This window comes from Cellvibrio sp. (genome assembly GCF_039207905.1).
GTDB lineage: Bacteria > Pseudomonadota > Gammaproteobacteria > Pseudomonadales > Cellvibrionaceae > Cellvibrio.
Genome location: NZ_JBCECX010000008.1, coordinates 1 through 57671 on the forward strand (window position 1 = coordinate 1; position 57671 = coordinate 57671).

Below are 57671 nucleotides of genomic sequence, written 5' to 3' on the forward strand. Positions count from 1 at the left end.
TGCTCATCATGCTTTCAAAACCTTTTTCAATTGCAGGGTAGAATTCTTTTGGAACGCTACCACCAACAACGGAGGTCTTGAATACGAAGCCAGTGTTTGGCTCGCCCGGCTTGATGCGGTAGTCGATCTTACCGTACTGACCAGAACCACCTGATTGCTTCTTGTGGGTGTAGCTGTCTTCGATCTCACGGGTAATGGTTTCGCGGTAGGCTACTTGTGGTTGACCAACATTCAGCTCAACACCGTAGGTGCGCTTCATGATGTCCACTTTAATATCCAAGTGAAGTTCACCCATACCTTTCAGAATGGTTTCACCTGAGTCTTGATCGGTTTCAACACGGAAAGTTGGGTCTTCAGAAACCAGCTTGCCAATGGCAGTAGCCATTTTCTCGATCATGCTCTTGTCTTTCGGAGTTACAGCAATAGAAATTACTGGCTCAGGGAAGATCATCGGCTCAAGAGTACACTCGTGTTTTGGATCACACAGGGTGTGACCGGTTTGCACGTTCTTCAAGCCTACCAACGCGATGATGTCACCTGCTTGCGCTGTGGTCAGATCGGTACGGTCGTTTGCTTGCATCTCAACCATACGGCCAACACGTTCGGTTTTGCCGGTGAAGGAGTTGAGGATGGTGTCACCTTTGTTCAACACACCTGAGTAGATACGGCAGAAGGTCAGGGCGCCGAAACGGTCGTCCATGATCTTGAACGCCAGCGCGCGGAATGGCTCGTCGGCAGAAACGATAGCGAACTGACCGTTTGGATTACCTTCTTCGTCAGTCAAAGGCTGTGGATTAACTTCAGTTGGGGATGGCAGGTAGTCAACTACGCCGTCCAGCAACAATTGCATACCTTTGTTTTTAAAGGCAGAACCACAGAAAGTTGGGAAGAATGCCAGGTCGCGACAGCCTTTACGGATGCAGCGTTTCAGGTCTTCAACAGAAGGCTCTTCGCCGTCCATGTAGGCCATCATCAGGTCGTCGTCTTGTTCTACTGCAGTCTCAACCAATTGGCTGCGGTACAGTTCAACGTCGTCCACCATGTCAGCAGGAATATCGACCACTTTGTAGTTTTCTGGCTTGCCAGAGTCATCCCATACAAACGCTTGACGGTTCAGGATATCAACTACACCAGTAAAGGTATCTTCACGGCCAATAGGCAGGGTCATGATCAATGGGTTTGCACCCAGAACATTTTTTACTTGCTCGGTTACGCGGATGAAGTCTGCACCGATACGGTCCAGCTTGTTTACGAAAATCAAGCGAGACACTTTAGAGTCGTTCGCATAGCGCCAGTTGGTTTCTGATTGTGGCTCAACACCACCAGAACCACAGAATACGCCGATGCCGCCGTCCAATACTTTCAGAGAACGATACACTTCTACGGTGAAGTCAACGTGTCCGGGGGTATCGATAACGTTAAAGCGGTGACCTTTCCAGAAACAGCTTACCGCTGCCGACTGAATGGTGATGCCGCGCTCGGCTTCTTGCACCATGAAGTCAGTAGTCGATTCACCTTCGTGAACTTCACCGATTTTGTGGATTTGACCGGTGAGCTTAAGGATACGCTCGGTGGTAGTGGTTTTACCGGCGTCCACGTGGGCGAAGATACCGATATTTCTGTAAAGGGATAAGTCAGCAGCCATAGGACTCTCGTTATGTTAAACAGGGTTAGAAAAAGCTGGGTTTGAAAATAGCGGCGTAATATACAGGAAGTTAATCCAAATTGCCCAACGAAAAAGAAGTCTAACGCAATTGTTTTACACTTTTCGGTCAGGATCAGGGGATGAAATGAGCCGCTAGTCTCGTGAACGCAGCTTAGATGGGGATGAGCGCCAGAATCTAAAGGTGGCTTCTTCTCTAATTATTGCCGCTGTTTGGTCTGGGTTGGGCGGGAAGGGCGCCACTGTGGCGCCCCGGTCATCCGTTCGACTTAAGGTGCCAGCGTCACAATCACGCGTTTGTAGCGCGCGAGTTTTGGCGTGCCTTTGTCAGCGACGCGCACGATAAAATGCAGGGTTTCTTCCCGCTCAACCTTGGGGGCAAAAGCACCAATTCTGGCGAGGTTTTGTGTATCGATTTTAAATGGGCCTTTGTAGCTGCCGGCTTCGGGGTATAGCGACCAGTAAAAGCTCAGACTATCGCCGTCCGGGTCACTTGAGTTGCTGGCATCCAGCGAAAAATAGTGGCCGGATTTTACCCGCAGGGACTCGGCGTGGCTGAGCTTTACTACCGGCGGATGGTTTGCTTCACCAACGGATTTGGTTGTCCAATCCATACGCGCGGCAAAGTCATTTTGGAAATCATCGCGCCAGCGCCAGATGCCAACGTGGAAGTCGCTAAATGATTTATCGCTGTTGCGCGTCGCGCGGCCATAAGCGCCATCAACAATTGGTGCGTAGGTATCAATCGCGTTGGTCCAAATTGCGCGGGGCTCCTGTTCGATGGGAATGCCGCCATTAAATCCGCTCGGGTCGGTTTTGGCGCGCTCCGGAATATACAATTCGTAGCGCCCACCCCAGCCGCCCCAGTTGGGATGCTCAGGTGCATTTAAGCCATTGGGAATCAGCGACAGCCATGCCGGAGTATCGCCTTCGGCACTGTAGGCAACATCGGGATATATCGCACCCAGTGGGCCATGCCCTTGTTGGATATTGTCGGCGATCCATTGGTTGCTGATGGTTGTGTTATCTATACCTTCTACTACTTTATGGATGCCGACCCAAGTCGCTGCGCCATAGCCACCGGGGCTGATGATATAAAATAGATCGGGGAAGTTTTTTCTGATCCAGATACCTGTGTCGTCCTGATCTGAGATGGCGTAGACGCGGATCTTCGCCAGCAGTTTTTGCAGCTCGGCATCAGTACGCGTCTCTTTCAATTTATGCAGTGCTTGTGCGAGCGTGTTGGCACCGCCCCACACGGAAATCCACAGCGGGCGTTGGTCGTCCAGCTCCAGTGTGCGGATGATCCAATCCGATCCCTCGGTATCCTTACCTGCACCCATTCCATTGATGCCATAAACCGGCTGGCCTTGTTTGACCAGCGACAACAACTGTTTCTCACTCGGAAAACCGGCTTCGTGTTTTTCCAGGTTGCGCTGCACTTTGCCGTAAGCGCGAATCACCTTGCGTATGGATTCCGGCGCGACAACATTTTTTTGATGTACCGATGTGGTAGCGACCAGCCCCTGGATATCGATCACATTGGCGTAAAGGAAAAAGCGCACCAGAGATTGGGTATCGTCCGGATCAGCTTCTATATCGGTTAGCACAATAACGCGGTGTTTCTGCGTGCTGTGTTCAATTGAATTGGCTACTGCCTGCGCACTGAAGATCAATGCAAGTGCAAATGGCAACAGGCTGACCGGAGACAGAAATTTCATGGTGCTTCCTTGTGATGGATGTTTATTGTTTTTGAGCGAGATTTACGCCACCCGTGCTAACGCCGGTTTTGCTTTTGACAGGGTTCCCTGGGATTCCGCTACCAGCGTTTTAGCGGTGCGATGCAGGCTATAAATATCGCAGTAAAAGGTCGCACATTGATTGTCGGCCCACGTGATGTTGGTGTAGGCGATAAACTCGCGCGCATGGGGCGATGGTTGGATGCTGGTCTCGCACTCGGATAAAAATGATTGGCCGAGTGAGCTGTAACCTGCAGCGCGGGCGGCGCAGTCGATCATCAGTCCGGTCACGCCTTGGTGGCCGTGGATTGAATCCTCGCGGGCTTTAAAACGCAGGGTGATTTTTCCATCGCCTTGTTCGACCAGCTTGACGGTAAACAGGGCCTTGATTGCATGGCTATCGACAATTTTTTGGATCGGGTTCATAGACAACCTAAGTCAACAAAGCGGTCAAAAGGGGGCGTGACTCCCATTGTCACTGCGGTCCCGATATAAAAATCCCACCGGCCAGAAGTTTGAGGCTCCGGCTCAGTGGGGGGGTAAAGCAGAACATCCAGTCTGCTTTGTGTGGGCGTTAAGCGTTAGCAATTACCTGAAAACTTTTATCAATCTGCTAAAAATTGAAGTTTTTTTGACAAAATTTGAAGTTTCAGGCGTCGCTGTCGGTGGTTTTATCAGACAGCGTTTTAAACATTTTGGGCGTACAGCTGTACTCTTCCTTGAACAGTTTGTTGAAGTAGGAAACGTTTTTGTAACCCACTGAATAAGCTATCTCGGCAATGTTGGCATCTTCCGTTTGTGCCAACAGGCGCGCTGCTTCCGTCAGGCGGAGCTTGTTCAAGTAGCCGGTAAAGGTGAAGCCCAGCTCTGACTTGAGGATGTCGTTGATCTTGCTGCGGCTTACACCTATAGCGGTTGCCATGCCGTCCAGACTCAATTCGGTATTGGAGTATTGGGTGGCCATAAAATGCAGGATTGCACTTCTATCGCGGTCGCGATGTGATTCAACCGAAAGCTGCTGGTAGGCAATAAGCGGGCGGTCGCGCTGGGTTTTATCTTTTAGCTCGCGCACCAGCGCTTGGGTATGCTGACGGAAAAACCAAAACCCGTAGGCGCTCCAGATCAGCGCTGCAAAGGCGCCAAACAAGTACAGGTAAATTGGATTGCGCCCGGCTAGCGTAATTTCGGTAATCTGGATATTCGAGTCGATCTCCATTGGGCTTTGGAAACTGTTGCCAAAGGTCATCCGCGCAACTTGGTCGAGTTTGTAATGTTTATCGGAAAGCCCGACCTTAAATAGATCAAACCACCACTGCAAAATCTCCAGCCGGGTCAGGTCAATCTCGATCCGGTTCCACTGGGTGCTGCAGGAGAAAAAAGTGGTCGGCGTGCGATAGGTGTCGAGATCGCCGGGTTTGGTAACCCGCTGATCAAAAGTCGCGACAGAGAAGCCCAACATATTTTCCGCCGAGCATTTTGCGCTGAAGCTGATTTTGTCGTAGCCCGATAGATCTGCAAGCTGTGGTGTTTTGCTGTCTTTACCAAAAACCAATGCAATCGCGGCGTGCGGGTACTGAGCTGTGTGGGTGAGTTTGATATCAAAGTTCAGGCTGAACTTGTCATCGTGTACTAGCACCACTGAATCGCCGCCGTTGCGGACATCGGTATCCGGCTCTGTATGCCAGGGTAAGTCGTCACTCCCGGCAGGCAGCAACAGGGTTTCCAGAAAAGCATTTTCGAAACAGAAATAGCCCGCCAAACAGGTGGCCAGCAGTAAGCACAGCAGTCTGGTGAGTGCCTTGTTGTAGAATTCCCGCATGTTGCCATCGCCAATGAGTGCCGTTTATCGGCTTTATAATGCGCCGCATTTTAATGAAGATTGGCGCCTTACAGCGCCTAATCTGATTAAGGTTTTGGAAGCAAGTGTTAAGTATTGTTTTTATATAACCAACAGGCGTCCGTCACGGCTGTGTAGCGGAATACATCGAGCGGTAATGCTTAAGAAATTCGTAGGCGGCAAGTATGTGTTTGAAACGCTCGGTTGCCGCATGCAGTTGATCGGGCGGTAAACCCTGGCTGACCAATTTATCAGGGTGGTACTGGCTAATGAGTTTCTGGAAATTCCTGCGGATCTCATCTTCGGTCATGTCCGCGGTAATCCCCAACACCTCATAAGCCTGCTGCAAATCCATATTTTGGTAGCGGGGCTGGTTGTGCGACTGGTTATTCCCGCTATGGCTTTTCGCTTGTGCCTTCGTAGGATTCGAATAGGTATTTTGCGTGTATTCAGTCGCTGCCTGTGGAGGCTGGCGGCGCAGTGCTATCTGGTCTTGCGCGTAGATGATGCGCAATAAATGGTTGAAGGTAACGCTCTTATAACCCAGCTCCCGCGCAATCCACTGAATCGCATGCAGCTCTTTTTTTACCAGCGCACCATCGGCTTTCGCCATAGTAGTGAGATGCACCAAGAGTATTTGGATTAATTTGGGGGTGGTCGCTGCGCGAAACGTTTGTAACACCTGGCTGGCATTAAAATCCGGGCGCGTCGCTGCCTTGATTAAATGCAACGCTTTACGTTGTTCCTCTTCCGACAAATTCATCTTGTTAATGTAGAACTTGATGCGTTTACCTTCGGCGCGATTAATCGGCCCATCACAATTGGCCACATATCCCAACAAGCTAAACACGGCTGTTAAAAAGGACTCGCGAATACTCTGGCGCGTATCAGACATAGAGCGGGTTGTTCCGTTGAGGCTGGTTGGGGAGGTAACAAACAATTAGAACGCAGGATTGCGTGACAGTTCTACTAACGATAGAAGTAGATTTCTGATTTGCCACATTAACTTCAATATCCCAGAGGGTAGCTTGACTGGTGTACAGTTTTATCGATTGGTGCTGGTGCACAATGAGTCTACATCTGTAACAATCCAGCTTTTGTTAGGTCTATTGCTTATCCGTTAATGCAATTGCAGTAATGCGAGGTTTTTAATAAATGAATTGGCTGGCTCACGCCTATTTATCCAAGCGAAACATAGAGTTTCGCGTTGGAAATATATTGCCTGATCTGGTTTCAATTACAGAGCTGAAAAAATTCTCCCCACCTTTTCAGGAGGGGATCATCTGCCATAAAGCGATTGACATATTTACCGACTCGCATCCGATAGTGAAAACAGGCATCAATCGAATGCCCACCAACTTTAAGCGTTACGGCGGAATTCTAACTGATGTATTTTACGATCATTTTTTAGCAAAAAATTGGGCTAATTATTCTGCGGTTGGCTTGGGCCAATTTTCCGGCAATATACATCGCGATTTGTGCGAAATAGAAGGGGATATTCCTGATGAGATCCTGTTCAAGTTCAAGCGAATATTCGAGCATCATATTTTTGAAAGCTACAAAGATGTTTCGGGTGTGGGCGTCGCGTTGCAACGTATTGATTTACGGCTGCGCAGGCCTGCCGGGCTGGCTAATGCAATCGCGTTACTGGAGCAGGATTACGATCTTTACGAGCAGGAGTTCACCCGCTTTTTTGCTGAGTTACAAGCCTACGTCAGGCCCTACATCATCGAACCATAAAGCCCGCTTTTCTATCTGCAACATTATTTGAATCCAATTTAACCCTAATTGCATCTAATAAGTTGCTCATCACCCTTAACAGGTTATTGAGTAATTTGTGTTTCAAGGAAATTAATAGATCAATTGAGGTTTGCGATGAATAATCAAATCGGAACAAGAGTATCGGGAAGGTCCGTTTTACCATGGCATGGGTGGGTGCTCAGCGGGCTTTTTCTGCTTTATAGTATTGCTGCAACCTACGATTACATTATGAGTGTCAGTGTGGGGCAAAGTTATTATCGTGCATCGGGGATGACGGAAGCGCAGATAAACTATTTTTCAAATGTGCCGGATTGGGCTGTGGTTGGTTGGACTCTTTCAGTTTTTGGTGGTTTATTAGGTTCGCTTGCGTTGCTTTTTCGAATGCGCGCCGCCAGCACCTTATTTGCCTTTTCTCTGCTCGGTAGTTTGGGGTACATCTTATATACACTGGTGCTGTCTGCAGGGCGCGAGGCTATGGGAGGCTTGTGGTTTATGCCATTTGTTGTCGCGGCGTTAACCTGCCTGATGATTTTTTACTGCCGACGTTGGTTGAAATAGTTCTGCATCAATACAAGTACAGCGTCAATTATGCTTTAGGCTTTACGAGCCCATAGAGTACAGCCTTCGCAACCGCATGTTGCCTATTAGACGCACCTAATTTTTTAATTACGGATGTGAGATGAAAATTAATGGTTCTTTCAGTGACACCAATAATATGTGACATCTCCCAAGCCGTTTTGCCTTCGCACGCCCAAAATACGCACTCTAGCTCACGTTCCGTCAGGTTATTTACTTTTGGGTTCTCGATTTTGTCTATTCGATTGAATGAATCAAGTAAATAGCGACTAAACATCTCGGTAGTTATTAATGCATCGTTAACAGTTTTTTCATCAAGATTTAAACTTCTTGATGCCAAGCTTATCAGCGCCACCTGACCATTGGGTGAATTAATAGGTACCGAAAATCCGTTATTCAGCCCCTGAGATAAAAGTTCAGGAAAATAGCTATTGTCGTTTTTCGAGCCATCAATATTTCGAGAGAACTCACCCCATAAAACTGACGTAGTATTAGAAAATGCATAGCCTAATAATGGATCTGTACCAGATTGTTTCCTATGAATGAAAAAATCTAATGTCTCCTGAGGGAAATTTGACAAATAAATTACCTTAGGCGAAACCAAAGTTACCACATCACAAATAGTGAAGCAGAAATAATCAAAATGCACATACTCGCACAAATCCCCACATATTGATTTTATCTCATTGAGGCTGGAGGCATTTGATAACAAATGTCTGTATTGGCAAAAAACAGCATAATCCATTGGTATTCCCTATCATGAAGGCAGACAAATCATAAAAATTAGCTTTGCTAATCACACTCATCTGTGAAAGTGAAACCAAGTGGATATTTGTGAAAACCATCAAAATTAGCTTTTCCTATTTCTACTCCAGCTTGCCGTGCAATTGCGTAGACCATACTGTAATGGAAGAAAAAGTTTGGTAGCGCATACATGATGAAATAATCTTCACCATCAAATTTCAAGTCAGCAAAACCAGCAGCGGTACTAACTTTTGCAATTTCCATATGTCTAAAGTCAGAATCAGGAATCGAGACTAGATAATTTTGGGTCTTTTCCAATTCCGCGAAAACACTTGAAAATGAATAATCATCATCAGAAAAAGAAACTATTTCTCTCCCTGCTAGCGGGCAACTACATCTGAGCGAAAAACTAATCATAGTTTTGGCCTGCTGCAAAAGTGGAAACATATTAAAATAGAGCCGTTCGCATGAAAGATCCTTATCATGAGACTCGATTTTAATTAATAGTTGTTTTAACTGATTAAGATAGTGAATGAAAACTTTAGTTGGTGTCATAAATATATCTCTTAAATCAAAATACTTTTTCCCGCAGCAATAGTTTCTATCTTGTTTTTTTCCAAGCTGCCACCTAAAGATTCACAAGGAATCTTAATTCCTGCTTGCACTGCCGGCCTGGTATAAATAGATTTCATCCATCGCTTAAGGTTCTCCAATCCATCAACACTTGAACCGCTCCACTCATAACCCCTAACCCATGAAAAGTTAGCTATATCTGCGATGGAATACTGATCAGCTAAATATTGTTTTCCGTCGAGGGCTTTGTTTAGAACTTCAAGAAGCCTACGAGTTTCTTTTTGATAACGATCAATTGCATACTCTATCTTGAGCGGTGCGTAATGTCTGAAAACGTTGGACTGCCCCATCATAGGCCCGACACCGCCAACCTGAAACATAAGCCACTGCAATGTTTTCATTCTGGACTCCGCATCAGTCGATAAAAAAGCACCGTACTTTTCAGCAAGATAAATCATTATTGCGCCAGACTCAAAAATAACAATGGGATCACGTTGGAATGATGGGGCATGATCCACAATGACTGGAATTTTACCGTTCGGATTTAATCCCAAGAAGTGTTCGCTTTTTTGCTCTCCACTTGAGAGATCAACATGATTTACTTTATATGTAACACAAAGCTCCTCTAACAAGATTGATATTTTATGCCCATTGGGAGTGCCTGCGGTAAAAAGCTCGATCATACTTAAAACCTCATCACGAATTGAAAACAGTATCAAGGCAAAATGATATTGGGAATGGAGTCAATATACATCTGCACATCAAAACAGGCACCTGTCAGATCTTACACACCTACGAAGTCACCTAAATCCAGCAGGATATAGCTCAACAAAAATCCCCCCCTTGGCTGGATAATCCACACAACTCATTTAAGACTCGCAGTAGCCAAGGCAATGAAGCGGTGTGTATATGTTAATTAATTGGCAAACATTCGATTGGAGCGCAAGTTATTTCCGAAGATTAACTCGCGCTATGTATTGTTGCATCGATCAAAGCTTGCCTTCTGCCAATAATTCGCGAGTTCTTTTCAGTGTGGACAGCAAGGCTTTTTTGTAACCTTGATCTCCTGCAATCCACGCTTGTTCTGCCTGCTCTTCAGGGCCACCAGGTTCTTTGCCGCGTAAACCGAGGTAGCAATAAAATCTGAGTTGAAGCTCGCCGGATTCATCTTCAAATAATTCGTTGATGATTACCCCTTCGCGTGGACCGGTGATCTGAAAAAATGAAACTTTTTGCTCGGATTCGAAGTTGATTATTTCGCGCAAGTTGTCACCCGCTATGGTCGCTTCACGCACAATGTGCGTTGCGCTTTCTTGCACGACATCGCACTGCGTACAAAGGCCGGGCGGTAGAAATAAGCGGGCATCGCGAGCTTTAAGTACTAAACCTGCCCACGCTTGTGTGCGAGTCAGAGGCAGTTCGCCCTGTGGGTTAACCGGAATTGTTGCGCTTGAATAAATCATGAGAGTGCTCCTGAATTAAAAATTGATGAATAAGTAAATGATCAAACTGCGTTTGCAATTTCAGTGGCTAATTCGCGATAGCTGCGCAGTGGGCGGCCCAATAATGTGGTCAAGCGCTCAACATCACCCGCGTTCGGAATCATTCCGTCGCTGATAAAACGTTCGCTCATCAAACGCATGTCGTAAGCCATCCAGTGAGGCATAAAATTACGCAGGTTCTGTTCAAAACTGTTGGTGTCGTCACCGCCATGCACAATCGGGCGACCTAATACTTCTGTCCAAATATTTGCTGCATCAGTAGCTGTCAGTGTGTCCGGGCCAACCAGATTGATGCGTTCAAGTGGCAGTGCTTCGTTACTTCCATTGCGGCGCAATAATTCAAGCGCGGCGATTTCGCCTATATCGCGGGCATCGATCATGGCCAGACCTTTGTTGCCAATCGGCATGGGGTAGACGCCGTAGCCAAGAACAACATCTTTGATGGTCCACTCGTTATTCATGAAATAAGCGGGGCGCAGAATGGTCGCGCTAAAGCCCATCTGCTCGATCATTCGCTCAACGCCAAACTTGCCAGCGAAGTGAGGCACATTGACGTAAACATCGCTGTGAATAACTGACAGGTAAACCACATGTTTAACGCCGGCGTCTTTGGCCAGGTTGAGTGCGATAAGTGCCTGGGTGAATTCGTCGGGCACTACGGCATTGAGCAAGAACAGAGTGGATACGCCTTCAAAAGCACTGCGCAATGAATCGGGGTTTAGCAAATCACCTTGGGCCAAGGTAACGCCTGCGGGTAAATTCGCTTTGGTTGTGTCGCGGACAAGGGCGCGCACATTGGTGCCACGTTTAACAAGTTGCTCTACTACTTGATTGCCAACGGTGCCGGTTGCGCCTGTAACGAGAATGGTCATGGTGTTGCTCCTGAGTTAGTAAGGTTTGTGTCAGATGACGATTCGCATATTAGTGATCCCAAATATGGATCGATAGATGGTATATTTGGACGCTCTGTCTCATTGGTGAAACATATGGATTTACATGCGTTAGCTGATTTCAATCTGGTCGCCCGCCACGGTGGATTTGGTGCTGCGGCGCGTGCCACCGGGCGGCCAAAAGCAACCCTGTCCCGACGAGTTGTGGAATTAGAGGCGAGCCTGGGCATACGGCTATTGGAGCGCGGGGCGCGAGTTCTGAAACTCACTGAAGAGGGGCGGGCGCTTTACGAGCGGACGGGCGCGCTGCTTACCGAGATTGATGAGACGGTGACGTCCATATCCCAAGGTGGCGACAGGCCGCGAGGCAGATTACGGATTAGTGCTCCGCTACTTTTTGCGCAGACAGCGATGGGAAAACTCGCTGCCGGTTTTGCGCTGAAGTATCCCGAGATTCGCCTTGAGGTGACGACAGAAGACCGCAGTGTAGAAATGGTTGAAGAGGGTTACGACCTGGTGATCAGAGTTAATCCTGATCCGGATGAAAATTTGGTCGGGCGAATTTTTTTGCGTGATCGATTAGTTGTTGTCGCAAGCCCGCAATTGCCTCAGCCGATGAATAATGAAACTGTTCCTGCCGTGGTGCGCGGTTCTGGTAATCAAAGCGCAATATGGAATCTGAAAACACCAACAGAAAATGCAACGATTAATATCGATCCCGTGCTTCGTTTGTCTTCACTGATAATGATTCGCGATGCTGTCCGCATGGGCGTCGGCGCAGGCCGACTTCCTATATCACTCGTCAGTAATGATCTGAATACTGGTAAGTTAGTGCAGTGGGGCGATGCAGGTTTGCCGGAGATTGCATTGTGGGCGCTTTATCCGTCCCGACGTTTATTGAGTGCTCGTGTATCGACATTTCTTGAATATTTAAAAGAAGCCTTTCCAAAAGGTACGCCTGATGAATTGGCGGCTTATATTGTTGATGGTGGTTATCCAGCGTAATGGGCGGATCTGTTTGATGTGTTTAGAGTTGGTTTCTATTCACTTTTTCTCGTTGTGAATTGATCGCATTATTTTGATATTAGTGCGTTAGGCATCTCTATAAGTCACTAGCTTGCTAATAAGGCTGGTTTTTAAGGAATTAAATTGATGATTAATTTTAGATTTTTGATTTTAGTAATGTTGGTGCTTTTGGCTTCATGCTCATATGGAGACAAGACTGTAGATATTGCCGCTGATGATCCAGAAATGCTTGCTGCATTTTCTAAAGCCAAAGAAACCTTGCCAACGTTTTGGGGGATTTATGAAAAACCAAATAACGGAGAGTCTGATTTTGCATTGAAGGTGAAAATAGAAGACGAAAATGGCGTGGAGTATTTTTGGGTAATAAATATCGATAAAAAAGACGGTCAGATATTTGGTGAAATAAATAATAATCCAGAAATTGTTGAATCTGTGAAAGATGGGGAGGTTATAGAGGTTATCCCTGATCACATTACTGATTGGCAATACATAAAAAATGAGAAAATAGTTGGTAATTTTACTATGCGAGTACTTTTAAAGCACATGCCTGAGGATGAGGCTAAAGAATATAGAGACATGCTTGCTGAACCATAAAATACAACGAAATCACAATTAGCTGTCTCCATATTTACTGTAACTGATAAAGGCGGCTTTTAAACCGCTTTTATCAATTGATACACACTGCCTTTCGGCGTTGTTAAGGTCACTGATTTGTTATACATCAGCACTTCATTGATACGATTGTTATGTATTTTGAATACACCGATGGCGGTGAATCTGATAATCCCCCCTGAAGCTGCCAGCCCCATAAATTCTTCGCTGTGTTGGCCTTGTACATGAAAGCGGGTGAACACGTTTTTGTCATCGGCGAGTAGCGGCTCGATGCAGTATTTGGAATCCCGGAATACATCGTGCAGATAATTTAAAAAGCCACTGAACTCCAAATGGTTTTGCGGATTGAATTCGGGAAATCCCCAGCAATTGATTTGCTCTGATAAGGCCTGCGCAAATAACCCATTGCGATCATGGCCGGGATATTGGTTGCTGAAAATGGCATCGAGAAAACCTTTTACCAGCAATTCATTGTCGCGCTGTAATAGTTCTTCCTGTGGGTAGAGCATGTGAAACCCCTTGATTGAGAGTTGGCCAATGGTCAGCGCTTGTGGCGCTTTGGGTTGATAATCTATTTCAAAGATGATGCTGTTGGTGACTTGCCAAAAGCGTTGGGTGTCTTTATAAATCCTCAAGTTAACTTGAGGTCAATAGCCATGGCGAAAAATAATGCGGCTCCTGCGCGGGAGTTGAGTGTGGGTGAGGTGGCGCGGCGCAGTGGCGTTGCGGTGTCCACTGTCCATTTTTATGAGGCTAAGGGGCTGATTTTCAGTGTGCGCAATGCGGGCAATCAGCGGCGCTATGCGCCTGGTGTGTTGCGTTACATCGCCATTATCAAAGTGGCGCAGCGAGTGGGGATTCCGCTGGGCGAGATTCAGGAGGTGCTCGGTGAGTATCAGTCGGAATGCAAGATAGGTGAAGCGCAGTGGAGTGCGGCGGCGGCGAAATGGCGAGAGAATCTGGATGAACGCATTCAAAAACTGCAGCGCCTGCGTGATGAACTCAATGGTTGTATCGGTTGCGGGTGTCTATCGCTTAAAGAATGTCCGTTGCGCAATCCGGAAGATATTTTAGGTCAGCAGGGACCGGGTGCGAGAATTTTGGAGCGACCTTAGTGGCGATTGATAAATCGCTACATAAAAAAACTGTGTGGAGTATTTTGCGTAGGAGTGAATGAAGCAAGATGGAAATCCTGCTTCATTCAATGGATTTAATCATCCATATTTTCGTGCGCATCAGCGACACCGAGTTGCCAATAACCGGCAGCTTTAACACCCTTGGAACTCATATTGCGCTCTTTCACCAAGTAGGAGCGAATTACACGCGCCGCTTTAGTTTCGCACGCAATCCACGCATAACCTTCACCATCGGGCAGGGTTAATTTCTCCAATGCATCTTTGATGACGGTAGTGGTGCCTGCAACTGCGCCTTTGCGATAACACCAGATGATTTCAACTTGCGCTTGCGATGACAGTGGAACTTCATCGCCCGCATCATCAACTTCAATCAGTGCAATTGCTTTAGTGGTTGCTGGCAACTCTTCCAAGCGACGGGCGATAGCAGGCACGGCAGTTTCATCGCCGGCGAGCAAATGGAAATCGTATTCGGTCGGAATGATAAATGAACCTTTAGGTCCGCCGATCCCAAGCAAATCACCGGGTTTTGCTTGTATCGCCCAGGCAGTTGCAGGGCCCGCTTCGTGCAAAGCGAAATCAATCACCAAGGTGCGGGCATTGCCGTCGAAAAATCTGGGGGTGTAGTCGCGCATAACCGGTTTTGCACCTTCTGGCCAGACCGGGCCAGTAGGGCCTAATTCCGGCAAGCGCAGTTCGCCAGTGGTTGCATCGGGGAAAAACAGTTTTACGTGATCATCAAAACCGGGGCTATCAAAACCTTCAAGGTCATCTCCATCGAAAGTGATGCGGATAAAACTGGTGGCGAATTTTTCAGTAGCGGTAACTTGTACTTTGCGAAAGCGCAGCGGTAAACGAATGCGCTGTGGCGCGCGCGCGGAGGTTGGCGCGGCATCAGTGGAATTCATATGTGTCTCCTGTTCAAAAAACAACCCGATTTTTCAGGTTGGCATATCTTGTCGATGTGAATCAGCAGCCGCCGATAATAATCCAGATCAATGCCGGGCACATGGTATTTTTTTCGCATCAATCCGGCATTGTGAGTGCGACCAGTCGCGAGCAGAGGTCAGCTGTTGCGGCTCGCTTTTCTTCCGGCTGGCGCATTCCAAAACATTGCAACCATAAACCGTCGGCGGCAGAGCGCGCTATGCGCAGGGCAGGGGCGTGTTGTTCGTCGGGATATTTACTGAGTTTGGCAGAGACCCAAGCATCCCATTTGTAGGCATATTTTTTGTCAGTCAGCGCATTAAAAATAAATAAGGATTGCGCGGTATTGCGTGTGACACAAGCATCTACAGCTGCTTGTACATAGGCACGGGTGAAACGCCCGTAGGCTTGTTTATCCTGTTTTATGCGCTCCTGGATTGCATCGCCAAAGTCCACAAGACACTGATCGAAAACAGCATCAATCAACTCTTCTTTTGATGCGTAGTGATGATACAAACCGCCTTTGGTAAAACCTGCCAGCGCAGCAATTTCCTTGATCGATAATTCTGCCAGCCCGCAGCGCGATGCACCTTCAATAGTGGCCTGGAATAATGCAGTCTTTACATCATCCGGTGCGCGTCTTCTGCTGTGAGTGGCTGTCATTTCAAATTGCTCCTGCGAATTAATTCATCTCTTAATATGATTGGTAAAAAGGATGTTTGTTGCAACCGCGTTACTGTAATGATGTGCAAAAACATGTTTACGAAAAAACATCTACAGCTCGATTAACAAAATAGCGTGCTTGTTAGAGCGCTTTGGTTGAAACGGATATTGTTTAAATTGCAGTTGCTAAAAATACAATTGATGAATGTGCATTGGCTAAATTCGGTATTGGAAAAATCGCTGTTTTGAAAGATGCAACTTTCAAACGTGGTATTGTAAACGCTGCGCGACACCCAATCGAGATTATTGAATATCTTGCAAAAATGGTCATTGCTGTCGATCAAATTCATAGCAACTCTGCAGTGTGGTAAAAATTGAAAAGCAACATCAAGCCATCCCTGGCAGAAAATATTTCTATGATGCTGTTGTCTCGGCAGTTTCATTGGTGTTTTTATCGCGCACATACAACCGCGATAGCACCCACACAAAAAATACCGGTACAAAAATTACGCCGAGCAAGGTTGCGGTAATCATGCCGCCCATTACGCTGGTGCCAATCGCCTGCTGACTGGATGCACCGGCGCCCGTTGCAATTGTTAGCGGCAATACGCCGAGGATAAATGCCATAGACGTCATGATGATGGGGCGGAAGCGCAACTTCGCGGCTTGAATTGCCGCATCGGCCAGAGATGCGCCTGCAGCGTGAAGTTCTTTGGCAAACTCAACAATTAGAATCGCATTTTTCGCTGCAAGCCCGATGATGGTGATCAAGCCGACTTTGAAATACACATCGTTGGACATACCCATAATCGTCACCGCAAGCACTGCGCCCAAAGCACCAATAGGTACGATCAACAACACTGTTATCGGAATCGACCAGCTTTCATAAAGCGCAACCAAAATTAAAAACACCACCAGAATGGCAAGGCTAATTAATATCGGTGCTTGCGCGCCGGATAATTTTTCCTGATAGGAAAGTCCGGTCCACTCGTAACCAATACCTTTAGGCAAATCGGCAATAATGCTTTCAATTTCTGCGAGCACTTCGCCGGTGCTGTAACCGGGTTTTGCATCGCCCATAATTTTAAAGGTGGGGTAGCCGTTGTAGCGCGATAACTGCACCGGGCCAAAATCCCACTGCGCGGTAACAAATGCGCTGAGCGGAACTTGTGAACCTGAAGAAGTAGGTACGTGCAATTTCAATAACGATTCCGGAGTCATACGCGCTTCAACATCAGCTTGCACCACCACGCGTTGCTGGCGACCCTGATTGTTAAATTCATTCACAGTGGCCGAACCAAATGCAGCGGAAATTGCCTGGCTGATCACTGGAAAGCTCACACCCATGGCTTCGGCTTTATCGCGATCAATGTCGAGTTTTAATTCGGGTGCATCCTGCAATCCTTCCAGCATGGCATAAGCCATAATCGGCGATTGATTCGCGCGCCCCAATAATTCGCCGAGCGCAGCAGTGAGTGCTTCGCGGCCTAAACCAGCACGATCTTGCAAGCGCAGCGAGAAGCCGCCCGAATTACCCAAGCCCTCAATCGGTGGTGGTGTAACTGCCATTGTCATACCGTCGCTTACCGATGCGAAGTTAGCATTGAATGCATTGGTTTCATCGGCAGCCGATTGACCTGCACCGCGCTCACTCCAATCTTTCATGGTGGGGAACATCAAGCCTGCATTCGGCCCCATGCCGGAAAAACTGAAACCGAGAATGGAGGTGACTGAATCCATGCTCTCGCGGCCCGCCAAATAATTTTCCAATTCGGTAATGGTTTTGCTGGTGCGCGCGGTAGTTGCACCTGCAGGTAATTGCACATCCACAATCATGTAGCCCTGGTCTTCCTGCGGTGCGAATGCTTGTGGCAAACGTATGTAAAAGAACGCGAGCACTGCAACTATCACCAAATAAATCATCATGTAGCGACCGGTTTTGCGTACCAGCTTGTGATTCAATTGCGCATAATTGTTGGTGAGCGTTTGAAACTTGCGATTAAACCAACCGTAGAAACCGGTTTTTTCGTGATGCCCCGGGTCAACCGGTTTGAGCAAAGTTGCACACAGTGCCGGTGTTAAGGTGAGTGCAAGGAAACCGGAAAATAAAATTGATACAGCAAGCGATACAGAAAATTGTTGGTAGATCACGCCTACCGATCCACTCATCAATGCCAGCGGAATAAATACGGCCGAGAGCACTAAAGTGATTCCCACAATTGCGCCGGATACTTGTTTCATCGCTTTAATGGTGGCTTCTTTTGGTGGAAGATTTTCTTCAACCATTAACCGCTCAACGTTTTCGACTACTACAATGGCATCGTCCACCAAAATACCAATCGCCAGTACCATGCCGAACATGGTCATCATATTTACCGAGAAACCAATCGCGTACATCACCGCCAGTGTTCCAAGCAAACACACAGGTACTACGATGGTGGGAATCAGGGTGTAGCGAATGCTTTGCAAAAATAACAGCATGACCAAAAACACCAGGATGATAGCTTCAACCAGTGTGTGGATTACTTTGGTAATGGCCGCATCAACAAAGCGCGAGGTGTCATAGGGAACAGATAATTCAATATCGTCCGGAAAATTTACCGACAATTCATCCAAACGTTTTTTAACGGCTTCCACGGTTTGCATCGCATTGGCACCGGGTGCTAATTGCACTGCACCAATCGCAGAAGGTTTGCCGTTAAGGCGCGATACAAAGTTGTAGTCCTGCTGGCCAATTTCAATGCGTGCGACATCCTTCAGCAACACGCTTGCGCCATTAGGCAAAGTCGTCAGCGTAATCTTGCCGAATTCTTCCGGATCTTTGAGCGTGCCTTTTACGGTGATGTTGGCCGTTAACTCTTGATCAGCGCGCGTTGGTGATGAACCAAAACTACCTGCCGGCACCTGAATGTTTTGCGCAGCAATCGCACTGTTTACATCATCAATACTCAAGCCGTAACCGATCAGTTTTTGCGGATCAACCCAAATACGCATCGCGGCTTCTGATGCGAAAAATTGCAATTTACCCACACCGCTTACACGGCGTACTTCGTTGTTGATGTAACGCGCAGCGTAATCAGAGAGGCCAACAACTTCTTTATGTTCGCTGCCGTCTTTGTAGGTGAGGGCATAAAACATTAAAAAGCCAGCGTTAGCTTCTTCAACTTGAATGCCTTGAGTAATTACTGCAGCGGGCAAACGTGCTTCGGCTTTTTTCAAACGGTTTTGCACTTCCATCTGCGCAAACGATGGATTGGTTCCCGGTTGGAAAGTTGCAGTAATTTCCGCAATACCATTGGAGTTGCTGGAAGATTCAAAATACAACAGCCCTTTTGTGCCGTTGAGTTCTTCTTCAATTACGCTGGTGACGGAATCTACCAATACCGATGCGGAAGCACCGGGGTAGGTGGCATACATCACGATTTGCGGTGGTGCAACAACCGGGTACTGCGCTACCGGTAATTTGGGTAATGCCAGCAAGCCGGCGAGTGCGATAAAAATCGCCACGACCCAGGCAAATTTGGGACGTGCAATAAAAAAATCAGGCATGGTCTAGTGTCCCCAATTAAACGCCGGTGGTGGATTTTTGCTTGATTACTGGCTCAACTTTTTCGCCCGGTTGCAACATGGCGTTGCTGCCGACAATCACTTTGTCGCCCGCGTTAAGGCCAGAGAGAATTTGCCATTCGGAGCCGATCATTTTTCCGGTTTGGATCGGGCGCACTTCTACACCTTGTTTGCCAGCCACAAATACTTGTGGATTACCATCGGCGCCGCGGCTTACTGCGCGTTGCGGTAAGAGGAAAGCAGTGGGTTGATTTTGCAAACGCGTCAGCACCTGCACATACATGCCAGGCAGCAAGCGACCATCGTCGTTGGGGAATTCACCGCGCAGGGCGATAGTGCCGGTCACTTGATCAACGTTTGCGCCAGCGAAACGCAACTTGCCGGTGACTACATGAGTAGTGCCATCAACGCGCGCTTCCAGAATGTCGCCATCCGCAAGCTTGCCGCTGCGGCTATCTTCCTGACGTGCCAGCTCGTTACTTAACGCGTGAGAGAAGTCCACATAGACCGGATTTAATTGTTGGATGTGCGCAACTTCAGTGACTTCGCTTTGGCCAACCAACATGCCTTCGGTCACCAGTGCTTTACCGATTCGTCCGGAAATAGGTGCCGTGATACGTGTGTATCCGAGATTTAGCTTCGCACTGTCGACATCGGCTTTGGCAGCCAACACGCTGGCGCGGGAGCTGCCGAGGGTGGCGCGCGCGCTATCCAGATCCTGCACGCTGATGGCTTTTGCTTTAGCGAGATCTTCAAAACGCGTGGCCTTGGTTTGCGCTTCGGTAAATAGGGCTTCAGCGCGGGCAAGTTCAGCCGCGGCTTTTGCCAGCGCAACCTTGTAAGGCGCTGCGTCCAATTCAAATAACAACTGTCCTTCTTTTACGTCCGAGCCTTCTTCAAAGTGACGTTTCATCACAATTCCCGCGACTCGCGCGCGTACTTGCGATTCACGTACAGGCGTTACACGGCCGGGCAATGAATCAGTCACCAGCAACGCCTTAGGTTCGGCTACTACTACCTCTACCTGTCGGGTAAATCCTGCCCCCTGCTGCGCGGGCTGTTCGCCGCAGCCGGTAAGTACAGCTAGTAGGGTTAGCCCGGAAATGGCCAGGCCAGCGTGTGCAAAGACAGGTTTCATCATTAATAAGCTCCAGTGAGACTGATTCCAAAGTGGATCGCATAATATACAAAAAGATAAAATGAATCAAATTTGATTCATTTGGTAAAAATAAGTATCTTATGGGTCGTCTAGACATTGACATTCGGTGCCGTAGAATGAGCGGCCTAATAACCAGAGGAAGCCTAGGTGACAACAGCAACCAACCAAACAGACCCGTTATTGCTGCAGCTCGCGGTAGCACTTGCCAATCAGCCAAGGGCAAACCTGCAAGAATTGGCGAAGGCTGTTGGCGTAAGCAAAGCGACTCTGTATCGCTTTTGCCCAACGCGGGAGGAGATCATTGCGCGTTTGTTGGAAGAGGCAACCATAACCGTTGCCCTATCACTTGAGGCTTGCGACCTTGAACATGCACCGGTCGAAGTAGCCTTTAAGTCGCTGATTGCCAGCGTGCTGGATTCCAAAGAGCTAACGCTATTTTTGATTTACCATTTCAGACCGGATTTTTTATTAGAGACAAATCTGGATAAGCGCTGGCTTGAGATTCAAAAAGTGAGTGATAAATTTTTTCTGCGTTGTCAGCACGAAGGGTTGTTGCGTATTGATATCAGCGCAGTAGCATTGAGTGAAATATTTTTTGGCATAGGCTGCTCATTGATCGAAGCCGAGCATCGCGGGCGTGTTCCCAGGGCTGGAATGGCAGAGTTGATTGAGAAAATGTTTTTACAGGGCGCAGGCGTGCAGCAAAAAGCGTGACGAATATTTGCATCACTTAAAAACCAAATGTTTTAGTGATGCATGCAGTTGTTAGTCAACATTGAGATGAGATGTAACCATGAGTAAACCTATCCTGATTGTAATGGCGGGAAAAACTTTTCCGGAGATCAGCAAAAGCCAGGGCGACTTTGGCGATTGGATCGCAGCAGGCTTGGGTAATGAACTTCCGTATACTATTGTGAGCGCAACAGAAGTAACAGAATTTCCGCGTCCAGCAGAGTTATCTGGCGTAGTGATAAGTGGTTCCCATGCAATGGTGACCGACCGCGAAGATTGGAGTGAGCGATTAGGTGGTTGGTTAAAATCCTGCGTTGCTGAAGAATTGCCGGTGTTGGGGATTTGTTATGGTCACCAATTATTAGCGCATGCCTGCGGTGGTGTGGTGAATGTTAATCCTGCTGGTCTTGAAATCGGCACAAAGGAAATTACCTTGGCCGAAGGTGCAAACAAAGATTTGTTATTAGGTGAACTGCCAGCAACCTTTCCCGCGCAGCTGATCCACTACCAATCTGTTCGCAGCTTGCCCGAGGGTGCACAATTGTTAGCGCACAGCGACATCGAGCCGCATCAAGCATACCGTATCGGTAATTACGCCTGGGGTGTGCAGTTCCATCCGGAATTTTCCGCTACTGCCATGCGTGGTTACATCACCCAATTGCAAGCGAAACTGGATGATCATGAGCGCTTATTGGCAAAGGTGGAGGCTACACAGGAGGCCACTAGTTTGTTGCAGCGCTTTGCCGCTATCAGCAAAGCAAAATTTGCAGGCGCGTAAAATAAAAACTATCGTTAAAGCCATTATGGTTACAAGCTGCGATATAAATGAGAGCCTGTTTTCAGGCTCGTAAAAGGTGAATATGGATTACCTTGCGCTCATTCTCTTTGTGATTGCCACATCAATAACGCCGGGCCCTAATAATATTTTGATATTGGCATCCGGCGTAAATTATGGAATCAAAAAAAGCCTCCCGCACTTTTTCGGCATTAACGTCGGTTTCCCATTGGTTATTATTGCCGCCGGGTTGGGCGCGGGTATCTTGTTCAAGCAATTCCCGGTTTTGCATACGCTATTAAAAGTGGTAGGCATCTGCTACTTACTCTACCTGGCTTATCGGGTAGCAACCGCATCAACTGATAAATTAAATACTGAAAAGAAAAAGCCATTCACTTTTATTCAAGCTGCGTTATTTCAATGGGTAAACCCAAAAGCCTGGATTATGGCAATCGGTGCTGTTGTCACCTTTGCATCGGCGGGTGGTAATTATCTAGTGCAAGTGGGAACCATCACTCTGGCATTTATCTTTTTCGGACTGCCATGCACTGGCCTGTGGTTACTATTTGGTGCCTCCCTGAAAAACCTGCTATCAAATCCTGTCCGCATTCGTATTTTTAATTGGGTGATGGCGTTATTACTGGTTGCGTCACTGGTTCCGACGATGCATGAGTTGTATGTGCAGTTTGTGGTTTGATGAAGTTGCAGAAATACGCAATAAGTAAAAATGAGATGCTAAAGGCTCAGCTCATAAATAATCCAGTTTAAGGAATAAACATGAAAGAACCATTATTTACATTACTTATTCTGATTGCAACGATGTTTTTTGTTGCCTTTGTGTGTCGTATGTGGGCTATCAAATTTGGTTCGACAAAGCTGTCGGACTACGAAGTCTTTGATGGCGACCAAGTGCCAAGTTATGTAACTAAAACAACGAATAATCTGAACAACCTGTTTCAACTTCCACTAGTTTTTATTGCGGCTTGTGTTTTATCTATTAGCTTGGCTTATGTAAGCGAACATCTTATTTTTAATGCTTGGGGATTTGTAGTATCAAGGTATATTCATACTTTGGTACATATTACGTTTAATCAAGTGCTTGTGCGGTCAATTGTATTTGGGGCGGGTCTCTATTTTTTAATAGCAATCTGGATAGAGCTATTTTCTATAATATAAAAACACTTGCCCGCGTCAATGGCGGGAATCATTTCAAGAAACGATCAATTCAATGGGGTTGGTAATGCTAGTTTGGGGAAGCTATAAAAAATACCAAAATCTTTTTAAAAAATCCGATCATTAAAAAATATCAAATAGCGCGCTAATTTCTCATCATCTAAAACTGGATAATATTAATTCTGATAGGGTGAAGGGGGAAATTAATTGCCGCTTTATGGCAGCTTATATCCCGTGTTATTTCCGCTTGATACCTAAAATATTCATTAGTTCAAGCGCTCTTGGATTGGCCGCTATTTTTTGCTCAACCGTTTGACGGATTGATTCGCTGTTTTCTGGATTTTTGATAACTTTTTCGTACATGTCATTTTGAGTATTTATTCCGAATTCCTCTTTCGAGGACTCGTAAGCCTTACTGAAAGTAGTCCAATATTCGGATAATTCATTTTTAAACTGTTCTTTGTACGTTTCTACGCGCGCAAAGTAACCCACTTCACGAGTTTCTGGTGTGCCAAGCTTGCTTGAAATCGGCATGTAATCTATATACCAGCCTGGCGCCATTGCCATTCGTAGTAACTCTTCGGGAACTTCTTGATTTGAAAGCGCTTTTCCTTGCTCCGATATTGTTACTTTATCGGCGGTGAAGTTGTTTTTTTCAGGAAGTACAGTTTGTTGTGGCGTGTAAGCTTTATTTTTTCCGGATAAACCTATAGAGCTGTAGAGGTTCAGGTTTGACAATCCTAGTGCGTTCATCTTTCTTTCTCCTGCTGTAGTGCGTATTTTAAAATAGCAGGTTCTATGCCAAAAAATTAAGATGAATTTACGGATTTTTATGCTGAAAATATTGGCCCTATGCGGTGTGTGGCAGCGAAATATGACATAAGTAATACACTTTCATGACAATGCTAACTTACCAACTATTCACTGTGTACTCATAATAACCGAGCTAAAAGCCCGATTGAGATTTATTCAGTCGGGTTAGGTAATTCTGTTGTATGAGGTATGTATTATGCAAAAAAGTGTTGCGTTGTTAGATCATGTGTCGTCACCTTCAGTTAAGTGGTTATCGGTAGGTGAGGTTGTCACGCGGTTTTTAAGTTTGATGTTAGTGGTTAGTATTCCACCTATCTGTTTGTTCATCGACCTAAAAGTTATAGGTAATGGTGTCTCTGAACAGTCTGTGACCGAAATAGCCCAACTGGTAATGTTAGCTTTGACTATCGGTTGTTTTATTCTTCTCGCACAAAAGAAATCGACTGAAAGATATTTTTTCTTGCTCGCTGCGGCATTTTTTGCCTGTATGTTAATCCGCGAATTAGATGCTCTGTTTGATTTGATTGCCCATGGTTTATGGCTTTACGTTGCTGCTCCAATCGCGCTCACCGCAATTATTAATGCTATTAAAAATAGCTCTGCCACTCTGCAAGGCTTACTGCGTTTTGTTTCCTCGCACTCGGGCGTGTTAATGCTGGTAGCTATCGCTATTTTGGTTTGCTATTCCCGCCTGATGGGGATGACGGGAATATGGCAAAATATTATGGGTGATGGTTATTTGCGTGTTGTTAAAAATGCGGTGGAAGAGGCGAGCGAGCTGTTGGGTTATAGTTTGATTCTCAGCGCATCAATGCACTACGCATTTCAGCGTCTGCGCACTGAAGCCTAAGCTCGATCTGTTAATTACCTGTCAGTTTTTCATCTTCTTTGGTTGATGCCTTTTCATGTGGATTTTTGTTTCATGTGATTTTATGTTTCATGTAAGGTTTCGTTAAATCGTTGAGTCTATATATCTACAAAACGTAGAATGGTTTTTTATAGCACAATAAAAAAACCAGCTTTGGGCTCTCCTATGAATTGGCATCAACATCTCCTGCGCTATTCCACTCTCACGCTGATGGTTTGTACATTGCTCACTGGTTGCGAGCGCAGTGCAAATGATACTAGCGCTTTCCAATCCGGCGAAGATTGGCCCTGGTATCACGGTAATCCGCACGGGACCCATTACTCGACACTGAATCAAATCAATCAAGAAAACGTGGGTGATTTGAAAATCGCCTGGACGTTTGATTCAGGCGATGCTTTTGGTGAAGGCGGTAACCAGTCGGACATGCAAAGCAATCCACTCATCGTTCGTGGCTCTTTTTATTTCGTGTCACCCAAAGGGCGCTTGTTTTGTTTGGATGCGGCGAGCGGTCAGCAGAAATGGGTGTTTGATCCCGCCTTTGGTGAACTGGTAAATACCCGGCAGCGATTGCGCGGTATTTCTTATTGGCGCGATGGCAATGACGAACGCATTCTATTTAGCTTCCGTGGTTTTTTAATGGCGGTTAATGCGCAGACAGGTGAGTTAATTAATACTTTCGGTCGCGATGGAAAAATTGATTTGCGCGAGGGATTGGGGCGCGAACCTGATAGCGTAAATGTTGGTAATGTTTCGCCGGGTGTTGTTTATAAAAATTTGATTGTGATGGGTTCGACCGGTAATACACCGGGGCATATTCGTGCCTATGATGTTCGCACCGGCGTACAACAATGGATATTCCATACCATTCCGCATCCTGGTGAATTCGGTTATGAAACCTGGCCAGTAGATGCGTGGAAAACGGCAAAGGGCGCTAATGCCTGGTCGGGTCTTACCTTAGATCCGAAAACCGGAGTGGTATTTGTGCCGCTGGCATCGGCAGGTATGGGCGATAAGGATTTTTATGGCGGCGATCGCGCGGGTGATAATCTTTTTGGAACCTCGTTAGTTGCATTGGATGCAAATACCGGAAAACGTTTGTGGCATTTCCAATTAGTGAAACACGATTTGTGGGATAGGGACCCGCCAACTCCACCGACATTGATTACCGTCAAGCGTGAAGGTAAAAAAATTCCTGCGGTTGCGCAGGTTACCAAAGCGGGTGTGATTTATATTCTCAACCGCGCGACTGGCGAATCTTTATATCCGTTAACGCAAGTAAATCCCCCTGCATCAGATATTCCCGGTGAGTTTTCCGCTGCATCGCAAATTATGCCGTTGTTGCCAAAACCATTTGCGCGGCAACATTTAACTGAGGATCTGCTTACCACTCGTACTCCGGCAGCCAATCAGGAAGCGAAAAATATATTTTCCGGTTTGCGTTCGCGTGGGCCATTTGATCCGCCGTCGATTCAGGGAACCATTTTATTTCCCGGTATGGATGGTGGTGCCGAGTGGGGCGGTGCTGCTTATGATCCCGATACCGGAATGCTTTACGTCAACGCCAATGAAATGGCATGGATTTTAAAAGTCAAAGAGCGCCCGCCGATTATCGCTGGTAACAGTGGTGAAGCTTTGTATTTAAATAATTGCTCCGCTTGTCACGGTATTGAACGCAAAGGCAGCCCACCGGAGTTTCCGCCATTAATTGATGTGAATGATCGCTTGAGCGCAGCGCAATTGCAGCATCAGATTATGCAAGGCAACGGCAGAATGCCGGGCTTTGGAAAAATTTTATCGCAACAAGATGTTGATGCTGTGATCGATTATCTCAAAGGCGACCCTGCACAAGCGGTAAAAAAAGGCACGCCTGAATATCCGTCTACCGAAGGCGATCCTTATGTATTTGGCGGTTACACACGTTTCCTTGATGGAGATGGTTATCCTGCGATTACTCCGCCTTGGGGAACGCTGAGTGCAATCAATGTGAATTCTGGGGAATACGCATGGGCGCAACCCTTGGGTGAATATCCTGAGCTTGCTGCGCAAGGATTAAAAAATACCGGCAGCGAAAATTACGGCGGCGCTGTAGTTACTAAAGGCGGATTGTTATTTATTGCTGCAACTGTGTTTGATAATCAATTCAGAGCTTTTGATAAAACCACGGGTAAATTGTTATGGCAAACCACTTTACCTGCTGCCGGTGTTGCAACACCGGCAACCTATTCAGTCAATGGCAAACAATTTATTTCTATTGGTGCGGGTGGTGGTAAGAATCCGAAAGGAAAACCCGGCGGAAGCATAGTTACCTTTAGTTTGCCCTAGATGTAGTTTGCCCTGGATGGATCTGCAAATCATTCGGATGTTTCAAGTATGTAAGTGCGCGTGATTGAGCCTAGCTCTTCACTTATCCAGTGGGCGCGTACTTGTACTTGATCCAATAATGTTTGGCACAATGTTTTTGTTTCTTCATCTCCAATAGCGTCTGCAGCGGTCACAAGAATGTTGTATGAACCTATCGCGAGCTGCGTAAAGGTATGGATGGCTAGAATGCCTTTAACCGGTTCGTCACTGACTGCCAGTACCGACATATTTTGAACACCCGCGAAGACCTTGGCGGCAGCATCTTTAATAATCGAAGAGCTGCTGCCCAGTTGTTGCATCCGGATGGATAACGCAACTTGATTTTCCACAATGCGATTTAAATCAGATTTCAACTTTGATTGTAGAGCGGCATAGTTTTTAAACCGTTCTGCTTGTTTGGAAAATAATTGTTCTGCATGGGCTTCCATGGCGTGAGCATCGCTCAACCATTCGCGAACCAGTTCTTTTTGCTTATCAGTCATTATCATCCCCACTTTATTTTCTGGACATAAAAATGGCCCTTATTAGGGCCATTAGCATATTATTTCAACTTGCTGAGCAGCTCTTCTTTTCGCTGCGCCAGTTCTTCTCCAAGCGCTACCAAATCTAATTTGGTATCTTTCACTTTCGGGAATATTTCAGTTTGCTCTTCTTTGACATGATGTTTTACGTATTCGGATAGCACTTTCACTTTGGCGTCGTACATTTCACCATCCGGCTCAACATCTTCAATTTGTGCAATAAGGTCTTTTAACGTCGCATGCTCAACAACAGCTTCCGGAACCAATTCTTTATCTTTAAGCGCTTTCTTTACTTTAGGATAAAAAATTTCTTCTTCGATTTGGGCGTGAACTGTCAATTCCATGCAAATTTGTGCGACCAGCGCCTTTTTCTTGGTGGCAGTTTTGGCCGATTCATATTGCTCAAAAAGCGATGCAACCAAGCGATGGTCTGCCCTTAATAGTGCAATCGCTTCCTGGGTTTTTGGCTTGGTGGCTTCTGCTGATTTACGTTGTGGTTGGCTCATAACATTACTCCTTAACACGGTTAGGTTCAGAAGATAGGTCTACTGTTAGACTGGTTATTGAACATAAGCGCAACACTCAATGAGATCGGTGCGCCTGCGAACATTATCGTGGGATGGAAAATAGTTCTTGCCATCTATTTCAACACTGGGTTAGTTTTTATCTTTGTCGCCAAGAGCTAACTTCTTTACCTATGCTGGCTTATGGCTAGACTTAATTGATCTGCCTTTCTGTAGGATTCCCCGCCCGACAAGATGGAGGGCTCACTGATGAAAATTTTTTTATTAATTGTCCTGTTGCTGTTTGGCTCAGTTGCTGTAGCAGATGGATCACCCATGATCTATCGCTATTGGGATCTGGGAATTAGCGCCAAGCGCGACCAATACCAATTTGAGTTGTTGCGTTTGGCACTTGATAAAACCCGCGCAACACATGGTGAATACCAATTAATTCGCGCCGATCAAAAAATTGCCGCCATAAGGGCAAGCCGTGAGGTTAGCCATGGCGAGTTGATCAACATCGAAGCGACGCCGGATTGGGCAACCGAGGTTGCGCCATCCGCGCTCAGGAACGATAAACGCATCGCCGTTAAAATCCCCTTGATGCACAATTTGCTCGGTTATCGTCGGTTGGTGATACGTAAAAGCGATGTGCAGAAATTTGAAGCGATTACCCAGCCGTCACAACTAAAAAAGTTAGTGGCTGGGCAGGGGCGCGATTGGGAGGATTCTTTTATCTATCGAGCCAACGGCTATAGCGTAAATTCCCAAGCGGATTACTACAATTTATTTTCGATGCTCGTTGCTGGCCGCTTTGATTACATTCCGCTGGGAGTAATGGAGGTAGATGATTTTCTTAAACAGTTTGGCAAGCACTCGTTTGATGTCACTATCGCCCCGAATATTTTAATTTATTATCCTTTTCCGGTTTTATTTCAGGTGAGCATTAAGCATCCTGAATTGGCGGAGCGTGTTGAGAAAGGTCTTGCCGTCGCAAAACAGGATGGCTCAATGCAGCGTTTGTTTGATAGCTATTTTTCGAACGATGTAAAAAAGTTACGCAGTTCAAAAAACCGGGTGTTCATTCTGGAAAACAAAAGAGTACCTGTTGAACTTAGGATGGATGAGCCAGTGCTGATAAATAAATAGGGCAGCTAGAAAATCCGATAGGTATGCTGTGAAAGAATAACAAGGATAAAAAAGCCGCTGTAGTTCTTACAGCGGCTTTTTTTATTTGTGGCGAAAGAAAATTAATCCAATAAGTCGGAATAATCGCGTGAAAGGTAGTTGCCAAGTTGGGTCCAGGGCAAGGTCTTAGGTGCGCTGATTTGGCTTGCTTTGATGGTGCGGCCAGATAAACCTTGCGCGTCTTTGGAGCTAATAGATTGTGCGTATTGCCCTTTAGTGTTCCATACCAGTGTTATCTGCTGGTTGCCGCGTTGTATTTCGTAAGTTTCCAAACCATTTTCACTGACGTTTGTTGGCTTGAGTTTTTTTAAACTTTCCGGGTCAGCAAGGCTCCAGGTTTCTACCCAGTGTCCATCAAAACCCACATTGTTGTAATAGGCTTCTGCTATTTCGATCAGGCGTTTTTCGTGGCGGTCTACCAGTTTTACATCCAGTTTTCCTTGGGTATCGCGCACAATCCACAGAGGCGCACCGGTGACATCGGCATGTTTATGGCCAAGGCCGCCGTGATGATGATCGTCGTGCGCGCGTTGCGCCGCTGCAGGAACTTCGCGTTCAATCCAGAGCGAATCGGGTTGGCGATAAAGTAATTCGGAGTAGGACATTTCCTGGCGTACGCCGTCTTTGCCGAGTTTCCATTGGTGATATTCCACGCGCAGTGCGTCGGCGGGCGCAGCAAACACTTGGCTGGTGATCACAAACAATGGCAGTAATAAAATACTGCGTAGGAATAAACCAAAACGTGTTTTTTTCATCTCTTTGAACCTGCGTTAAAACAATATCTGCAAAAACTTATACTTAAATCCCTCCCAGCCTCCCTTTGGAAAAGGGAGGGGCTTGCTCCTCCTCAAGAAAAAGAAGCTCCCCTCTTTGAAACGGTGCGCGTAGCTAAGAGGGGCCGGGGGATTTAAAAATTACAAACCCATCGCTTGTTTGATCAAACCGTGAATATCGGTGTTGTTCAGTGTGCCTTTGAAGCGTTGGCTGCCAGCACCGCCAGCAGTCAGGCGAACATCGCCACCGCCGTGAGTTTCTGAACCTGGGATGCCCAGTTTTACACCAACTTCTTGCAAGTAATCGTCTGCCATTACATCGGCTTCAAGCAATTCAGCGCGAGTTGCTTCGCGTGGGCCACCACCATTACCGAACACCAAAGTGGTAAATGGTTTGCCTTGTTTATCTTTCGATGGAGTACCGCTGACGTAGTCGCGCATCAGGCCGAGAATCGGGTTACCAATTTTGGAGTAACCGTTAAAAGCCATCACGTGGTCGTGGTCGGCAGTGACAACAATCAGGGTATTGCTCAGGTCAACTGATTCAACTGCCGCTTTAATTGCAGCATCAAATGCGAGTGTATCTTCCAGTGCGCGCTTGGCATTAGTGCCGTGCAATGCGTGGTCGATTCGGCCACCTTCTACCATCAAGAAATAGCCGGTTTGGTTGCGCGACAACACTTGAATCGCCGCCTTGGTCATATCGGCAAGGCTTGGTTCATTAATGCTTTTTTTCACGCGATCCAAATCGTAGTTCAAATCGCTCGCGTTAAATAAACCGAGCAATTTATTGGTGGTTGCCAAATTCACTGCACTCAACTCAGTACCGGTGCTGACGTAGGTGTAACCAGCGGTTTTCATTTCTTCAACCAGGTTACGGTTATCGGTGCGACGGCCACCACTAACCGTCGTTGGTAAAAAGTGACGAAGACCACCACCGAGCACTACATCCATTCCATCGGCACCCAGTTTGGTGTTGTAGCCAGCACCGTTAGGAATCATTTGCGCCGCGATGGTATTTTCCGCATTGCGATTACAAATGTGAGCGTAAGTCGTTGCGGGAGTGGCGTGAGTGATACGCGTGGTACTCACGATACCGGTGCCGTAATTTTTCGCTTTCAAAGTTTCCAGCAAAGTTTCTACAGCTTGACCGTTGCCGGTAGTGGGGCAGGTGCTATCGCCATTAACTTGGTAAGCATTACCCGACGCATCGTTTGGATTGGTATCCGGCGTCATGGAAATAACTTCGTTCTTGGATTTCGAACCAGTGATGTAACTTGCCATACCGGGTGCACTGTCAGTAGTTTGTGCATCTTCCGAATAGGTTTTGATACGCGCGGCGTAGCCTAATTTTTCCATTGCCAGTTTGTGAGTTTCCGGCACAGCCAATCCTGCTTTTTCACCGGCGTAAATACGCGCTGCAGTTTGGGTTACCGGGCCCATACCATCGCCGAGGAAGAAAATAATATTCTTCGCTTCGGCAGCGGTAACAGTGTTAACAGTCATTGCGGCAGCACAACTTAAAATGGCGCCACTTAAAAAAGATCGTTTCATTGCATTCTCCTACTTAAGGGGCGGGTTATTCCAGATTGATGGCTTTTTTAATCAGACCGAAGACTTCGACGTTATCAATTACACCGTGGAAGTTTTCTGCGCCCATGCCTTTTGCACCCAGGAATACATCGCCACCACCGTGGGTTTCGCTGTCTAACTGGATAACCGCTTCTTGCAAATAATCTTTACCGCTGGTGGTAGTTTCATCCAACGCGATGCGTGTGGCAGGGCGGTTAGGGCCGTTACCAAAAGCGAGAATGGTGTAAGGATTTCCATCGACGTCTTTAGTTGGTTGACCTTTAGTTGGACCGTTGACGTAACTTTTTACGAGGCCCAATACACCGGCATGAGAGTCAGTTGTTTTGCCAGTGCGTTCGGCATAACCGTTAATTACCAAGGTGTGGTCATGGTCGGCAGTGACAACGACTAACGTATTTTTCAGGCCAGGATCAACAGCTTCCATTTTTTCCAACGCTAATTTGATTGCATTGTCGAAAGCGATACCGTCAGTCAATGCGCGTTTTGCATTACTCGCATGCAGTGCGTGATCGATACGACCACCTTCCACCATCAAGAAGAAACCTTTTTCGCGTTGGTTCAAAATATCGATTGCTTTGCCGGTCATTTCCGACAGGCTTGGTTCTGCAGTTGGATTGCGATCCAATTCGTAACTCATGTCGCTGCTGGTGAACAAGCCGAGCAATTTGTTGGTGGTGTTTGCCGCTGCCAACAATTCACTGGTGTTAGTTGCGTAGGTGTAACCAGCGGTCTTCATTTCTTCAACCAGATTACGGCTGTCAGTGCGACGGCCACCGCTCACAGTGCTCGGTAAGAAATGACGCAAACCACCGCCCAGGACTACATCGATACCATTACCCAATGCCGCGTTAAAACCGGCGCCGTTAGGAACCATTTGTGCCGCAATAGTATTTTCGCCATTGCGGTTACACACGTGGGAATAAGTAGTCGCAGGCGTTGCGTGAGTGATGCGCGTAGTGCTCACCACACCAGTCGCATAACCTTTGGCTTTCATTTGTTCAAGCAGGGTTGGAACCGCTTGGCCATTACCTGCTTCACAAGTGCTGTTGCCATTTGCATCAACAAATTGTGAACCGTCAGCGCGATAAGCATTGGTGCCAGTAGTCATGGAGATAACTTCGTTTTTCATTTTGACGCCGGTCATATAAGCCGCCATCGATGGAGCACTATCAGTCACCTGACCATCTTCAGAGTAAGTGCGCACAAATGCAGACTCAGGCAATGTATCGATAGTGATACTGCCAGCTTCACCCACTTCGTAAATACGCATCGCAGTCAGTGTGGTAATACCCATACCATCGCCGAGGAAAAACAATACGTTCTTTTTCGCTACCGGCGCTGCACTGCTGCTACTTGAGCTCGGAGTGCTGCTCGCGGCAGGCGTGCTGCTAGATGCAGCCGGTGCGCTACTTGATGCGGGAGTGCTGCTCGCTGCAGCGCTGCTTGCACTGCTACTGGATCTGCTTGAGCTACTTTTGTTGTCGTCGCTACCACAACCAGTCAACGCTAAAGCCAGCGTTAGTCCTGTCACTGTTAATCGTTTCATGAGGGGATCCTGTTTCTTGGGTTGTTGCTCGCGGCCTCAAGGGGGAGGCCGAACAAGATCGCTAGTATTGGAAGTGATTGTTACGATTGAATTACATTTGAGAATTTTATAAATTAAGTTAAGTCAAGATGAGCATCCGCAAAAAGTGTTATGCAATAACATAATTGAGTGTTTTTTATCATTCTTAAAAAATGCGCATGCTTTAATGAAAACTTGACCGATTGAGATAGGAATTTTATCCAAACAGTGCTCTCAATAGGGGTTTGGCACATATGGATCTATTGCCAAAAGGCTACCTGTAAAACAGGCGATTAGTTTTCGCGGAGAGGAATGCAAGGAGAGAAAAATAGTTTGGGTGTAGTTAAAAGAAGCCCAGGTTCAATACTGGGCATTTCAATTTTTTCCAAGTAAGCGTTTTACTTCTTTCAGAAGATCATCAAATACCACAGGCTTTTGCATTAGTGAATCATATGGTGTATTCACATCTTTTAGATGAAAGGCGGCGCTCGATAATATAAACGGCGTGTTTTTCCAGCGAGTATCAGCTTTCAAGGCACTGCACAATTCAGCGCCGTTCATGAGTGGCATCATGTAATCCGACAGGATGATATCCGGATTCACTGCGTCAATTATTTCCAATGCAGTTTTACCGTCGCAAGCGGTGCTTACACGGAAGCCATAGTATCCAAACAACATCGCATAGGTCGTTGTGATATCAGCTTCGTCGTCAACAATCAGTATGACGGGGGCATCGTCCGTGGCCTTAATGACGGTTTCGTCTTTCATTGCGGCTCATTATTTAAAGCGTTATTTTTGATAATTTCTTGCGTTAATTTTTCTGTTGATACCGAGCGTCCAATAGAGATGCCATTGTCTGAAATCAGCATTATGTGGTTGGCAGAGTCGTAACCATTTTGGCGCAGTTTTAAAACAGCAATTTGACGATAATTTATGCCGCTGATTTCCACGTACTGCAGCAACATTATGTTTTCATACAGTATTGATGAAGGGCTTGAATCAAAATTCTCGGGAAGTTTGTTGCCGAGATAGGCAAGCTCGCGCGTGAAGAAGCTTGTTACGTTGCGAGAGCGCAATTCATTGACAAATGCAGTCAGGAACGAGCGTGCGCGGCCCACGTGCATAATGATATCCAGCAGGCCATCCATACCATCGACAAACAACCGCGACACTTTGCGAGCGCCAATGTTTTCCAGAATCTGATGGGCAAGTGCGTCTACTGAAAGCTCCAAGGGTGGGTTCCAAATTATCTGCAGCTGACCATTGTCGATGAAGCGTTCCAAATCAATATTGATACTGCGTGCTTTGGCAAGTAAGCGCATGGGGGATTCATAAAAGCCAACAATCAAACAAGGCTCGCCACGTTGTAATCCTTCATAAATAAAATGCAAACCCATCAGTGTTTTTCCAACACCGGGATTGCCCAATAATTCTGTGGTAGAACCTTTGTTTACACCACCTTTGGTAATGTTGTTCCAGCCGGGAATGCCGAAACCAACAAGGGCGTTGGATGCTGAGTCTTCGGTTCTATTGGCAGTGCTGATTGCTTCAAGGCGTGGGTAGACCACTATGCCATCTTCACCCACTTCGAATACATGACGACCTAACAAGTGTTTTCCGCCACGAATTTTAAATACTTTTATTTCGCGAATGAGCTGCATGCCTTTTTCGTGTTGGCTTAATTCAATCAAGCCATCAACCAGCGTATTTTCCGAGTCGGCCACATTGCCCTCGGTGGGGGACAACAGGAAGGTTGTGCATTCCATGGAGGCAACTAGTGAATTCAATGACAGCATAAATTCGGATAAGCCAATGGTTGATGGACTTGAGTCGCGCACTGACCGGAAACCATCAATAATAAGGATGTCCGCGTTGTGCTTTGCGAGCATTCCGGTGATTAACTGCAGCAACCCATCAAGGCCACCTTTGACTAACTCATTGTAACCACCAAACATTAAAATGTTTTTGCCGATCAATTCTTCGTCAAAGAATGAAAAATTGCTCAGGTGGTTAAGCATCTTTCCATGAGTTTCTGCGATTAAAGTTAGGATCAAAACCTTCTCGCCTTTCACTGCATGAGCAAAGCCAATCTGACAGGCCATAGTGGTTTTGCCGCTACCTGCCAAACCTTGAATAAGATAAAGGCTGTGACGAGGGAAGCCGCCACCAAGCACCTCATCAAGTCCGGCTACGCCGCTATTCAGAAGTGATAATCGAAGTTTTGTTTGAGGATTGTTTGGCAATTTTTTCACTTTTTTCGTTGCGAAGTTACAAGGAATTAGCCCGAAAATGCTTATCTTTACACGATATGAGGCAGTCTACCGTATTCAATGCATGGATAGCCATTGATGATTGAATAGGGTGATTAAAACCAAAAAAACTATCACTACCGGTAGCAAGCTGTTATGGATTAGTAATTGAATATCGATTAAGGTCACATATTGTTCAGGTTAGTCGGAAAAATTGCCTTGTAATAATAGCGCCACCCAAGCGCTTGTTCGGTGCGCAATACCACTTAGCTGTAGGGAGACAGATATGAAGCTTTCGATATTATTATTGTCCTTTTTCTTTATCTCAGGTTGCGCTGGATACAGCGACTGGCGGATGGAGCAGGATCTAAAGAAAATGCGTGCTAAAGCATTAGCAAGAATTGATGTTGCTGAATGTGAGAAATCGGGTGGAAAAGTTGAGGGGGTTGGGATGCTTGGAATTCCTTCCTGCGTGATCTATTACAAGGATGGAGGTAAACAGTGCAAATCAGGAAGTGAATGTGAGGGGATTTGTCTTCGACCAGATCCTCCAGACGTATATGTATTTGGTTATGGAGTATGTGAGCACAGTCAGCATGACCGTTTTGGTTGTTATATGGTGATTGAGAATGGCGGGGTTGTTGATCAAATTTGTCAGGATTAACGCGCGGTGGAATTTAACCCAACTTGTTCATAGATTTCAGTATTGTTGGTGTAGGTAAATACCGCAGATTTTGCTTTGGACGAAGTAGGTATCACTCAAGTCGCAGTCCGTAAATATGCAATTAGTAAAACTACAATTGCTAAACACTGTTTCCAAAAAAATAGCGTTTTGAAATATACAGCTCTCAAAAGCACAGTTGCTGATGGTTTTTGAGCTGAGATCAAAGCGGTCAAATATTCTGCAAAAGTAATCACTGTTGTTTTCGATAATCATAAAACCGTTCCGGGTTTGCTGCCGCGAAGCGTGCTACAGGCATCGCGGCAGTGTTCGGTTTACCTTACTTTGCAAAATTTAAAAACCGCGTGAAATTCCAATTAATATGGATGCCGTGCCATTGGTGTCGGGTTCTATGAAGGGGCTGTCCTGGATTTCGTCGGGCAGCATGCTGTATTTCACTACGGTCATCAGCGACCAGTTTTCGCCGAGCGGGCGGAAGTAATTAACGCCGACGTGGGGAATAGTGACCGCATCAGGGCGATAGTTGATTACACCGCGAGCAACTTCTTCGTCGAGGGTACCGTAGTAATAATTGGCGTTGTCTTCCGATAGCCAGGTGACGCCCACACTAGGGGTTAGCATTCCACCTGCGATATGCATCGGGTAGCCGTATTGGATGGCCACTTCCTGGCCGCCGCTGGTGTCGGTCACATCGGCGAGTAATTCGATTTCAAGTTCACCAGCGCTGCCGCTCCACTTGATTGCCAGACCGGCATCCAGCGCGATATCGCGATCCTCCAATAACCGGTAATCAATGCCGTTGTCGGCCAGTTCTTTTCTGCCGAGATCATCGACTGAAAATCCATCAAAACGAAATTTGGTGATAGCCGAAAGTTCAAGTGATTCGCTGCGCATAAATGTCCAGCCAGCGGTGATGCCCCTGAAGTAAAAATTTTCGCCGTTATAGGTGATAAGCGGAATGGGCATTACGCGTGTGCCTTCACCCGCGTAGGGGCTGTCGTTGAGCATCGCGCCCAAGCCAACTCCCCATAATGGAGGGCCGCCCTCAGGGCCTTCTCCTCCGTCCGGCCCGCCCTGCGCAGCAGTGTTAAGTGATATTACGGACAGCAATACTGGCCAGAGTAATTTGTTCATTGGACTACTAACCTCATTGATTGGTGGGAGTGTGGAGGTTGCAGGTTAGATGAGTGATGTCGCAGAAATGTCGTGTGCGGGGGAGGGCGAGATCAACTTGCTGCATACGCAGGCGATGAATTTCTTCAACTTAAATGAAGAAAACTTCAACTTTTAGCAAATTTGATAATAATTTTTGCGCGAATACTAAAGAAAGCGCCTGCCTATGAGGATACTTGCACCGCTTGTGGCATCTGGCCGTAAGTGGGTTTGTGTTCGCGCCCTTACAGAAATAACGAATAACATTGTCGCAGGAGAATTCGTAAATGGTGGATATAACGCGCCGGGATATTTTTAAAGTGTGTATAGCAGGTGCGGTTGCCTCGCCGTTGGCCGCATCGGTGGCGCTGGCCGGATCTTCGGCGCAATCATCTGCCAGTCCTTACGCAAAAAACTTTCCGCTCTGGGGACGTGGCATTGAAGGGCAGCGCAAAGCTGACTTGGGCAATGGCACCTATTTAAATCCCATCATTGCCGGTGATCGTCCTGATCCTACTATTTTGAAAGATGGCGACGATTACTACATGACGTTTTCCTCGTTCAATTCTTATCCGGGCATTGTGATCTGGCACTCGCGTGATTTGGTGAATTGGATTCCACTCGGCCCAGCCCTGCACAAAAATATCGGCACTGTGTGGGCGTTGGATATTTGCAAGCACAATGACCGCTATTACATTTATATTCCCGCTGCACCCGATGGCAAGCCTTGGGGGATTTACGTTATCTGGGCGGACGATATTAACGGTCCCTGGAGCGATCCGATTGATTTGAAAATCGATGGCTGTATCGATCCTGGCCATGCGGTGGGCGAGGATGGCAAACGTTATTTATTTGTGAATGGCATTCGCAAAATTCGTCTGCGCGATGATGGCTTGGCGACCGATGGCCAGCTTGAAGCGGCGTACAGCCCCTGGCGTTATCCCGAAGATTGGATCGTTGAAAATTTTGCCCCTGAGGGACCCAAATTACTACGCAAAGGTGAATGGTTTTATTTGGTCACTGCAGTGGGCGGCACTGCCGGCCCGGTTACTGGCCATATGGTTATTGCGGCGCGTTCGCGCTCCATTCATGGCCCCTGGGAGCATTGCCCACACAATCCTTTGGTGCGCACAATTTCCGATGCTGAGCCATGGTGGTCGCGCGGTCACGCTACTTTGGTGGAAGGCCCGGCAGGTGATTGGTGGATGGTGTACCACGCTTACGAAAATGGTTTCCGTACGCTGGGGCGGCAGGCCATATTAGAACCAATCGAATGGACTGATGATGGTTGGTTTCGTGCAACGGGTGGCGATCTTTCTCATCCACTGCCAAAACCAGGACTACCAAAAAATAAATTATCACCCGCAAAAACGGCTGCATTTGCAGCGGGTGTTGCGCTTTCAGATAATTTTTCCAGCAACAAATTTGGCACCCAGTGGGGATTCCATAATCCTGGTGTGAATGACGCTGCGCGCGCAGTTTATCGCACCAAAATGTTAGAGCTGGCTGCAGCAGGTAGTTCGCCGCTCGATAGCTCACCAATTACCTGCGCCGTTACCGATCGCGCTTATCAGGCAGAAGTTACGCTTACATTAAAAGCGGGCGCCGAGGCTGGCGTATTGCTTTTTTACAATCATAAAGCTTTTGTTGGATTGGGATTTACTGCCGATACCGTTAAAACTTTCCAATACGCCGAAGAACAAACCTGGGCGCGGCAGGCGATAAAAACCAACAGCGTGCGCGTGCGTATTACCAACAATCGCCATGTGATTACTTACGAATACTCGCATGACAATGGCCGCACCTGGAAACTTCATCCTACGCGTATGGAGGTGTCTGGCATTAATCACAATGTGTTTGGCGGATTCCTGAGTTTAAAAGTGGGGATCTATTGTGCGGGAGTTGGAAAAGTGCAGATAACTGATTTTGTTTATCGCGCAATTGCTGAAGTTTAAAGCTTTCGTAGTCACCTATTTGCAGTAATGCTTTTAATAAAAAGGATCAAAAAACATGCCCAGACTATCGCGCCGCCAATTTTTAAACACATCATGCCTGGCTGCATGCGCTTGCGCTGCTCCGGTGCATGCCGGTGTTTCATCCTCCACTGCAAAAACAAGAACGGGGCTTGCTGTATTTGAATATGCGCAAGTGCGTTTGGGTAGCAGTAAGCTGCTGGAGCAATTTAATTACCAGCAGCAATTATTTATGGGGATTGATGACGATAAATTACTCAAGCCTTTTCGTTCGCGCGCGGGCCAGCCTGCTCCGGGTGACGATATGGGCGGTTGGTACGATGACTCGCGCGATTTTCATATCGATCCTAATGATTGGAGTACAGCCAACTGGCATGGCTATATTCCCGGCCACAGTTTTGGCCAGTATGTTTCCGGCTTGGCGCGCAGCTATGCGGTTACCAAAGATGCGCGCATCGCTAAAAAAGTCGATGGATTGGTAAAAAAATATATCCCCACAATTGCCAAAACTTTTTTTGAGGGCTACTACCTGCCAGCCTATACCTACGACAAGTTGGCGATTGGGCTTATTGATGCCTATCGTTATGTCGGCGTTGTTGAAGCCAAAGATGCATTGGAAAAACTGACAGAAACTGTTATGCCTTTCTTGCCCGAAAAATCCCTGACGCGCGAAGAGCGCCGCGCGCGACCTTACACCCAAGAGGCAGAAATTTGGGATGAACCCTATACCTTGCCGGAAAATTTATTCCTCGCTTGGCAATTGGGTATGGGTGAGCAATACAAAGCAATCGCGCTGCGCTACATGCAAAATGATTCGCTGTTTGATCCGCTTGCCAAAGGTATCAGCCCGTTCAAAGGCAAACATGCCTACAGCCATGTGAATGCATTGAACTCCGCGATTCAGGCTTATCTGGCTACCAATGAACAAAAATATTTGCAGGCAGCAAAAAATGGTTTTGCTTTTATTGAACAGCAATCCTACGCAACCGGAGGTTGGGGGCCGAACGAAGAATTATTAGCGGCGGACGATACAGAAACGCTATTCAATTCGCTCAGTGAAACTCATCGCTCATTTGAAACACCTTGCGGCACCTACGGTCATTTCAAAATTGCGCGCAGCCTAATGCAAATAACCAAGGCGAGTCACTACGGTGACAGCATGGAGCGGGTGTTGTACAACACTATCCTGGGGGCAAAACCAACACTACCTGATGGCAGCACATTTTATTACGCCGATTATCATCACGATGCCAGTAAGTTTTACCGTGGCGAACAATGGCCCTGTTGCTCCGGCACCTTTATTCAAATGACTGCCGATTATGGAATCAGTACCTATCTGCAAGATGAACAGCGCCTGTTTGTGAATTTGTATGTGCCTTCACAAGTGAATATGCAATTTGCCAAACATGATCTTGTATTGGTGCAAGAGACAAACTATCCATTTGAAAATAGCAGTAGCTTTACCGTCAGCACCAAAAAGCCGGTAGCCTTTGGCCTTAATTTGCGTATTCCCGCCTGGGCGGGCGATACAACCCATGTTGTGGTCAACGGCAAAAAAGTGAGCGGTGCAATAAAACGCGGTGAGTTTTTTGAAATATCCAGAACCTGGAAAGATAAGGATAAAGTCCAGATTGTATTTGATATGAGTTTGCGTCTTGAACCGCTCAATGCCAAGCATGCGGAAATGGTTGCGTTAGTGTTTGGGCCATTGGTGTTATTTCCCACTAACGCACCTAATAATACTTACACGGCGGAGCAGCTACTTTCTGCCGCGAGAAATACAAACGCAGAATGGATAATCAAATTGGATAAACAGGAAGTGCGGTTAAAGCCCTTTATGGCGATAACCGATGAAAAATATCGTTTGTACAATAAGGTAAACCTTACTAAAAAATCTGCATAAGCCAGCTGCATTACATTATCAGAGCTTGATTGTGCTGGCGCTGACATCCAGCGTGGCATGGGTACCACCGGTTGCGGTGGATTGGATTGCTAGCTCCCAGCCGAACCTGTCACAAATACGGCCAATCAGAAACAAACCAAGCCCTTGCCCACGGATGGGCGCAGCTTGGCGCAGGCTATCGCGATAGCGTCGTGCCGCTTCTACCGGATTAAAACCACTGCCAGAATCGGCTACCGAAATAACAGATTTTTGCAGTTTCAGTTCAACAAACCCTGCATCAGTGTTTTCAATCGCGTTGCGAATTAAATTGCTCACAGCGATGCGTACCATAGCCTCGGGTGCGGTGATAAAGGTAGGTTCCAAATCGCCGAGTTTGAGTCGCGCTGATTTACTGCCGAGTAAATGTTCGTGATCTTGAATTAATCGCGGCAAGAGTTCATGCAGCACAGTTACATCAGCAGGTTCTGCTTCTGGTGTTGCTTCGCGTGCGAGGTAGAGCAGGGCGACCATTGTTTCCGATAAATCTGCGACGGCATTTTCAATGCGCGTAAGCGCAGGTTTTGATGCATCCGGCAATGCAATTTGTTTGAGCACATCGACCGCACCGGAAATCACCGCAATAGGTGTGCGGAATTCATGGCTGGCTTGGTCAAGCAAACTGCGTTCGCGCTCGATAAATTTTTCAACCCGCTCCAAATGCGCATTACTCGCCTGCGCAATTATCTGTATTTCTTCACGTTTATAAGTTGTCGGGACGCGCGCACCAATATTCTGCGGATTAATTGCCTGCATGCGTTCAGCCAAATCCCGCACCGGGCGAACCAGATTTGCGTGTAACCATGCCATCATGCCGCCGATCAATATCACCAGTACGCCTATCCAAATAGTGCTGGTGACTGAATCACGATTTTGCTGATCTTCCAGCTCGCCGATATCCAACATGGTAATTAATTTTCCGTTGGGAAGATCGACAACCAATGCATGAAACGTATCCATGCCTTTGAACATATCATTGGAAATAAAAGTACCGTAGCCATCTTCTGTTGAGTAGGCGCCGGGTGGCAGACTCCTTAAAAATGTGGGAACTGTTGTCGTTTTATTTTCTTCTTGTACGCCATTCTCCAAATACCAGGAGCGCACTATACCGGTGGATGGTAGTGAATCCGCTTGGCCAGCGTTGACACGTGCGGCGTGGTCAGTGGAAATTGATTTGAGCATGTCGACCCAAAATTTATGTTCGATTAAATACTGACTGCCGAAACTTTGCAGCCCGATTGCAATGAGCATAGTAAAACCAAAAGCGATCATCGCGGCGCTAATCGACCAATAGACCCCGCGGGGTTTATTAAACTGTTCGCTAACGAATCTGGTGAGCTTATTCAATTTCACACAACCTATAGCCAGAGCCCGGCACAGTGTGCAGGAGCGGTTTTTCTGAACCTTGTTCAAGTGCATGGCGCAGGACATACATATGTGAGCGCAATAAATCTGTGCCCGGCGGTGTATCGCCCCAAGCGGCTTGCTCCAAGCGTGCGCGTGTAACAACCCGTGGGCTTTCGCGCATCAATAATTCCAATAAACTGCGGCCGGTTTTACTCAGGGTAATTTTTCTATTGCCGCGCTGGACCTCAAGGGTTTTTAAATTGAATTGAATATCGCTTACGCTGAGCAGATCATCAGGCACTGCACATCGTTTGAGGCGTGCAACCAGTGAGCGCAGGCGGATTTCAATTTCCGGTAGCGCAACCGGTTTTACCAAATAATCATCAAGGCCGGATTCAAATCCATCAATTTTGTCCGCGAGTTGGTCGCGCGCGGTGAGCATAATTACCGGCACCTTTTTCTTTGCATCATTGCGCAAGCGTTTAAGCAAGGTGAGGCCATCAAGGCGCGGCAAATTCCAGTCGAGCACGATTGCGTCGTAATCGTTGGATGAGGCGAGATGCAAGCCGGATACACCATCGGGTGCGGCATCGAGTATATGTCCGCAGGCTTCCAGATAATCGTAAAGATTCGCTGCGAGTTGCGCATTGTCTTCAATAATCAGGATCGATAAAGATTCGTTGCTCACATTCTGTTCCTAAATAAATTGCGTTGCTGTGTTTTTAACTCTAGTCCAACCGTAGTAAATTTTATGCTTCAATTCCTGATTCTGTGTCAGATACAGGTTCCCTGTAGTGGTTCATTTTTGTTTTGATAAATTCGATTGCGTCATCTACCAAGCTATAAATAATGGGTATCACCAGCAAGCACAAGAGTGTAGAGGTAATTAGTCCACCAATCACTACAATTGCCATAGGCGCGCGAAAACTTGGATCAGCACCCATACCGAGAGCGATAGGCAACATGCCTGCACCCATGGCGATAGTTGTCATCACAATCGGGCGCGCCCGTTTGCGGCACGCATCTATTATGGCGTGGCGGCGACTATAACCATGATCGTGGCGCGCAATGATGATGTAATCCACCAACAAAATGGAATTTTTGGTGGTGATTCCCATCAGCATAATTAAACCAATCATCGACGGCATCGAGAGACTTGAACCGGTTATTAACAGCGCAAAAAAAGCACCGGGGATTGATAATAACAAGGCCATCAATACCGTCATGGGTTGCAAAAAATCTTTTAATAACAACACCAGCACCGCATATACACACAACACACCGGCGAGCATTGCAATTGCAAAACCTATCACCAATTCCCCCATGACTTCCGCATCACCGGTTGCTGCAAATGTCACTCCTTGTGGAAGTTTTTGCAAAGCTGGAAGTGCTGCAGCCGCATTTTCAACATCACTTAATACGAGACCATTGAGTTCAACATTGATATTAATATTACGCATGCGATCATAGCGCGTGAGTTCAGCTGGACCGGTTAACATCTCCAGTTCGGCCACACTCTCAAGTGGCACTGGCCCCTTCACTCCGGGAACGGGCAAGCGCCGCAAGGTATCAATATCATCGCGCCCGTTATTGGCCAGGCGCACGACAATTGGAATCTGGCGCTCACTTAAATTTAATTTTGCGAGTAGTTGATCGTAATCACCCGCGGTTGCAATGCGCACTGTTTCTGCAATTGATGCGGTGGTCACACCTAAATCGGCTGCGCGTGCAAAATCGGGGCGAATCACCAATTCAGGACGAATAAGGCTGGCCGACGAGGTGACTGCACCTATGCCGGGAATACTGCGCAACTCGCGCTCGACCAGGCTTGCATGTTGCGCCAGCAATGGGCCATCTTCAGATGCCAATACAATTTCATAACCTTCACTGTTGCCGCCCATACCGACACTCACTCTTGTGCCCGGTAAAATCGTTAACGCGTTTCTAAGTTGACTCTCGATATCTTGTCGCCTGATACCAGCGCGGTCATTGCGATGAGTGAGATTTGCGGTGAGTACTGCGGAGGTAACACCGGCTGGCCCGCTCGCTTCATCCGGATCACCCGATGCAGTGCTAACACCAATGGCAGTATAGATGGATTCTACCTGCGGATTTTTTTGCATGACTGCACGCGCTTGTTCGGCGATTGCTAATGTATCTTGTAATTTGCTGCCGGGCGGCAAGGATAAAGTGACCTGGGTTTGGTTGCTTTCATCTTGTGGAATAAATTCACCGGGCAGCTGTGCAGCAGTGAGAAAACCACTCACCACAAATAGTAATACTGCTGCGAGTGTTAGCCTGCGATGGGCGAGACAGATGCGCATATAGCGAAGATAAATTTCAATCCAGCGCGGACTATTGACGGGTTGACCCGTGGATTTTAATTCTGCTGTGGCTTTGAGCAAAAAAGCGGCCATCATCGGTGTGAGCATACGAGCAACCAGCAGTGAGAAAAACACGGCGATTGATGCAGTCCAACCAAATTGGAAAAAGTATTTTCCTACTATGCCACCCATCATGGATGTTGGTAGAAAAACAGCGATCAGTGTAAGACTGGTGGCAATAACCGCGAGTCCTATTTCGTTTGATGCATCGCGAGCTGCGGTGTAGGGCGATTTTCCCATTAACAAATGACGTTCAATATTTTCAATTTCAACAATGGCATCGTCCACCAGTACGCCTATCACTAATGGTAGTGATAAGAGTGAAACCGTATTTAAACTAAATCCCAATAGATGAATAACAGCAAAGGTTGGAATCACGGACAGCGGCAGTGCAACAGAGGCAATCAGTGTCGCCCGCCAGTCGCGAAGGAAAAAGAATACAACGAGTATGGCGAGTAGGGCGCCTTCATATAACAGCATCATTGAACCGGAATAATTTTCGCGCACGGGCTCAACAAAATTAACTGCCTCGGTAAATTCAACATCCGGATGGGCCGCCTTCAGTTTCTGAATTTCAAGCGCGGTAGCATCGGCAACCGCAACTTCACCGGCGCCGCGCGCGCGCAAAATATCAAACCCTACGGCATGTTTGCCATTGATGAGCGCAAGTGAACGTTGTTCGGCATTGGTGTCGATGACATTGGCTACTTGATCCAAGCGGATGCGGCGTCCATCGCCAAGCGATACATCCATGCTGGCAATTTCGTGCACAGATTTAACCGTGGCAATAGTGCGAACGGATTGTTCTGCTCCACCCAAATCAACCCGGCCGCCGGAGGATTCTAATTGCAGCTGGCGGATTTTTTGTGAAATATCGGCGGCGGATATATTCATCGCCAGCAATTTATCCGGATCGAGTTCAACACGAATTTCACGATTGACTCCACCAACGCGCGCTACTGCACCCACACCCGATACTGACATTAATTGCCGCGTGATTTGGTTATCCACCAGCCACGACAAACTTTCATCATCCAGGCGCGAAGACGATACCGTGTAGGTCATGATGGGTGTGCTCGCCAATTCCAATTTGGTAATTACCGGGTCCAATAAATCCGCCGGTAAATTTGCACGAATACTGGAGACGGCATCGCGCACATCATCCATCGCCTCTTGCACATTTTTTTCAATGCGAAACTCAGCAGTAATGGTGGCGACACCATCAGTTAAGGAGCTGCTGATGTGTTTAATTCCTTGGGTGTTGGCCACTACATCTTCAATTCTGCGCGCAACATCGGTTTCCAGTTGTGGCGGTGATGCACCGGGTAAAGCAGCGGTGATGGTAATAATAGGGAATTCAATATCAGGAAAGTTTTGTACTTTCATCGCCCAAAAACCGCCAAGACCTGCAAGCGTAAGCAGGATAAATAGCAAACTGGTGGCAACAGGATTGGCAATCGACCAGGAGGAAATGTTGAGGTTCATTTATTGTTGCTCCTCAATGTTACCTAGAGTTAACCCCTCCCCAACCCTTCCCTTCAAAAGGGGAGGGGACTGGTTTGTCTCTGCAACGAGATGCGGTGGGTATTCGCTCCTCCCCCTTGCAAAGGGGGAGGTTGGGAGGGGGTTAACAACCTTCACCTTGTCACCCTCACTCAAAAATCCAAGACCTGAAGCAATTACAGCTTCGGATTTTTTCAAGCCCGAAATAATTTCTATGCGCTCATCTATTTTTCTTCCCACGGATATTTTTTTCAAAACCACAACTGAGTTTTTATCAACTTGCATCGCGTAGTGGAATCCATCGCGCAGAATTACCGCTCGTTGCGGTAGTGTTAATGCGAGGCTATCGCTTACTTCAATATAACCACGCGTAAATGTACCGGCGCGCACTGCAGTGTTTGGTGGGAGATCTACATAAACCAAACCGTTGTGGGTGCCGGTATCAATTGTGGGCGCAATCATGCGCAGGGTCCCGCGCAGGTTATTGAGATTCTGCTCGGTGATGACGGCAGTTTGCGCTGGAGCGAGATGCTTCATATCGGCAGTCGCAACAACCGCGCGCCATTCAAGCCGACCATCTTCAATCAAGCGAAATAATTCTTGCGCGGAAGGCACTACAGTGCCGATGGTCGCCGTGCGCGAGGTGATGATGCCATCACTCGGTGCACGCACTTGCGCTTGCGCCAGTCGCAAGCGCTGTTTTTTTTCCTGCGCACGTGCCGCATCCACGCGGGCATTCGCTGTCGTGGCGGCAACTTTAGTTTGATCAAGCTGTTGCGCAGAAATTGTTTTGGCTATTTCCAGCGCTTTAGCGCGGTTAAAATTTAATGCGGCTTCCATCGCTGCCGCTTCAGCTTGTGCTACAGCCGCACTTGCTTCGGCGAGTTCGGCCGCAAGAATATCCGCATTGAAACGCGCAAGCACTTGCCCACGTTTAACTGAATCACCCACATTTACATCAACTGCTATCAGTTTGAGGTTGTCGCTTTCTGCACTGATAATCGCTTCTTGCCAAGCCACAATATTGCCCGTGGCGAACACGCGCAGCGGTAACATCACTTCTTCAACTTGCGTAAGGTCTACCGATAACACCGGTGGCGGAACAGGTGTTTTCTGCGGATTTTCATCGGCCCCAATATTCGCTCCAATCAGGGCAAGCGCACATAGCACTGCTGCTGCACAGGTAAGGGCAATCGGTTTTTTCATAGATAATTTCATTATCGGACGTCATTTAGTAAGGGAATGCGCACAGAATAGGTGGGGGAATGTCGTAGAAATGTCGGGATTGGTGAAACTGTGGAGCGAAAATCTGCAACAATGATGAGATCTTCTGGTCTATTGCTCGCCGTTGGTGAGTAGTGATGCTGTTATGAGGAATATATCGAGGTGTTTTTGAAATGAATTGGCTAGCCCACGCCTATTTATCCAAACGGAACATAGAGTTTCGCGTTGGGAATATATTGCCTGATCTAGTCTCGATTACGGAACTGAAGAAATTCTCGCCCCCTTGTATTGATTTACGGTTGCGCAGGCCTGCCGGGCTGGCTAATGCAATCGCCTTACTGGAGCAGGATTACGATCTCTATGAACAGGAATTCACCCGCTTTTTTGCTGAGTTACAAGCCTACGTCAGACCTTTCATCATCGAATCATAAACCCCGCTTTTCCATCTGCAAAATTAACTGCCGACGTTGATTGCAATAGTTTTGCATTTTTATCGTTCGTAAAAATTTCTGTGAGCTAAAATAAAAAAGGCGCTATCTACAGATAGCGCCTTTTGATTGGTTACATTTTCCTTGTAGTAATCCATTTAAAATTTAAATGAAGAGCTTTTTTGTTATGTCGCATCTTAGCTCCAGAAAGAAAGCGCCGCTTTTGCGGTGTTTTTTTCTAGCAAGTACTAAATTACATTGACCTCTAGATCAGATGGTTTTGTAGACAATAATGGGGTTATCTGTTGCTAAACAGCTGCTACAAAAAATAATGCAGGACAGTATTGTTATTTTTGGTAATTGACGACAAACGGATCAGCGTGATATGACTGCAACGTGCCCAAAGCGGTCCTTCGCTTCGAGTTGAGCGTTAAGTTTAGTGCGGCTATATTTCTGTCTGCTCGGCAAGCTCCAGTGCATCGTCCACATCGGTACCTAAATAGCGTACGGTGCTTTCCAGCTTCGTATGTCCCAACAAAATTTGCACGGCGCGCAAATTTTTTGTGCGCTTGTAGATCAAAGATGCTTTGGTCCGGCGCAGAGAATCTGTGCCGTACATTGAGGCGTCCAAATCTATATCGCTAATCCAGCGGTGAACAATTCGTGCGTATTGCCGCGTGGTAATGTGTGGGGAGCCGTGTACCCGACTTGGGAAAAGATAGTTGTCGTTACGAAGGCTTGCTTTGGTTAGCCATGACCCAATTGCTTGTCGAGTTAACGAAGTAATTTCGAATTGAACGGGTCTATGAGTTTTCTGTTGCATAATCGTGGCACGATGCAATATCTGGGATCCATGGCAGATATCACGAACTTTCAATTTTACTAGATCACAGGCACGGAGCTTGCTGTCGATGGCTAGATTGAACATCGCCAGCTCGCGAATTTGATGAGTAATTTGCAGTCGTACTCGAATCTCCCAAACTTCACTCACTTTCAATGGTGCTTTTTGACCAATGAGTTTTCCTTTATTCCAAGGTGCTTGCTGTAACGATTTATCGTGTTGATAGGTAGGCATGATGTAAACCTCCTGAGTTGAGGAGGTTTATTATGCGCTTCGGAGGTTGAATGAATTTGAAGTTTTTTAGGATTTGTTTTTCACTTTCAGATGTTACTTAATTGGCTGCGTTGTTTTAGGTGACAATAGTTTTAAATACGATTGATATAAGAATTTTTCCTAATTAATATTGGCGCTTCTTTGATCGCTGTTCGAATGGATTAAACCATGGATACCGGTTTACAGTGCTTGGTAGCACTCGCAGGGTTTCATCAGCTTCCCGCTGATGCAGCGCAAATCTCCCACCAATTCTCTATTCCTGGTCAACCTCTTGGTAACACGGAAATTCTCCGTGCCGCTAAAGCATTAACCTTTAAAGCAAAGTTATTTACTTTTCCTCTCGCTAAATTAATTGGTTCAAGCTTACCCGCAATCGCTAAAACGAAAGAGGGTGATTACATCATTCTTGCACGTATTGCAGAAGAAGATGGCGTTCCCACTAAAGTGCTGGTGCAGGATTTACGTGATCAAACTCCCAAGACCCTAACCGCTGATGAGTTCAATGCACTATGGTCTGGTGAAGTTATTTTCCTCAGTCGCCGCTTGGGTATCCGCGAAAGCTTGCAGCAGAAGTTCGATATCAGCTGGTTTATTCCCTCGCTCATTAAGTATCGGAAGCTGTTTGGCGAAGTGCTGATTGCTTCATTTTTTTTGCAATTGTTTGGCTTGATCACACCGCTGTTGTTTCAAGTAGTGATGGATAAGGTGTTGGTACATCGTGGTTTCAGTACACTGGATGTTATCGCCTTTGCGTTCTTTGCTATCGCGATATTCGAAGCGCTGCTCGCTGGTATTCGCAGCTATGTAATGTCACACACTACCAGCCGTGTTGATGTGGAGTTGGGATCGCGTTTATTTCATCATTTGATGGCACTACCCATGGGTTATTTTGAAGCCCGCCAAGTGGGACAAAACGTTGCGCGTGTGCATGAGCTGGATACTATCCGGAATTTTATTACCGGCAGCGCGCTCACGCTAATTCTGGACCTCGGTTTTACCATCGTCTTCCTGTTAGTCATGTGGTACTACAGTTCCACTCTATTCTTCGTTGTCGCTGCAACTATTCCTTGCTACATCCTCCTGTCTGTATTTATCACTCCAATTCTGCGGCACAGGTTGAATGAAAAATTCAAACATGGTGCTGCTAATACTGCTTTTCTCACAGAATCGGTTACTGGTGTACAAACTGTAAAGGCGATGGCGGTAGAGCCGCAGATGCAGCGTAAGTGGGAAGACCAGTTAGCCAATTATGTGAGTGCCTCCTTTCGTAGCCAAAACCTTGGCAATGTCGCAAACCAAATTGCAGGCCTGATTAATAAATTAATGACACTGGGTATTATCTGGTGGGGCGCGCATCTGGTAATTGATGGGCAACTTACTGTGGGTGAGCTAATTGCCTTTAATATGTTGGCAGGGCGGGTCAGTGGTCCCATTCTAAAATTGGTGCAGCTCTGGCAAGACTTCCAGCAAGCAGGGATTTCTATCGAACGTCTTGGCGACATCCTCAATACCCCGCGTGAACCAGGCTACAACCCCAATCGTTCAACGTTACCTTCCATTGCCGGTGATGTCAGTTTCGAACATGTGCGCTTTCGCTACCGTCACGATGGTCCAGTAATTCTCGATAGTTTTAACCTGCAAGTAAAACCCGGTGAGATCATTGGTATCGTTGGTCGCTCCGGCTCCGGTAAAAGTACGCTAACCAAACTAATCCAGCGTTTGTATCTACCCGAGTCTGGTCGTGTGCTGGTTGATGGTGTTGATCTGGCGATGGTGGACACTGCATGGCTACGCCGCAATATTGGTGTGGTTCTACAAGAGAACTTCTTATTCAATCAAACCGTGCGGGAAAATATTGCGCTTACCAATCCTGCCGCGCCAATGGAACAAATTGTTGCAGTAGCGAAGCTGGCAGGTGCACACGAGTTTATTGTTGATCTCCCTGAGGCTTACGACACCATGGTGGGAGAGCAGGGCAGTAATCTCTCTGGGGGGCAGCGCCAGCGTCTTGCAATTGCCCGTGCGTTGTTAACCAATCCTCGCATCCTGATTTTCGATGAAGCCACCAGTGCGCTCGATTACGAGTCCGAGCGCATTATCCAGGACAACATGGCGGAGATCTGTAAGGGGCGCACTGTATTTATTATTGCCCACCGCTTGAGCACTGTACGCATTTGTAATCGCATCATCGTGATGAACAAAGGTCACATTGTGGAACAGGGGCCACACGATGAGCTGTTGCAGCAACAAGGCTATTACGCCCAGTTGCATGGCTATCAGCAGCATAGCCCCAGACCCACTCAGGTACACCCGCACGGCAGCCCAAAGCTGGAGGTGGTCCATGACTAATTTCTTCCAGCAGCTGCTTGATGCTTGGCGTGAGCGCGCCAAGCTTGGTGATGGTTCAAAACATCAAAACCTCTCCGAGTTTATGCCTGCTGCACTTGAATTGCAGGAGTCGCCACCTAACCCACTGGTGCGTTGGCTTGCGTGGGTATTGATTACTTTATTTGTGTTGGCACTTATCTGGGCCATTCTCGGCAAGGTCGATGTGGTCTCTAGTGCAGAAGGGAAAATAATCCCGAGCAGTCGGGTTAAACAAATACAGCCGCTCTCCAAAGGCTTTGTCAAAGCCATCCATATCCGTGAAGGTCAATACGTTAATAAAGGCGATCCGCTCATTGAATTGGATCGCACAATTACTGCTGCTGATCAATCCCGTATGCAGCAGGAGCTGCACAACGCCAGCCTTAATCTTGCCGGTGCAGAAGCACTGCAATCATTCTTAACCAATGGCACCAATGTAAAAACAAAAGCGGATGTGCAACAAAAATCGCTACCGACCATGGCGACTGACATTCAATTGAAGGTCCATGCCGCCATTAAACCTACGGAAACTGAAATATTGCTGCACCAGCAAAAAACCTGGGAGCAGTGGCAACAATATCTTGCGCAATTAAGCAGTCTGCACAGCGGACTTAAAAAAGTACAAAGCGAAAAAGTTGCGAATCAGGAAACCATAAAAAAGCTTGAGCAAACCCTGCCCATGATTACCAAAAGGGCGGATGCCTTGGAAAGTCTCTATGCAAAAAACATGGCCTCAGAGGCGGAGTACCTGGAGGTCGAACAACAGCGTATTGAGCGTGTACAGGACTTGGCTGCACAGCAGCAAATGCAGCAGCAGCTAAGCGCAGCTATCAATGAAGCCCAACAACAAATCAATGCTCTTAAAGCGGATACGCTCGGCAAGCTGCTCACCCAAATCGCTGATAGTCGTAACCAGATTGCCACCATTAGTGAAGAACTGGTTAAAGCTACGGACATGAATGATAAACAGGTTCTCTACGCGCCTGTGTCAGGTTATGTGCAGCAACTCGCCATCAACACCATTGGTGGCATTGTTACCGAAGCACAAGAGCTCATGATCATTGTGCCGGAAGAGGAGACTCTGGAGGTACAAGTGATGCTGGGAAATCAGGATGTGGGTTTTGTGCAAAAAGACATGGCGGCTGAAATTAAGGTACACACCTTCCCGTTTACTAAATACGGTTTGATCGATGCCACCGTTACCCATATTTCCGATGATGCGATCATCGATGAGAAGTTGGGGTTGGTTTACACCATGCATTTGAAAATGCACAAAAGCACCATTCGTGTTGAAGCAAAAGATGTGAAGCTGATTCCGGGTATGGCGGTGACTGCTGAAGTAAAAACAACGCAACGCAGGGTGATTGAATATTTCTTATCACCGCTGCTTAGATATAAGCAAGAGAGTATTCGTGAGCGCTGATTACACTAAATAACGATTAAAGGTTTTTTCCCCTTAGCTAAAGGAAGCTGCTGTGCCATGAAAGTTCTTTTTATACACCAAAACTTTCCAGCTCAATTTGTCCATCTGGCTCCGGCGTTGGCAGCAGATCCTAAAAACGATATTCGTGTGTTAACACCAAGCAAGCGTCCGTGCCCATCTGGTGTGAAGCTGCACTCTTACGATATCAAGCGCTCCAGTAGCAACGAAATCCATCCTTGGCTCGTGGATCTGGAAACAAAAACCATACGGGCTGAAGCTGCTTATTGGGCAGCCATGAAATTAAAGAAAGATGGATTTAGTCCTGATTTGATTATTGCTCACCCAGGGTGGGGCGAAAGTTTATTTCTAAAGGATGTATGGCCACAAGCAAAGCTCGCGCTCTACTGTGAGTATTACTATCAAGCGACGGGTGGGGATGTTGGTTTTGATCCTGAGTTTTCAATTCCAGAATTGGATATGGCCTGTCGTTTGAGACTTAAAAATGCCAACTTTGATTTACATCTTTTGCAGGCCGACGCAGGTATTTCGCCAACACACTTTCAGCGATCAACTTTCCCAAGGCATTTCCAAGATAAAATTTCAGTGATTCATGATGGTATAGATACAGCTCTCATAAAGCCAAATCCAAACGTGTCAATGCGGCTGAATGGTGTCGAGCTGACTAAGAAAGATGAAGTTATTACCTTCGTCAACCGAAATCTTGAGCCTTTGCGTGGATACCATGTTTTTATGCGTGCCTTGCCGAAAATCCTTAAAGAGAATCCGAAGGCAAGAGTGATCATTGTTGGTGGTGATGATGTTAGCTATGGTAGTAAGGCCCCAGAGGGAACCACTTGGAAAAACCTTTTTTTAGACGAAGTACGTGAGCAGCTAGATATGAGTCGTGTGCATTTTGTGGGGAAGCTACCGTATCCAGACTTTATACAATTGCTACAACTGTTCACGTGTATCTAACCTATCCGTTTGTGTTGAGCTGGAGTTTGCTGGAGGCAATGAGTGCTGGTTGTGGGATTGTGGCAGGTGATACCGCTCCGGTGCGGGAAGTAATTAAGCATAATGAGACGGGTTTGTTGGTGAATTTTTTTGATGTGAGTGCGATTGCTGAACAAGTCACTTCTTTATTGAAGAGTTCAGCGGAGCGACAGCTGCTGGGTGAAATCGCAAGAGAGTTTGTTATACAGCAGTACGCTCTCGAAACAATATGTTTGTCACGGCAGAGGTTGTGGGTTGATATTGTTGGATATCGATGAAATCACTCGTAAACCTTAAGGTGTTTATTGCAGAAAAGGATTTGCAGTATTGGTGTAGGCATCAAGCAGCGCTAATTAAAAGGTATTAATTTTAAAAAATTATTGAAAAAGTAACGCTCCAAGTTAATTCAGGTTGAAAAAAACGATATTTTTGGCGACGTTTTTTTTGTGTGGCAGTTTTGGTGATTGAAATACATGCGATAACATATGAAAAGAAGAGAAGTGAAAGTGTTTTCCTTGCAAATTGAAATGGTTATATTTCCTCTGCCAGTGATCAAATTGTTGTGTGGCCAATAGGGCAGGGACACAGTCTATCTATAGACATGTTTTTTAAAACACAGATAACAGAAGTGTGGGTTTTACTGACTTTAAAAAATAAAACTGGCCACTGAGCCAACGTCATTGGTCTCAAGTTTGATGTTTGTGGTGCGCTAATGGACTCTGATCTGAATATTAGCTCAAGTGCTCGTTAGTTAATTCCAACTAAAATGTGGCTGAAGGAAATATAGCTATGGCCTATAAATGGACCGATCTAGATATGCATGATAAATATTAATGAAAAAGTATTGGAGTGTTCATTATGAATGGTGCGATTTTTTTATCATTGTTGGTGTTCTGGGGATTCGTATGTTATAGGTTTTGTTTTTTGATTTTTGGAAAGATTAAAAGCCTATACTTTAAACGTATTATTTCCGCCATTTTTTTAATTTTTATGTTTTTTTTGCCTGTAATTGATGAGGTTTTTGGGGCTATAAAATTTAATGCATTATGCAATGAAAAACTCTTTTTGAAGTATGATAAAGATTTTTCGTTTGTAAAAAACGTTTTTTCTGATGGGGCGAAGGAAAGCTTAATTAATGGAGTTCCCATTGATATATTTGAGAAGGTTTCTTCATTTAAAGATGTAAAAACCGGTGCTGTAGTCATTGAATGGAACTCCCTGCGTGCTGATGGAGGAAAGTTATCGAAAATGCTCAATCTCTTTCAATCTAATAAACCATATGTTTTTGAAGGCTATTGCATTTCTTCAGAGTGGAAAAAAACTATTTTTTCTGATTTAAATATTAATGTTGAATATAGATAAGGATCTTTTTATGTTAGGGACTATTTTTAATACTTATATTGAGGCGTTGTTGGCTGATGCTACTTATGCGTTAGATGGAACCACTGTAAACGGGTTGTCTGGAGCAGATTTAACGTTAGCATTGGGTGATCGTATGACCTTAGAGTTAGCCAAATATATTGGAGATAACTTTAAGGTTGTAACCCACGTTGAGACAAATGATTTAAGTTTCGATTCAGGTTTTGATGCAACAGTGTGGGAAGGAAAGACATCTGAGGTTGGTGTTGGGAAAATTTATGTATCAATGAGAGGTACAACGCCAGGGCAGGATTTTCTTACAGATTTGGATCTAACTTTATTTAATGGTGTCCCAGCTCGCCAAGTTGTTGATATGGTTAATTGGTGGTTGTGCATCACTACTCCCTTGGGGCAACTTGCTCCGCAAATCCAACGTTTGCCTTTGCCATGGACGCCCGGAACACCTGTGGATTTATTTGTTCCTGATACATCTGTCTTGGGTGAAGGGTTAGTGTCCTCTGGAATGGTTGTCAATGTGAATGGGCATAGTTTAGGAGGAGCATTGTCGGCAGCTTTTGCACGTCTTTTTGGAGGTTCTTCAATTGAAATTGAAGATGTAACCACCTTTAATAGTGCGGGCTTTAATGCATTGAGTGAAATTGTTTTTTTTCAAATTAAAAATCTCATTCCATATTCCAATGGTGCTATTAGTGGTGATTATAAAAACGTATATGCTGAGAATGGCTTAAGTGCTACTACTCGTGAATGGGTCAATATTCAATACGGGCAAAGAATTCCGCTTTCACAAGAAAATAGCCCCTCTATTGCACCCAATCATTTTATGTACAAAATCACAGACTTGCTTGCTTTAGGTAAGACCATAGAGAAGCTTGATGCTACATTTAATTTAACAGATCTTAATCGCATTATTAATCAAGGTGACAATAAGACGGAGGCTTCTTATGAGGCCGTATTGGATGGGTTACGTCGAATTTTTGGTACTTATGATTCCAAAACTCCAATTGGGGATGTCGGTAATAATCCTGAATCACGTAGCGATTATCACTTTAATATTCTTGAATTGGAAAATAATAGCAATTTCATAAATGCTATAGGGAAAGTCATTATAAAAGTAGATTATCCTGATACCGATCCAAAACAGGATTTCAGTCATTTTCTTGCATTATATTATTTAACTCCATTTTTTATCGCCGGTAGTGAAAATTTATTGAAGGTTGCCAATGCAAGTCTTTTTCAATTATGGGCTGACGATGCTAGTTTAACTCCGGAAGATAGAGTTCAGGGGAAAGCTAATTTTTCTGAAAATTGGTACAGCGATCGCTCAGCTATGCTTGTCGCATTAAATTCACGTAACGCTGATGATTCCTCAACTGATACTGCTAGTAACCACACATCCAATACTATCTATTATTACGATTCAACTGCTGGCGGTGCACCTTTGATTTCTGAGTCCAGTGCATCAGGTGATGAAACTCAATTGGTGCGTTTTGGTAGTGAAGTTGCTAATGATCTAACGGGTGGATTATACAATGATCGAATTTATGGTTTAAGCGGTAACGATAAACTTAACGGTTTACAAGGTAACGATTATTTAGAGGGGGGGAGTGGTAATGATGAATTAACAGGCGGAGATGGTGTTGATTTATTATTAGGCGGTAAGGGAAATGATACTCTTGATGGTGGTTCTGGAAATGATGTACTGAAAGGAGGCGCTGATAATGATACCTATAAATTCACCGGCAATTTTGGTCGCGACGTTATTATTGATAACGAGGGTTTAAATGTAATTGATATTGATGGAGCTGTCGGAGAATTAAAGCAGACTGCAAAAGACAGTCTTGTTTATCGTAATTCTGCAAATACTGTAGAAGCTGTTGTTGTTGATAGCGGTGGAAGTAAAACTCTACTCTTAAGTTCTCTTTCAGCTGTAGGCAACAGTGTTACTCTCGATAATTGGAGTGAGGGACAATTTGGTATTTCGCTAAAAGATGCAGGCGTTGAGGAGCCTGCATCTCTTCACGAAATTATCGGCGAAGCTGGTGCGAATGCACTATCAGCAGATTATGCATCTAGCCATCAGATATCGGTTTACTTGCCTCCTGTTAGCATTCATGGTGGTGATGGTCATGATTACATAGAGGGCAGTTGGGGTGGAGACCGTATATATGGCGATGATGGAAATGATTGGATTGACGCCGGTTCTGTTTATAAGTATGCGAATAGTTTCCCACCTGAACCTGGAGAGCCTACGATTGACCAGCATGGTAAAGACTTAAT

At 46.3% G+C, this 57671-nt stretch carries 54 protein-coding genes (1 of these 54 running past the window's edge); 23 read left to right on the forward strand and 31 right to left on the reverse strand.

What is annotated here, in order from left to right; genetic code table 11:
* The 5 genes from fusA to djlA form a co-directional block, all read right to left on the reverse strand.
* Positions 1–1645: elongation factor G (gene fusA, locus AAGC78_RS06170; RefSeq protein ID WP_435783177.1), on the reverse strand; the 1645-nt coding region annotated here is incomplete at its 3' end.
* A gap of 287 nt (positions 1646–1932) precedes the next feature.
* Positions 1933–3384 (reverse strand): nucleoside hydrolase-like domain-containing protein, encoded by a 1452-nt coding sequence (locus AAGC78_RS06175; RefSeq protein ID WP_435783178.1) that lies wholly within the window; start codon positions 3382–3384, stop codon positions 1933–1935.
* A gap of 42 nt (positions 3385–3426) precedes the next feature.
* Positions 3427–3828 carry a hypothetical protein gene (locus tag AAGC78_RS06180; protein WP_435783179.1) on the reverse strand — a complete coding sequence of 134 codons (402 nt, stop codon included), beginning with the start codon at positions 3826–3828 and terminating at the stop codon, positions 3427–3429.
* A 223-nt stretch (positions 3829–4051) separates the two neighbouring features.
* A complete protein-coding gene (locus AAGC78_RS06185; RefSeq protein ID WP_435783180.1) occupies positions 4052–5221 on the reverse strand; it encodes a helix-turn-helix domain-containing protein in 1170 nt (389 codons plus the stop codon).
* Positions 5222–5363: 142 nt separating this feature from the next.
* Positions 5364–6134: a co-chaperone DjlA gene (gene djlA / locus AAGC78_RS06190; protein WP_435783181.1), complete on the reverse strand. Its 771-nt coding sequence runs from the start codon at positions 6132–6134 to the stop codon at positions 5364–5366.
* Between the two features lie 260 nt (positions 6135–6394).
* Here djlA and AAGC78_RS06195 point away from each other — a divergent pair, with 260 nt between their 5' ends.
* Complete coding sequence (locus tag AAGC78_RS06195) at positions 6395–6979, forward strand: ACP phosphodiesterase (protein WP_435783182.1); 585 nt, start codon at positions 6395–6397, stop codon at positions 6977–6979.
* 135 nt (positions 6980–7114) lie between these two features.
* Positions 7115–7558 carry a hypothetical protein gene (locus tag AAGC78_RS06200; protein ID WP_435783183.1) on the forward strand — a complete coding sequence of 148 codons (444 nt, stop codon included), beginning with the start codon at positions 7115–7117 and terminating at the stop codon, positions 7556–7558.
* Between the two features lie 28 nt (positions 7559–7586).
* On the opposite strand, the gene AAGC78_RS06205 is transcribed toward AAGC78_RS06200, so the two are convergent.
* From AAGC78_RS06205 to AAGC78_RS06225, 5 genes are all read right to left on the reverse strand, one after another.
* Positions 7587–8321: an autoinducer binding domain-containing protein gene (locus AAGC78_RS06205; RefSeq protein ID WP_435783184.1), complete on the reverse strand. Its 735-nt coding sequence runs from the start codon at positions 8319–8321 to the stop codon at positions 7587–7589.
* A 47-nt stretch (positions 8322–8368) separates the two neighbouring features.
* On the reverse strand, positions 8369–8875 hold the full coding sequence (locus AAGC78_RS06210) for a DUF1993 domain-containing protein (protein WP_435783185.1): 507 nt from the start codon (positions 8873–8875) through the stop codon (positions 8369–8371).
* 11 nt (positions 8876–8886) lie between these two features.
* Positions 8887–9576, reverse strand: a complete 690-nt coding sequence (locus AAGC78_RS06215) for a glutathione S-transferase family protein (RefSeq protein ID WP_435783186.1) — start codon at positions 9574–9576, stop codon at positions 8887–8889.
* Between the two features lie 306 nt (positions 9577–9882).
* On the reverse strand, positions 9883–10356 hold the full coding sequence (locus AAGC78_RS06220) for an AtaL-like protein (protein ID WP_435783187.1): 474 nt from the start codon (positions 10354–10356) through the stop codon (positions 9883–9885).
* A gap of 41 nt (positions 10357–10397) precedes the next feature.
* Complete coding sequence (locus AAGC78_RS06225; RefSeq protein ID WP_435783188.1) at positions 10398–11267, reverse strand: NmrA/HSCARG family protein; 870 nt, start codon at positions 11265–11267, stop codon at positions 10398–10400.
* 114 nt (positions 11268–11381) lie between these two features.
* Between AAGC78_RS06225 and AAGC78_RS06230 the strand changes: the two genes are divergently transcribed.
* Together AAGC78_RS06230 and AAGC78_RS06235 are read left to right on the forward strand one after the other, a co-directional pair.
* Complete coding sequence (locus AAGC78_RS06230; protein ID WP_435783189.1) at positions 11382–12290, forward strand: LysR family transcriptional regulator; 909 nt, start codon at positions 11382–11384, stop codon at positions 12288–12290.
* A 147-nt stretch (positions 12291–12437) separates the two neighbouring features.
* The gene (locus AAGC78_RS06235; RefSeq protein ID WP_435783190.1) at positions 12438–12905 is read left to right on the forward strand and encodes a YegJ family protein; all 468 of its coding nucleotides are present in this window, start codon (positions 12438–12440) and stop codon (positions 12903–12905) included.
* Between the two features lie 59 nt (positions 12906–12964).
* Here AAGC78_RS06235 and AAGC78_RS06240 read toward each other — a convergent pair whose 3' ends face one another.
* Positions 12965–13432, reverse strand: coding sequence for an ester cyclase (locus tag AAGC78_RS06240; protein WP_435783191.1), 468 nt, complete (start codon positions 13430–13432; stop codon positions 12965–12967).
* Between the two features lie 147 nt (positions 13433–13579).
* Here AAGC78_RS06240 and soxR point away from each other — a divergent pair, with 147 nt between their 5' ends.
* A complete protein-coding gene (gene soxR / locus AAGC78_RS06245; RefSeq protein WP_435783192.1) occupies positions 13580–14038 on the forward strand; it encodes a redox-sensitive transcriptional activator SoxR in 459 nt (152 codons plus the stop codon).
* Between the two features lie 95 nt (positions 14039–14133).
* Here soxR and AAGC78_RS06250 read toward each other — a convergent pair whose 3' ends face one another.
* The 3 genes from AAGC78_RS06250 to AAGC78_RS06260 form a co-directional block, all read right to left on the reverse strand.
* Positions 14134–14964 carry a siderophore-interacting protein gene (locus AAGC78_RS06250; RefSeq protein ID WP_435783193.1) on the reverse strand — a complete coding sequence of 277 codons (831 nt, stop codon included), beginning with the start codon at positions 14962–14964 and terminating at the stop codon, positions 14134–14136.
* Positions 14965–15082: 118 nt separating this feature from the next.
* The gene (locus AAGC78_RS06255) at positions 15083–15646 is read right to left on the reverse strand and encodes a TetR/AcrR family transcriptional regulator (RefSeq protein ID WP_435783194.1); all 564 of its coding nucleotides are present in this window, start codon (positions 15644–15646) and stop codon (positions 15083–15085) included.
* 122 nt (positions 15647–15768) lie between these two features.
* Positions 15769–15900, reverse strand: a complete 132-nt coding sequence (locus AAGC78_RS06260) for a pentapeptide repeat-containing protein (RefSeq protein ID WP_435783323.1) — start codon at positions 15898–15900, stop codon at positions 15769–15771.
* Between AAGC78_RS06260 and AAGC78_RS06265 the strand changes: the two genes are divergently transcribed.
* Positions 15859–16017: a hypothetical protein gene (locus tag AAGC78_RS06265; RefSeq protein ID WP_435783325.1), complete on the forward strand. Its 159-nt coding sequence runs from the start codon at positions 15859–15861 to the stop codon at positions 16015–16017. The two genes, AAGC78_RS06260 and AAGC78_RS06265, sit on opposite strands and share 42 nt — an antisense overlap.
* 43 nt (positions 16018–16060) lie before the next feature.
* Here AAGC78_RS06265 and AAGC78_RS06270 read toward each other — a convergent pair whose 3' ends face one another.
* Both AAGC78_RS06270 and AAGC78_RS06275 read right to left on the reverse strand, forming a co-directional pair.
* Complete coding sequence (locus tag AAGC78_RS06270) at positions 16061–19195, reverse strand: multidrug efflux RND transporter permease subunit (protein ID WP_435783195.1); 3135 nt, start codon at positions 19193–19195, stop codon at positions 16061–16063.
* A 16-nt stretch (positions 19196–19211) separates the two neighbouring features.
* Positions 19212–20354 carry an efflux RND transporter periplasmic adaptor subunit gene (locus AAGC78_RS06275; RefSeq protein ID WP_435783196.1) on the reverse strand — a complete coding sequence of 381 codons (1143 nt, stop codon included), beginning with the start codon at positions 20352–20354 and terminating at the stop codon, positions 19212–19214.
* A 165-nt stretch (positions 20355–20519) separates the two neighbouring features.
* Here AAGC78_RS06275 and AAGC78_RS06280 point away from each other — a divergent pair, with 165 nt between their 5' ends.
* The 4 genes from AAGC78_RS06280 (at position 20520) to AAGC78_RS06295 (ending at position 23055) form a co-directional block, all read left to right on the forward strand.
* Entirely contained in the window at positions 20520–21086 is a 567-nt protein-coding gene (locus tag AAGC78_RS06280; protein WP_435783197.1) for a TetR/AcrR family transcriptional regulator, read from the forward strand.
* 79 nt (positions 21087–21165) lie between these two features.
* Complete coding sequence (locus AAGC78_RS06285) at positions 21166–21882, forward strand: glutamine amidotransferase (RefSeq protein WP_435783198.1); 717 nt, start codon at positions 21166–21168, stop codon at positions 21880–21882.
* Positions 21883–21964: 82 nt separating this feature from the next.
* A complete protein-coding gene (locus tag AAGC78_RS06290; protein WP_435783324.1) occupies positions 21965–22576 on the forward strand; it encodes a LysE family translocator in 612 nt (203 codons plus the stop codon).
* A gap of 80 nt (positions 22577–22656) precedes the next feature.
* A complete protein-coding gene (locus AAGC78_RS06295) occupies positions 22657–23055 on the forward strand; it encodes an MAPEG family protein (protein ID WP_435783199.1) in 399 nt (132 codons plus the stop codon).
* A gap of 234 nt (positions 23056–23289) precedes the next feature.
* Here AAGC78_RS06295 and AAGC78_RS06300 read toward each other — a convergent pair whose 3' ends face one another.
* Positions 23290–23805 (reverse strand): hypothetical protein, encoded by a 516-nt coding sequence (locus AAGC78_RS06300; protein WP_435783200.1) that lies wholly within the window; start codon positions 23803–23805, stop codon positions 23290–23292.
* A gap of 256 nt (positions 23806–24061) precedes the next feature.
* Between AAGC78_RS06300 and AAGC78_RS06305 the strand changes: the two genes are divergently transcribed.
* Together AAGC78_RS06305 and AAGC78_RS06310 are read left to right on the forward strand one after the other, a co-directional pair.
* Positions 24062–24715 carry a hypothetical protein gene (locus AAGC78_RS06305; protein WP_435783201.1) on the forward strand — a complete coding sequence of 218 codons (654 nt, stop codon included), beginning with the start codon at positions 24062–24064 and terminating at the stop codon, positions 24713–24715.
* 183 nt (positions 24716–24898) lie between these two features.
* Positions 24899–27055, forward strand: a complete 2157-nt coding sequence (locus AAGC78_RS06310) for a PQQ-binding-like beta-propeller repeat protein (RefSeq protein ID WP_435783202.1) — start codon at positions 24899–24901, stop codon at positions 27053–27055.
* Positions 27056–27084: 29 nt separating this feature from the next.
* On the opposite strand, the gene AAGC78_RS06315 is transcribed toward AAGC78_RS06310, so the two are convergent.
* On the reverse strand, positions 27085–27576 hold the full coding sequence (locus tag AAGC78_RS06315) for a DUF892 family protein (RefSeq protein WP_435783203.1): 492 nt from the start codon (positions 27574–27576) through the stop codon (positions 27085–27087).
* 59 nt (positions 27577–27635) lie between these two features.
* Positions 27636–28121 (reverse strand): hemerythrin domain-containing protein, encoded by a 486-nt coding sequence (locus AAGC78_RS06320; RefSeq protein ID WP_435783204.1) that lies wholly within the window; start codon positions 28119–28121, stop codon positions 27636–27638.
* A gap of 267 nt (positions 28122–28388) precedes the next feature.
* On the opposite strand from AAGC78_RS06320, the gene AAGC78_RS06325 reads away from it, so the two are divergent.
* Complete coding sequence (locus AAGC78_RS06325; protein ID WP_435783205.1) at positions 28389–29267, forward strand: hypothetical protein; 879 nt, start codon at positions 28389–28391, stop codon at positions 29265–29267.
* 101 nt (positions 29268–29368) lie between these two features.
* On the opposite strand, the gene AAGC78_RS06330 is transcribed toward AAGC78_RS06325, so the two are convergent.
* From AAGC78_RS06330 to AAGC78_RS06350, 5 genes are all read right to left on the reverse strand, one after another.
* On the reverse strand, positions 29369–30061 hold the full coding sequence (locus tag AAGC78_RS06330; protein WP_435783206.1) for a hypothetical protein: 693 nt from the start codon (positions 30059–30061) through the stop codon (positions 29369–29371).
* A gap of 159 nt (positions 30062–30220) precedes the next feature.
* Complete coding sequence (locus tag AAGC78_RS06335; RefSeq protein WP_435783207.1) at positions 30221–31633, reverse strand: alkaline phosphatase; 1413 nt, start codon at positions 31631–31633, stop codon at positions 30221–30223.
* 25 nt (positions 31634–31658) lie between these two features.
* Positions 31659–33218 carry an alkaline phosphatase gene (locus AAGC78_RS06340; RefSeq protein ID WP_435783208.1) on the reverse strand — a complete coding sequence of 520 codons (1560 nt, stop codon included), beginning with the start codon at positions 33216–33218 and terminating at the stop codon, positions 31659–31661.
* A gap of 393 nt (positions 33219–33611) precedes the next feature.
* Positions 33612–34004 (reverse strand): response regulator, encoded by a 393-nt coding sequence (locus tag AAGC78_RS06345; RefSeq protein WP_435783209.1) that lies wholly within the window; start codon positions 34002–34004, stop codon positions 33612–33614.
* Positions 34001–35479: an ATPase domain-containing protein gene (locus tag AAGC78_RS06350; RefSeq protein ID WP_435783210.1), complete on the reverse strand. Its 1479-nt coding sequence runs from the start codon at positions 35477–35479 to the stop codon at positions 34001–34003. The genes AAGC78_RS06345 and AAGC78_RS06350 overlap by 4 nt, the downstream gene beginning before the upstream one ends.
* A gap of 292 nt (positions 35480–35771) precedes the next feature.
* Here AAGC78_RS06350 and AAGC78_RS06355 point away from each other — a divergent pair, with 292 nt between their 5' ends.
* Positions 35772–36149 (forward strand): hypothetical protein, encoded by a 378-nt coding sequence (locus AAGC78_RS06355; RefSeq protein WP_435783211.1) that lies wholly within the window; start codon positions 35772–35774, stop codon positions 36147–36149.
* A 36-nt stretch (positions 36150–36185) separates the two neighbouring features.
* Here AAGC78_RS06355 and AAGC78_RS06360 read toward each other — a convergent pair whose 3' ends face one another.
* Together AAGC78_RS06360 and AAGC78_RS06365 are read right to left on the reverse strand one after the other, a co-directional pair.
* Positions 36186–36422, reverse strand: coding sequence for a pentapeptide repeat-containing protein (locus tag AAGC78_RS06360; protein ID WP_435783212.1), 237 nt, complete (start codon positions 36420–36422; stop codon positions 36186–36188).
* Between the two features lie 78 nt (positions 36423–36500).
* Positions 36501–37301: a MipA/OmpV family protein gene (locus AAGC78_RS06365; RefSeq protein ID WP_435783213.1), complete on the reverse strand. Its 801-nt coding sequence runs from the start codon at positions 37299–37301 to the stop codon at positions 36501–36503.
* A gap of 305 nt (positions 37302–37606) precedes the next feature.
* On the opposite strand from AAGC78_RS06365, the gene AAGC78_RS06370 reads away from it, so the two are divergent.
* A complete protein-coding gene (locus AAGC78_RS06370; protein ID WP_435783214.1) occupies positions 37607–39274 on the forward strand; it encodes a family 43 glycosylhydrolase in 1668 nt (555 codons plus the stop codon).
* Between the two features lie 55 nt (positions 39275–39329).
* Positions 39330–41195, forward strand: coding sequence for a beta-L-arabinofuranosidase domain-containing protein (locus tag AAGC78_RS06375; protein ID WP_435783215.1), 1866 nt, complete (start codon positions 39330–39332; stop codon positions 41193–41195).
* An 18-nt stretch (positions 41196–41213) separates the two neighbouring features.
* On the opposite strand, the gene AAGC78_RS06380 is transcribed toward AAGC78_RS06375, so the two are convergent.
* From AAGC78_RS06380 to AAGC78_RS06395, 4 genes are all read right to left on the reverse strand, one after another.
* Entirely contained in the window at positions 41214–42482 is a 1269-nt protein-coding gene (locus AAGC78_RS06380) for a sensor histidine kinase (RefSeq protein WP_435783216.1), read from the reverse strand.
* Between the two features lie 88 nt (positions 42483–42570).
* Positions 42571–43266 (reverse strand): response regulator transcription factor, encoded by a 696-nt coding sequence (locus AAGC78_RS06385; protein WP_435783217.1) that lies wholly within the window; start codon positions 43264–43266, stop codon positions 42571–42573.
* Between the two features lie 61 nt (positions 43267–43327).
* On the reverse strand, positions 43328–46447 hold the full coding sequence (locus tag AAGC78_RS06390; protein ID WP_435783218.1) for an efflux RND transporter permease subunit: 3120 nt from the start codon (positions 46445–46447) through the stop codon (positions 43328–43330).
* Positions 46448–47671: an efflux RND transporter periplasmic adaptor subunit gene (locus AAGC78_RS06395; protein ID WP_435783219.1), complete on the reverse strand. Its 1224-nt coding sequence runs from the start codon at positions 47669–47671 to the stop codon at positions 46448–46450.
* 191 nt (positions 47672–47862) lie between these two features.
* Here AAGC78_RS06395 and AAGC78_RS06400 point away from each other — a divergent pair, with 191 nt between their 5' ends.
* Positions 47863–48120: an ACP phosphodiesterase gene (locus AAGC78_RS06400; RefSeq protein ID WP_435783220.1), complete on the forward strand. Its 258-nt coding sequence runs from the start codon at positions 47863–47865 to the stop codon at positions 48118–48120.
* Between the two features lie 442 nt (positions 48121–48562).
* Here the strand turns inward: AAGC78_RS06400 and AAGC78_RS06405 are convergent, their stop codons facing one another.
* Positions 48563–49192 carry a tyrosine-type recombinase/integrase gene (locus AAGC78_RS06405; protein ID WP_435783221.1) on the reverse strand — a complete coding sequence of 210 codons (630 nt, stop codon included), beginning with the start codon at positions 49190–49192 and terminating at the stop codon, positions 48563–48565.
* A 207-nt stretch (positions 49193–49399) separates the two neighbouring features.
* Between AAGC78_RS06405 and AAGC78_RS06410 the strand changes: the two genes are divergently transcribed.
* From AAGC78_RS06410 to AAGC78_RS06435, 6 genes are all read left to right on the forward strand, one after another.
* Positions 49400–51580: a type I secretion system permease/ATPase gene (locus tag AAGC78_RS06410; RefSeq protein ID WP_435783222.1), complete on the forward strand. Its 2181-nt coding sequence runs from the start codon at positions 49400–49402 to the stop codon at positions 51578–51580.
* A complete protein-coding gene (locus AAGC78_RS06415; RefSeq protein ID WP_435783223.1) occupies positions 51573–53021 on the forward strand; it encodes an HlyD family type I secretion periplasmic adaptor subunit in 1449 nt (482 codons plus the stop codon). Before AAGC78_RS06410 ends, AAGC78_RS06415 begins: the two co-directional genes overlap by 8 nt.
* A 57-nt stretch (positions 53022–53078) precedes the next feature.
* Positions 53079–53996, forward strand: coding sequence for a hypothetical protein (locus tag AAGC78_RS06420; RefSeq protein WP_435783224.1), 918 nt, complete (start codon positions 53079–53081; stop codon positions 53994–53996).
* On the forward strand, positions 53987–54292 hold the full coding sequence (locus AAGC78_RS06425) for a glycosyltransferase (RefSeq protein WP_435783225.1): 306 nt from the start codon (positions 53987–53989) through the stop codon (positions 54290–54292). Before AAGC78_RS06420 ends, AAGC78_RS06425 begins: the two co-directional genes overlap by 10 nt.
* A gap of 580 nt (positions 54293–54872) precedes the next feature.
* Positions 54873–55376 carry a hypothetical protein gene (locus AAGC78_RS06430; RefSeq protein ID WP_435783226.1) on the forward strand — a complete coding sequence of 168 codons (504 nt, stop codon included), beginning with the start codon at positions 54873–54875 and terminating at the stop codon, positions 55374–55376.
* Positions 55377–55386: 10 nt separating this feature from the next.
* Positions 55387–57671: the 5' end (the start) of an Ig-like domain-containing protein gene (locus AAGC78_RS06435; protein WP_435783227.1), read on the forward strand. Its footprint extends 7789 nt past the window's final position; only the first 2285 of its 10074 coding nucleotides appear in the window; it begins with the start codon at positions 55387–55389; its stop codon lies off the right edge, out of view.

Coding starts and splice junctions, on each gene's coding strand:
- AAGC78_RS06175 (WP_435783178.1), bottom strand. CDS start 3,384: ATGAAATTTCTGTCTCCGGTCAGCCTGTTGCCATTTGCACTTGCATTG.
- AAGC78_RS06180 (WP_435783179.1), bottom strand. CDS start 3,828: ATGAACCCGATCCAAAAAATTGTCGATAGCCATGCAATCAAGGCCCTG.
- AAGC78_RS06185 (WP_435783180.1), bottom strand. CDS start 5,221: ATGCGGGAATTCTACAACAAGGCACTCACCAGACTGCTGTGCTTACTG.
- djlA (WP_435783181.1), bottom strand. CDS start 6,134: ATGTCTGATACGCGCCAGAGTATTCGCGAGTCCTTTTTAACAGCCGTG.
- AAGC78_RS06195 (WP_435783182.1), top strand. CDS start 6,395: ATGAATTGGCTGGCTCACGCCTATTTATCCAAGCGAAACATAGAGTTT.
- AAGC78_RS06200 (WP_435783183.1), top strand. CDS start 7,115: ATGAATAATCAAATCGGAACAAGAGTATCGGGAAGGTCCGTTTTACCA.
- AAGC78_RS06205 (WP_435783184.1), bottom strand. CDS start 8,321: ATGGATTATGCTGTTTTTTGCCAATACAGACATTTGTTATCAAATGCC.
- AAGC78_RS06210 (WP_435783185.1), bottom strand. CDS start 8,875: ATGACACCAACTAAAGTTTTCATTCACTATCTTAATCAGTTAAAACAA.
- AAGC78_RS06215 (WP_435783186.1), bottom strand. CDS start 9,576: ATGATCGAGCTTTTTACCGCAGGCACTCCCAATGGGCATAAAATATCA.
- AAGC78_RS06220 (WP_435783187.1), bottom strand. CDS start 10,356: ATGATTTATTCAAGCGCAACAATTCCGGTTAACCCACAGGGCGAACTG.
- AAGC78_RS06225 (WP_435783188.1), bottom strand. CDS start 11,267: ATGACCATTCTCGTTACAGGCGCAACCGGCACCGTTGGCAATCAAGTA.
- AAGC78_RS06230 (WP_435783189.1), top strand. CDS start 11,382: ATGGATTTACATGCGTTAGCTGATTTCAATCTGGTCGCCCGCCACGGT.
- AAGC78_RS06235 (WP_435783190.1), top strand. CDS start 12,438: ATGATTAATTTTAGATTTTTGATTTTAGTAATGTTGGTGCTTTTGGCT.
- AAGC78_RS06240 (WP_435783191.1), bottom strand. CDS start 13,432: ATGCTCTACCCACAGGAAGAACTATTACAGCGCGACAATGAATTGCTG.
- soxR (WP_435783192.1), top strand. CDS start 13,580: ATGGCGAAAAATAATGCGGCTCCTGCGCGGGAGTTGAGTGTGGGTGAG.
- AAGC78_RS06250 (WP_435783193.1), bottom strand. CDS start 14,964: ATGAATTCCACTGATGCCGCGCCAACCTCCGCGCGCGCGCCACAGCGC.
- AAGC78_RS06255 (WP_435783194.1), bottom strand. CDS start 15,646: ATGACAGCCACTCACAGCAGAAGACGCGCACCGGATGATGTAAAGACT.
- AAGC78_RS06270 (WP_435783195.1), bottom strand. CDS start 19,195: ATGCCTGATTTTTTTATTGCACGTCCCAAATTTGCCTGGGTCGTGGCG.
- AAGC78_RS06275 (WP_435783196.1), bottom strand. CDS start 20,354: ATGATGAAACCTGTCTTTGCACACGCTGGCCTGGCCATTTCCGGGCTA.
- AAGC78_RS06285 (WP_435783198.1), top strand. CDS start 21,166: ATGAGTAAACCTATCCTGATTGTAATGGCGGGAAAAACTTTTCCGGAG.
- AAGC78_RS06290 (WP_435783324.1), top strand. CDS start 21,965: ATGGATTACCTTGCGCTCATTCTCTTTGTGATTGCCACATCAATAACG.
- AAGC78_RS06295 (WP_435783199.1), top strand. CDS start 22,657: ATGAAAGAACCATTATTTACATTACTTATTCTGATTGCAACGATGTTT.
- AAGC78_RS06300 (WP_435783200.1), bottom strand. CDS start 23,805: ATGAACGCACTAGGATTGTCAAACCTGAACCTCTACAGCTCTATAGGT.
- AAGC78_RS06305 (WP_435783201.1), top strand. CDS start 24,062: ATGCAAAAAAGTGTTGCGTTGTTAGATCATGTGTCGTCACCTTCAGTT.
- AAGC78_RS06310 (WP_435783202.1), top strand. CDS start 24,899: ATGAATTGGCATCAACATCTCCTGCGCTATTCCACTCTCACGCTGATG.
- AAGC78_RS06315 (WP_435783203.1), bottom strand. CDS start 27,576: ATGACTGATAAGCAAAAAGAACTGGTTCGCGAATGGTTGAGCGATGCT.
- AAGC78_RS06320 (WP_435783204.1), bottom strand. CDS start 28,121: ATGAGCCAACCACAACGTAAATCAGCAGAAGCCACCAAGCCAAAAACC.
- AAGC78_RS06325 (WP_435783205.1), top strand. CDS start 28,389: ATGAAAATTTTTTTATTAATTGTCCTGTTGCTGTTTGGCTCAGTTGCT.
- AAGC78_RS06330 (WP_435783206.1), bottom strand. CDS start 30,061: ATGAAAAAAACACGTTTTGGTTTATTCCTACGCAGTATTTTATTACTG.
- AAGC78_RS06335 (WP_435783207.1), bottom strand. CDS start 31,633: ATGAAACGATCTTTTTTAAGTGGCGCCATTTTAAGTTGTGCTGCCGCA.
- AAGC78_RS06340 (WP_435783208.1), bottom strand. CDS start 33,218: ATGAAACGATTAACAGTGACAGGACTAACGCTGGCTTTAGCGTTGACT.
- AAGC78_RS06345 (WP_435783209.1), bottom strand. CDS start 34,004: ATGAAAGACGAAACCGTCATTAAGGCCACGGACGATGCCCCCGTCATA.
- AAGC78_RS06355 (WP_435783211.1), top strand. CDS start 35,772: ATGAAGCTTTCGATATTATTATTGTCCTTTTTCTTTATCTCAGGTTGC.
- AAGC78_RS06360 (WP_435783212.1), bottom strand. CDS start 36,422: ATGATTATCGAAAACAACAGTGATTACTTTTGCAGAATATTTGACCGC.
- AAGC78_RS06365 (WP_435783213.1), bottom strand. CDS start 37,301: ATGAACAAATTACTCTGGCCAGTATTGCTGTCCGTAATATCACTTAAC.
- AAGC78_RS06370 (WP_435783214.1), top strand. CDS start 37,607: ATGGTGGATATAACGCGCCGGGATATTTTTAAAGTGTGTATAGCAGGT.
- AAGC78_RS06375 (WP_435783215.1), top strand. CDS start 39,330: ATGCCCAGACTATCGCGCCGCCAATTTTTAAACACATCATGCCTGGCT.
- AAGC78_RS06380 (WP_435783216.1), bottom strand. CDS start 42,482: ATGCTCATTGCAATCGGGCTGCAAAGTTTCGGCAGTCAGTATTTAATC.
- AAGC78_RS06390 (WP_435783218.1), bottom strand. CDS start 46,447: ATGAACCTCAACATTTCCTCCTGGTCGATTGCCAATCCTGTTGCCACC.
- AAGC78_RS06395 (WP_435783219.1), bottom strand. CDS start 47,671: ATGAAAAAACCGATTGCCCTTACCTGTGCAGCAGCAGTGCTATGTGCG.
- AAGC78_RS06400 (WP_435783220.1), top strand. CDS start 47,863: ATGAATTGGCTAGCCCACGCCTATTTATCCAAACGGAACATAGAGTTT.
- AAGC78_RS06405 (WP_435783221.1), bottom strand. CDS start 49,192: ATGCCTACCTATCAACACGATAAATCGTTACAGCAAGCACCTTGGAAT.
- AAGC78_RS06410 (WP_435783222.1), top strand. CDS start 49,400: ATGGATACCGGTTTACAGTGCTTGGTAGCACTCGCAGGGTTTCATCAG.
- AAGC78_RS06415 (WP_435783223.1), top strand. CDS start 51,573: ATGACTAATTTCTTCCAGCAGCTGCTTGATGCTTGGCGTGAGCGCGCC.
- AAGC78_RS06420 (WP_435783224.1), top strand. CDS start 53,079: ATGAAAGTTCTTTTTATACACCAAAACTTTCCAGCTCAATTTGTCCAT.
- AAGC78_RS06430 (WP_435783226.1), top strand. CDS start 54,873: ATGAATGGTGCGATTTTTTTATCATTGTTGGTGTTCTGGGGATTCGTA.